This window comes from Klebsiella sp. CSG-1 (assembly GCF_056521145.1).
The window spans coordinates 1-57,671 of record NZ_JBWNLD010000013.1; the positions used below are offsets into that span (position 1 = coordinate 1).

52 protein-coding genes (1 of these 52 running past the window's edge) are annotated in these 57,671 nt (G+C 55.3%); 36 read left to right on the forward strand and 16 right to left on the reverse strand.

Annotated features, from left to right (window positions below):
- Positions 1-271: 271 nt before the first annotated feature.
- Positions 272-1,570, forward strand: a complete 1,299-nt coding sequence (locus tag AC007G_RS23880) for an MFS transporter (protein ID WP_032695568.1) — start codon at positions 272-274, stop codon at positions 1,568-1,570.
- Between the two features lie 2 nt (positions 1,571-1,572).
- Here AC007G_RS23880 and AC007G_RS23885 read toward each other — a convergent pair whose 3' ends face one another.
- The 5 genes from AC007G_RS23885 to trxC form a co-directional block, all read right to left on the reverse strand.
- Positions 1,573-1,896, reverse strand: a complete 324-nt coding sequence (locus tag AC007G_RS23885) for a YfiM family lipoprotein (RefSeq protein ID WP_032686456.1) — start codon at positions 1,894-1,896, stop codon at positions 1,573-1,575.
- 41 nt (positions 1,897-1,937) lie between these two features.
- Complete coding sequence (pssA, locus tag AC007G_RS23890; RefSeq protein ID WP_032686457.1) at positions 1,938-3,293, reverse strand: CDP-diacylglycerol--serine O-phosphatidyltransferase; 1,356 nt, start codon at positions 3,291-3,293, stop codon at positions 1,938-1,940.
- A 114-nt stretch (positions 3,294-3,407) separates the two neighbouring features.
- Positions 3,408-6,065: a bifunctional acetate--CoA ligase family protein/GNAT family N-acetyltransferase gene (locus tag AC007G_RS23895; RefSeq protein WP_142630882.1), complete on the reverse strand. Its 2,658-nt coding sequence runs from the start codon at positions 6,063-6,065 to the stop codon at positions 3,408-3,410.
- A gap of 35 nt (positions 6,066-6,100) precedes the next feature.
- The gene (gene tapT, locus AC007G_RS23900) at positions 6,101-6,799 is read right to left on the reverse strand and encodes a tRNA-uridine aminocarboxypropyltransferase (protein ID WP_142630883.1); all 699 of its coding nucleotides are present in this window, start codon (positions 6,797-6,799) and stop codon (positions 6,101-6,103) included.
- A gap of 70 nt (positions 6,800-6,869) precedes the next feature.
- A complete protein-coding gene (gene trxC, locus AC007G_RS23905) occupies positions 6,870-7,295 on the reverse strand; it encodes a thioredoxin TrxC (protein ID WP_032686460.1) in 426 nt (141 codons plus the stop codon).
- A gap of 203 nt (positions 7,296-7,498) precedes the next feature.
- Between trxC and AC007G_RS23910 the strand changes: the two genes are divergently transcribed.
- Entirely contained in the window at positions 7,499-8,569 is a 1,071-nt protein-coding gene (locus AC007G_RS23910; protein ID WP_032686461.1) for a tRNA/rRNA methyltransferase, read from the forward strand.
- Between the two features lie 66 nt (positions 8,570-8,635).
- On the opposite strand, the gene ung is transcribed toward AC007G_RS23910, so the two are convergent.
- Entirely contained in the window at positions 8,636-9,325 is a 690-nt protein-coding gene (gene ung / locus AC007G_RS23915) for a uracil-DNA glycosylase (RefSeq protein ID WP_032686462.1), read from the reverse strand.
- Between the two features lie 316 nt (positions 9,326-9,641).
- On the opposite strand from ung, the gene grcA reads away from it, so the two are divergent.
- Positions 9,642-10,025 (forward strand): autonomous glycyl radical cofactor GrcA, encoded by a 384-nt coding sequence (gene grcA / locus AC007G_RS23920; RefSeq protein ID WP_004866471.1) that lies wholly within the window; start codon positions 9,642-9,644, stop codon positions 10,023-10,025.
- Positions 10,026-10,073: 48 nt separating this feature from the next.
- On the opposite strand, the gene srmB is transcribed toward grcA, so the two are convergent.
- Positions 10,074-11,399: an ATP-dependent RNA helicase SrmB gene (srmB, locus tag AC007G_RS23925; protein WP_004866469.1), complete on the reverse strand. Its 1,326-nt coding sequence runs from the start codon at positions 11,397-11,399 to the stop codon at positions 10,074-10,076.
- A gap of 131 nt (positions 11,400-11,530) precedes the next feature.
- Here srmB and trmN point away from each other — a divergent pair, with 131 nt between their 5' ends.
- On the forward strand, positions 11,531-12,268 hold the full coding sequence (gene trmN / locus AC007G_RS23930; RefSeq protein ID WP_142630884.1) for a tRNA(1)(Val) (adenine(37)-N(6))-methyltransferase TrmN: 738 nt from the start codon (positions 11,531-11,533) through the stop codon (positions 12,266-12,268).
- On the opposite strand, the gene nadB is transcribed toward trmN, so the two are convergent.
- A complete protein-coding gene (gene nadB, locus AC007G_RS23935) occupies positions 12,253-13,872 on the reverse strand; it encodes an L-aspartate oxidase (protein WP_128319762.1) in 1,620 nt (539 codons plus the stop codon). The two genes, trmN and nadB, sit on opposite strands and share 16 nt — an antisense overlap.
- 421 nt (positions 13,873-14,293) lie before the next feature.
- Between nadB and rpoE the strand changes: the two genes are divergently transcribed.
- The 11 genes from rpoE (at position 14,294) to acpS (ending at position 23,831) form a co-directional block, all read left to right on the forward strand.
- Complete coding sequence (rpoE, locus tag AC007G_RS23940) at positions 14,294-14,869, forward strand: RNA polymerase sigma factor RpoE (protein WP_004866461.1); 576 nt, start codon at positions 14,294-14,296, stop codon at positions 14,867-14,869.
- A gap of 31 nt (positions 14,870-14,900) precedes the next feature.
- A complete protein-coding gene (rseA, locus tag AC007G_RS23945; RefSeq protein ID WP_004866460.1) occupies positions 14,901-15,551 on the forward strand; it encodes an anti-sigma-E factor RseA in 651 nt (216 codons plus the stop codon).
- Complete coding sequence (gene rseB / locus AC007G_RS23950) at positions 15,551-16,507, forward strand: sigma-E factor regulatory protein RseB (RefSeq protein ID WP_032686465.1); 957 nt, start codon at positions 15,551-15,553, stop codon at positions 16,505-16,507. Before rseA ends, rseB begins: the two co-directional genes overlap by 1 nt.
- Entirely contained in the window at positions 16,504-16,983 is a 480-nt protein-coding gene (gene rseC, locus AC007G_RS23955) for a SoxR-reducing system protein RseC (RefSeq protein ID WP_032686466.1), read from the forward strand. Before rseB ends, rseC begins: the two co-directional genes overlap by 4 nt.
- 186 nt (positions 16,984-17,169) lie before the next feature.
- Positions 17,170-18,969 (forward strand): translation elongation factor 4, encoded by a 1,800-nt coding sequence (gene lepA, locus AC007G_RS23960; RefSeq protein WP_004866454.1) that lies wholly within the window; start codon positions 17,170-17,172, stop codon positions 18,967-18,969.
- A gap of 14 nt (positions 18,970-18,983) precedes the next feature.
- Complete coding sequence (gene lepB, locus AC007G_RS23965) at positions 18,984-19,958, forward strand: signal peptidase I (RefSeq protein WP_032686467.1); 975 nt, start codon at positions 18,984-18,986, stop codon at positions 19,956-19,958.
- Between the two features lie 295 nt (positions 19,959-20,253).
- Entirely contained in the window at positions 20,254-20,934 is a 681-nt protein-coding gene (rnc, locus tag AC007G_RS23970; RefSeq protein WP_004866451.1) for a ribonuclease III, read from the forward strand.
- Complete coding sequence (era, locus tag AC007G_RS23975; RefSeq protein WP_004866448.1) at positions 20,931-21,836, forward strand: GTPase Era; 906 nt, start codon at positions 20,931-20,933, stop codon at positions 21,834-21,836. Before rnc ends, era begins: the two co-directional genes overlap by 4 nt.
- Before the next feature lie 131 nt (positions 21,837-21,967).
- Entirely contained in the window at positions 21,968-22,711 is a 744-nt protein-coding gene (recO, locus tag AC007G_RS23980; protein WP_032686559.1) for a DNA repair protein RecO, read from the forward strand.
- Between the two features lie 8 nt (positions 22,712-22,719).
- Positions 22,720-23,451, forward strand: coding sequence for a pyridoxine 5'-phosphate synthase (gene pdxJ, locus AC007G_RS23985; protein ID WP_032686469.1), 732 nt, complete (start codon positions 22,720-22,722; stop codon positions 23,449-23,451).
- On the forward strand, positions 23,451-23,831 hold the full coding sequence (acpS, locus tag AC007G_RS23990) for a holo-ACP synthase (RefSeq protein ID WP_004866442.1): 381 nt from the start codon (positions 23,451-23,453) through the stop codon (positions 23,829-23,831). The genes pdxJ and acpS overlap by 1 nt, the downstream gene beginning before the upstream one ends.
- Before the next feature lie 18 nt (positions 23,832-23,849).
- Here the strand turns inward: acpS and AC007G_RS23995 are convergent, their stop codons facing one another.
- Positions 23,850-24,110, reverse strand: a complete 261-nt coding sequence (locus AC007G_RS23995; RefSeq protein WP_142630885.1) for a YfhL family 4Fe-4S dicluster ferredoxin — start codon at positions 24,108-24,110, stop codon at positions 23,850-23,852.
- Positions 24,111-24,166: 56 nt separating this feature from the next.
- The gene (locus tag AC007G_RS24000) at positions 24,167-25,015 is read right to left on the reverse strand and encodes a MurR/RpiR family transcriptional regulator (protein ID WP_032695564.1); all 849 of its coding nucleotides are present in this window, start codon (positions 25,013-25,015) and stop codon (positions 24,167-24,169) included.
- Positions 25,016-25,233: 218 nt separating this feature from the next.
- On the opposite strand from AC007G_RS24000, the gene yfhb reads away from it, so the two are divergent.
- Together yfhb and tadA are read left to right on the forward strand one after the other, a co-directional pair.
- On the forward strand, positions 25,234-25,869 hold the full coding sequence (gene yfhb / locus AC007G_RS24005; RefSeq protein ID WP_032686471.1) for a phosphatidylglycerophosphatase C: 636 nt from the start codon (positions 25,234-25,236) through the stop codon (positions 25,867-25,869).
- A gap of 59 nt (positions 25,870-25,928) precedes the next feature.
- The gene (gene tadA / locus AC007G_RS24010) at positions 25,929-26,435 is read left to right on the forward strand and encodes a tRNA adenosine(34) deaminase TadA (protein WP_032686472.1); all 507 of its coding nucleotides are present in this window, start codon (positions 25,929-25,931) and stop codon (positions 26,433-26,435) included.
- On the opposite strand, the gene mltF is transcribed toward tadA, so the two are convergent.
- A complete protein-coding gene (mltF, locus tag AC007G_RS24015; RefSeq protein ID WP_046851958.1) occupies positions 26,432-28,045 on the reverse strand; it encodes a membrane-bound lytic murein transglycosylase MltF in 1,614 nt (537 codons plus the stop codon). The two genes, tadA and mltF, sit on opposite strands and share 4 nt — an antisense overlap.
- Positions 28,046-28,219: 174 nt before the next feature.
- Between mltF and purL the strand changes: the two genes are divergently transcribed.
- The 5 genes from purL (at position 28,220) to glnB (ending at position 36,730) form a co-directional block, all read left to right on the forward strand.
- Positions 28,220-32,107 carry a phosphoribosylformylglycinamidine synthase gene (gene purL, locus AC007G_RS24020; RefSeq protein WP_046851994.1) on the forward strand — a complete coding sequence of 1,296 codons (3,888 nt, stop codon included), beginning with the start codon at positions 28,220-28,222 and terminating at the stop codon, positions 32,105-32,107.
- A 736-nt stretch (positions 32,108-32,843) separates the two neighbouring features.
- The gene (locus AC007G_RS24025; RefSeq protein WP_099002035.1) at positions 32,844-34,280 is read left to right on the forward strand and encodes a sensor histidine kinase; all 1,437 of its coding nucleotides are present in this window, start codon (positions 32,844-32,846) and stop codon (positions 34,278-34,280) included.
- 17 nt (positions 34,281-34,297) lie between these two features.
- Complete coding sequence (qseG, locus tag AC007G_RS24030) at positions 34,298-35,002, forward strand: two-component system QseEF-associated lipoprotein QseG (RefSeq protein WP_047665378.1); 705 nt, start codon at positions 34,298-34,300, stop codon at positions 35,000-35,002.
- Positions 34,989-36,326, forward strand: coding sequence for a two-component system response regulator GlrR (glrR, locus tag AC007G_RS24035; protein WP_032686475.1), 1,338 nt, complete (start codon positions 34,989-34,991; stop codon positions 36,324-36,326). The genes qseG and glrR overlap by 14 nt, the downstream gene beginning before the upstream one ends.
- Before the next feature lie 65 nt (positions 36,327-36,391).
- A complete protein-coding gene (gene glnB / locus AC007G_RS24040) occupies positions 36,392-36,730 on the forward strand; it encodes a nitrogen regulatory protein P-II (RefSeq protein WP_002914032.1) in 339 nt (112 codons plus the stop codon).
- 93 nt (positions 36,731-36,823) lie between these two features.
- On the opposite strand, the gene hmpA is transcribed toward glnB, so the two are convergent.
- Positions 36,824-38,014 carry an NO-inducible flavohemoprotein gene (gene hmpA / locus AC007G_RS24045; protein ID WP_032695561.1) on the reverse strand — a complete coding sequence of 397 codons (1,191 nt, stop codon included), beginning with the start codon at positions 38,012-38,014 and terminating at the stop codon, positions 36,824-36,826.
- Between the two features lie 323 nt (positions 38,015-38,337).
- Here hmpA and glyA point away from each other — a divergent pair, with 323 nt between their 5' ends.
- The gene (glyA, locus tag AC007G_RS24050; protein WP_004866418.1) at positions 38,338-39,591 is read left to right on the forward strand and encodes a serine hydroxymethyltransferase; all 1,254 of its coding nucleotides are present in this window, start codon (positions 38,338-38,340) and stop codon (positions 39,589-39,591) included.
- A 68-nt stretch (positions 39,592-39,659) separates the two neighbouring features.
- Here glyA and AC007G_RS24055 read toward each other — a convergent pair whose 3' ends face one another.
- Entirely contained in the window at positions 39,660-40,082 is a 423-nt protein-coding gene (locus tag AC007G_RS24055) for a DoxX family protein (RefSeq protein WP_032686477.1), read from the reverse strand.
- 73 nt (positions 40,083-40,155) lie between these two features.
- Positions 40,156-41,352, reverse strand: coding sequence for an ROK family transcriptional regulator (locus AC007G_RS24060; RefSeq protein ID WP_032699019.1), 1,197 nt, complete (start codon positions 41,350-41,352; stop codon positions 40,156-40,158).
- A gap of 113 nt (positions 41,353-41,465) precedes the next feature.
- Between AC007G_RS24060 and AC007G_RS24065 the strand changes: the two genes are divergently transcribed.
- From AC007G_RS24065 to AC007G_RS24080, 4 genes are all read left to right on the forward strand, one after another.
- On the forward strand, positions 41,466-44,741 hold the full coding sequence (locus AC007G_RS24065; RefSeq protein ID WP_142630886.1) for a DUF5107 domain-containing protein: 3,276 nt from the start codon (positions 41,466-41,468) through the stop codon (positions 44,739-44,741).
- Between the two features lie 68 nt (positions 44,742-44,809).
- A complete protein-coding gene (locus AC007G_RS24070) occupies positions 44,810-46,246 on the forward strand; it encodes a sugar porter family MFS transporter (protein ID WP_032699021.1) in 1,437 nt (478 codons plus the stop codon).
- Positions 46,246-47,094, forward strand: coding sequence for an aldose 1-epimerase (locus AC007G_RS24075; RefSeq protein WP_142630887.1), 849 nt, complete (start codon positions 46,246-46,248; stop codon positions 47,092-47,094). Before AC007G_RS24070 ends, AC007G_RS24075 begins: the two co-directional genes overlap by 1 nt.
- Before the next feature lie 66 nt (positions 47,095-47,160).
- On the forward strand, positions 47,161-48,294 hold the full coding sequence (locus AC007G_RS24080; RefSeq protein ID WP_032699023.1) for a 3-phenylpropionate MFS transporter: 1,134 nt from the start codon (positions 47,161-47,163) through the stop codon (positions 48,292-48,294).
- Here the strand turns inward: AC007G_RS24080 and csiE are convergent.
- A complete protein-coding gene (csiE, locus tag AC007G_RS24085; protein WP_032695557.1) occupies positions 48,291-49,568 on the reverse strand; it encodes a stationary phase inducible protein CsiE in 1,278 nt (425 codons plus the stop codon). The genes AC007G_RS24080 and csiE overlap by 4 nt on opposite strands.
- Positions 49,569-49,692: 124 nt before the next feature.
- On the opposite strand from csiE, the gene AC007G_RS24090 reads away from it, so the two are divergent.
- A complete protein-coding gene (locus AC007G_RS24090) occupies positions 49,693-50,331 on the forward strand; it encodes a DUF1007 family protein (RefSeq protein WP_032686487.1) in 639 nt (212 codons plus the stop codon).
- The gene (locus tag AC007G_RS24095; RefSeq protein ID WP_142630888.1) at positions 50,322-51,302 is read left to right on the forward strand and encodes a nickel/cobalt transporter; all 981 of its coding nucleotides are present in this window, start codon (positions 50,322-50,324) and stop codon (positions 51,300-51,302) included. The genes AC007G_RS24090 and AC007G_RS24095 overlap by 10 nt, the downstream gene beginning before the upstream one ends.
- Positions 51,303-51,341: 39 nt before the next feature.
- On the opposite strand, the gene suhB is transcribed toward AC007G_RS24095, so the two are convergent.
- Positions 51,342-52,145, reverse strand: a complete 804-nt coding sequence (suhB, locus tag AC007G_RS24100) for an inositol-1-monophosphatase (protein ID WP_004866394.1) — start codon at positions 52,143-52,145, stop codon at positions 51,342-51,344.
- 120 nt (positions 52,146-52,265) lie between these two features.
- Here suhB and trmJ point away from each other — a divergent pair, with 120 nt between their 5' ends.
- The 7 genes from trmJ to hscA form a co-directional block, all read left to right on the forward strand.
- A complete protein-coding gene (gene trmJ / locus AC007G_RS24105) occupies positions 52,266-53,000 on the forward strand; it encodes a tRNA (cytosine(32)/uridine(32)-2'-O)-methyltransferase TrmJ (protein WP_032686489.1) in 735 nt (244 codons plus the stop codon).
- A gap of 235 nt (positions 53,001-53,235) precedes the next feature.
- A complete protein-coding gene (iscR, locus tag AC007G_RS24110; protein WP_004866388.1) occupies positions 53,236-53,727 on the forward strand; it encodes a Fe-S cluster assembly transcriptional regulator IscR in 492 nt (163 codons plus the stop codon).
- Positions 53,728-53,904: 177 nt separating this feature from the next.
- On the forward strand, positions 53,905-55,119 hold the full coding sequence (gene iscS, locus AC007G_RS24115) for a cysteine desulfurase (RefSeq protein WP_032686490.1): 1,215 nt from the start codon (positions 53,905-53,907) through the stop codon (positions 55,117-55,119).
- A 26-nt stretch (positions 55,120-55,145) separates the two neighbouring features.
- Positions 55,146-55,532 carry a Fe-S cluster assembly scaffold IscU gene (iscU, locus tag AC007G_RS24120; RefSeq protein WP_004866383.1) on the forward strand — a complete coding sequence of 129 codons (387 nt, stop codon included), beginning with the start codon at positions 55,146-55,148 and terminating at the stop codon, positions 55,530-55,532.
- A gap of 15 nt (positions 55,533-55,547) precedes the next feature.
- A complete protein-coding gene (gene iscA / locus AC007G_RS24125) occupies positions 55,548-55,871 on the forward strand; it encodes an iron-sulfur cluster assembly protein IscA (RefSeq protein ID WP_004866380.1) in 324 nt (107 codons plus the stop codon).
- A gap of 193 nt (positions 55,872-56,064) precedes the next feature.
- On the forward strand, positions 56,065-56,580 hold the full coding sequence (gene hscB / locus AC007G_RS24130) for a co-chaperone HscB (RefSeq protein WP_032686491.1): 516 nt from the start codon (positions 56,065-56,067) through the stop codon (positions 56,578-56,580).
- Positions 56,581-56,595: 15 nt separating this feature from the next.
- Positions 56,596-57,671: the 5' portion of a Fe-S protein assembly chaperone HscA gene (gene hscA, locus AC007G_RS24135; protein WP_142630889.1), read on the forward strand. Its footprint extends 775 nt past the window's final position; the window shows 1,076 of its 1,851 coding nt (coding positions 1-1,076); it begins with the start codon at positions 56,596-56,598; its stop codon lies off the right edge, out of view.

The window sequence follows — 57,671 nt, forward strand, 5'->3', positions numbered from 1 at the left end:
CAGATGCAAAGCGATCAGGCGCTCAGCAGCAATCTATCTGTTTGTTCATACAACATAAAAGCCTGCTGTGGCCACCACCTCACCATATTTCACTTTATCCTCGTTCATGCTTTAGCGTTAATCCCGAAAACCACACGACGAAAAAAAATGTGAGTTTAATCACATATAAATAAATAACAATTATATAACATTTAGTTTACTAATTGATTTGTCTCAGTGACGTGGCACGCCCGACAAGACAGATTGCAGTCTTTGCTGGAGCAGGATGACAATGGCAGAAAGCAGTATGAATGAACGGGGAGCGCTGGAACAAAGCGATACCCGCCGCCGCATATGGGCGATTGTAGGTGCATCTTCGGGGAATCTGGTTGAATGGTTTGATTTTTATGTCTATTCATTCTGCTCTCTCTATTTTGCCCATATCTTTTTTCCTTCCGGAAACACCACCACTCAGCTATTACAAACCGCCGGTGTGTTTGCCGCGGGTTTCCTGATGCGCCCGATTGGCGGATGGTTGTTTGGTCGTATTGCTGACCGCCGCGGACGCAAAGCCTCTATGCTCATTTCCGTATGCATGATGTGCATGGGCTCGCTGGTGATTGCCTGCCTGCCCGGCTATGCGACGATTGGCACATGGGCGCCGGCATTATTACTTCTGGCGCGCCTGTTTCAGGGGATATCCGTCGGGGGAGAGTACGGTACCAGTGCAACCTACATGAGTGAGGTCGCCGTAGAGGGCAAGAAAGGCTTCTATGCCTCATTCCAGTACGTGACCCTCATCGGTGGTCAGCTTCTGGCGGTGCTTGTGGTGGTGGCCCTACAGCAAATTCTAAGCGATGCGCAGCTGCATGCCTGGGGATGGCGGATACCGTTTGCGCTTGGGGCGGTACTTGCTGTTGTGGCCCTGTGGTTACGCCGCCAGCTGGATGAAACATCTAAGCAGGAGACGCGGGCATTAAAAGAGGCTGGCTCCTTCAAAGGATTATGGCGCAATCGTAAAGCATTTCTGATGGTCCTGGGTTTCACCGCCGCCGGGTCGTTAAGCTTTTACACCTTCACGACCTATATGCAGAAATACCTGGTCAATACGGCGGGCATGAGCGCCGGTACAGCCAGTGTGATTATGACTGCGGCACTGTTTGTCTATATGCTGGCCCAACCGTTATTTGGCGCGCTATCAGACAAAATAGGTCGCCGGACATCAATGCTCTGCTTTGGCTCATTAGCGACGCTCTTTACCGTGCCGATCTTGAGTGCGCTGCAGGGCGTAACCTCACCCTATGCCGCATTTGGATTGGTTATCTGTGCGTTGATGATCGTGAGTTTCTATACCTCGATCAGCGGTATTCTGAAGGCGGAGATGTTCCCGGCTCAGGTACGCGCTTTAGGCGTTGGCTTGTCGTATGCCGTGGCAAATGCGCTGTTTGGCGGCTCGGCGGAATACGTCGCGCTGTCGCTAAAATCGGTCGGAGTTGAACATGTCTTTTACTGGTACGTCACCGTGATGAGTGCGATTGCGTTTCTGGTATCTCTGATGCTGCATCGTAAGGGCAAGGGATTACGACTTTAGGTCTACTGGTGCGCCAGCTGCCACACGGCATAACCTGTCGTGGCGCCGGCCACATCCCACGCGAAATCCTTCCAGCTCCAGCCGCTTCCTGCCGGGCGGCTGTCCCAGAGTTCTTTCGAAGCCCCCAGACTGACGGAAAACATCAGGCCAATGGCCGCGCTTCGGTCGCGACTGTAGCCCTGATGCTGGGCGTATTCGTTACCGGCCGCTGAGAGCATCGCCGAGGCCAGAAAATGCTGGGCCTTATCCTGGCCACTCCATGAATCATGCGCCATATGGCTACAGCCGGTGAGCAGCAACGGGGCAATAATGATGAAAGTACGCATACACATTCCAGAAAAAAGCCCCGGCGATGCGGGGCAGATATTCAGAGAATACGGCTGATCAAGCGGTCGATACGGATACGCCTCAGGCGGCGAATCAGTTTGCGTACCTTGACCGGGTAATCCGCAATGCTTTGCAGATCGCGATAGTGTTTAACGACCGTCGTGTGCTGACGAATCAGATGTAGCTCTTTTTCACGCATCGCGCCGAGCTGATGCTGCGGATCGTGAATCAGAATCGCATTTTCCAGGTCCAGGCGCCAGGCGCGCGGATTGAGGTTATTACCGGTGAGCAGCATCCACTCATCATCAACCCACATTCCCTTAAGGTGATAGCTGTTGTCGTCATCTTTCCACAGACGAACGATCAGCTGGTCAGTATTAACATAATACTGCAGTCGGCTGAGGAAGCGGCGGAGGTTGATTTCATACAGATAGGGGAGGGCGCCGATAATCTTAAACGGCTGATCTTCAGGAATATAGAAGTCATTCGCTGTTTTATCGCCAACGATAATCTCTACCTGCTTCCCGCTACGCAGTAGCTGAATAATGTTACGCACCAGAAGAGCCGGAAGGTTGAAATAGGGCGTACAAATCGTCAGCTTACGCTCAGCGCAGGGCATAAGATGGAAGATGGTTTTATTCAGCAGGCTCGATTTGCCCAGACCGACCAGCGGCGTGACCGACAGCCGATCGTCATCCGCATTGCCAGAGAAATGGTAGCCGCTGTCACGCAGTTCCTGGCGATACTGGCGGATATCATTTTTGATTTCCGGGCTTTTCGGGCGAGCGGCGCTGTCGAGACGGTTTACACCGCGGCCTTCAACCAGATTGTGCTCGACCCAATCGAACATCACATCAGCCATTTTGCCATTGCGAATACACTGATAGCGGTCGTAACGATACTTATCATGCTGATGCAGATAGACATCGTTCAGGCTTGCGCCGCTGTACAGAACGCAATCATCGATAATAAAACCTTTGAAGTGCAGCACGCCGAGGGCTTCCCGGGTATTGACCGGCACGCCATAAACCGGGACATCGACGCCGGGGTTTTCCTGCGCCATGCGACAGTACCAGTCGGCATTCGTGTTAGCTGCCGCTGCGCCAATGCGTCCACGCTGGGCGCGATGCCAGTCAACCAGTACGCGAACATCTAGCTCCGGACGCTGACGCTTGGCATCGTAAAGTGCCTGCAGAATTCCTTTGCCGCCATCATCCTGCTCCAGATAGAGCGCAACAATACAAATACGCTGGGTGGCGTGGGCTATCTTTGCCAGTAACGCTTGCCGAAAATCCGCAGGAGCGTAAAAGAACTCGATATCATCAACTGACTGAGAAAGCTTAGGGAGTTGGGCAAGGTGTTGTTGATGTTTATTACGCTTAAATTTTGACAACATCACAGTGCGTTTCTTCTCTGTTTATTGAAGGGTCTTCTGTACCATGCAGACGACGTAAGCGGGCAATAATAACATTACTGTTCGCGAATGTGGTCAACAATTGCGGTCGCCAGTTTATGATTGTTGTGGTACCAGTTGCAGGGACAAACTCACAATCCCGTCCTCCAGCTGAATATCAACCGCGAACCCCAGCTTCCTGGCAAGGCCGATCATGCCTCTGTTATTGGGCATGGTGATGCCATTTAACCGCTGCAGACCGTGGCTTTGGGTGTAGGCAATCAGCTTTTCCAGCAGCCGCCGGCCTAAACCTAACCCTTTCAGATCGGATCGAACCAGTACGGCAAATTCGGCATCAATATTGTCCGGATCGGAGATAGCTCGCGTTACGCCAAGGATCTCATTGCCCTCGGCGCTTGTGCGCACGGCAACAAACGCCATTTCTCGATCGTAGTCGATCTGCGTCATATTGGCTAAGTCATCATGAGTAAATTCATTGATTTCGCTGAAATAACGATAGTACAGATCTTCTTTCGTTACCTGACCGATAAAGGCCTGAAGCAGCGGCTCATCTTCCGGCAGGATCGGGCGGAACAGACAGCGCTCGCCATTTTTCATCACCACCCACTCTTCCTGCTGCTGCGGATAAGGACGTATTGCCAGCCGGCTTTCGCTGTCGCCGCTAAACGGGGCAAGGGCCAGCGTGACGTCAAGCGCGGTGAACTCGTTACCCGAAGCGAGCAGTGGGTGAATATCCAGCCGCTGGATCTCCGGACAATCGACGATGAGATTTGATACCTGGACCAGAAGTTGGCTCAGGCCAGAGACATCCAGCGGGCGCAGCGCGCTGCGGCCACGGATCTTCTTACTTTTGATCGCCTGGATAACCAGGTAACGAGCCAGGTTCATATTTAACGGTGGAAGGGCGACGGCGGCCTGATCTTCCGCGCGCCATTCGACGCCACCTTCACCCAGCATAATCAGCGGACCGAACAGCGGATCGTGCTCAACGACGACCCTCAGCTCCTGCGCGCCGGCGCGGTTGGCCATGCTTTGTACCAGCAGACCGTGAATCCGTGCCCGGGGCCAGGCCATTTTCACGCGGTCGAAAATAGCATCCGCAGCCTGTTGCACTTCGGTGGCGGTACGCAAATAGAGCATCACGCCCTGAACTTCCGATTTGTGCGGAATATCCGGTGAACGCAGTTTCAGAGCCACCGGATAGCCAATTTGTTCGGCGATATGCACCGCTTCGGCGCTGTCGGCGGCAATCCATGTCGGTAAGGTGTGGATCCCGTAAGCGTGCAATACCGGACTTACTTCATGGGTGTCTAACGAACTGGCGCCTTCGCGAATCGCTTGTTGCAACAACATATGGGCTTCTGCGGTATTGGCGGTCACCGTATCCGACAGAACCGGCGTCTCCCGGAGCTGTTTTTGGTTACGTCGGTACTCCACCATGTGCATAAAAGCGGTAATGGTTCCTTCCGGCGTGCGGTAGGTTGGCAAGCCTGCATCGCTGAACAGGCGGCGGGCTTCCTGAGAAGAGTATTCGCCACACCAGTTCGTCAGTACCGTGACATATTTACCGCGCGGATGGTTTTTCAGCGCGTCGATCAGGGCGAGGGCGCTTTCGGTTCCCGGTGCGGCGGCGCTGGGGGAATGAATCACCAGCAGGGCGTCGTAATCCTGGCTATCCAGCAGAACGTTCAGCGCCTTGAGATAGTGTTCGCTGCTGGCATCGTCACGGAGATCCAGCGGGTTAGCGATGCCGATACCGCCCGGCAGCGCCTGGCGTAGTTTTTCACAGGTCTCTTCGCTGAGAGTGGCAAGCTTGCCGTTTCGTAGCCACAGTTCGTCCAGCGCCAGCGCCGCAGGGGCGGCACCGTTGCTGATGATCATCAGTTTCTCACCGCGTAGTGGGCGCATATGGCTGAGGGTTTCAACCGCAGAGAACAGCTCATGAGTATCCTGCACGCGCAGTAAGCCCGCCCGTTGAATCGCGGCGTCCCAGGCCGGATCCATACCCGAATTGACATGGAGCAGCTTTTGCGCGGCGGGACTGCGGCCGCTTTTGATCACCAGGATCGGCTTATTACGCGATGCACTGCGCGCCGCGGACACGAAGCGTCGGGCGTCGCTCAGATGCTCAAGGTAGAGCAGAATGGCGCTGGTTTTACTGTCGCGGGCAAGGAAGTCGAGGAGGTCGTCGACATCAATGTCCAGGCTATCCCCAAGCGCAATAAAGTACGAGAAGCCCATCTCGCGCTGCTGCGCCCAGTCAAGAATGGTATTTGAAACCGCTGCAGACTGGGAGATAAACGCCAGCTTGCCGCGATGAATCGGTACCGGCGAAAAGCTGGCATTCAGTCCCTGCCAGGGGGCAAGCAGGCCCAGACTGTTGGGGCCAAGCAGGCGCATTTGATAGCGTGCGGCGCATTCGAGTAGTACGGGATATTGTTCCGGCGGGGCGGAGAGAATAATGCAGGTCTTGCACCCCTTTTGCCCCAGCGCATCCAGCAGCTCGGGGTTTCGCCGGGCGTTGGTACAGAGCACGGCCAGATCCGGGGTGAATGGCAGGCTATCGATAGTCGGCCAGGCCAGCACGCCCAGAACGGCTTTCCAGGCCGGGGTGACGGGCAGGACCGGGCCGTTGAACCCCCCGGCCAGCAGGTTACGCATCATCAGATAACCGGCGCGCTGTGGTTTCATTGATGCGCCAATAACGGCGATCGACTTCGGCCGCAGCAGTGCTTCCAGGCCTCGTTGGCTCATACCGGTCTCCTTTGATCCCCAGTGACCGAATGATTTTAAACGCTTTCTGCCATTTGTGCTGTGATGCTGCCCTTATGCTGCGTTTTTCCCGCCAGATAGCGGGTGCGGAACAGGCTAAAGTGGTCCCCGAGCGCGCGCGCGGCCATGCGGTCTTCTGCAAGGTCGAGCAGCGCAATGGCGACTTCGGCGGTGCAGTACTGCCCCTGCGCATGGGCTTCTCTCAGGTGATAGGCGGAGATGCGTGACAGATCGACGGAGATAACCGGAAGCGCATCCAGATACGGGCTTTTGCGGAACATTTTGCGCGCTTCCGTCCAGGTTCCATCGAGCATGATAAATAGCGGTGGTTTCCCCGCCGGTGGGATGCTCAGCACCAGGCGTTCCGCACCTGCATACGAGGCCGGGAAGACCACCATGGGCTGGTAATCCGGGTTGGCGACCAGATCGAGTAACGCCTGCGGCGGCTCGGTTCGCGACCATTGAAAGGCTTCGGTGTCCGGTAAGATATCCGCGATTAGCCGACCGGTATTGCTGGGCTTCATCGGCTCGGTATCAAACATCACCAGGCAGAAACGGCTGGTGGCCTGCGCAGGCGTCAGGGTCGCGCACAGGCACTGCTTCAGCGGTAACAGACAGCGTTGGCAGCGATGGACTCGGTTACCACGCGCGAGAAAAGGCCGGGTCGCGCGAGCGAGGCGTTCGGCACGAAGGCGAAGGACGGCGTTATCAATCATAAAGGGTCGCTAAGAAAAAACGCCATTGTCGCAGAGGTGAAAAAGGGGCACAAGCTGTGCCCCGGTAGGTTTACTGCGCGTTGGCCTCATTGAGCCAGCTGTCGAACGGTGCTTTTGGTACCGCGCCGTTAAGCATGTCGATGACTTCGCCTTTTTTAAACATCATAATGGTTGGAATGCTGCGGATGCGGAAACGCGCGCTCAGCTCGCGTTCTGCTTCGGTGTTCACTTTTACGAAGCGCATCTTGCCGCTGCGTTCTTCTGCGACGTCTTCAAAGATCGGCGCAAAATTACGACAAGGACCGCACCATGGCGCCCAGAAATCGACAACAACGGGCAGATCGTCCTTCAGTAGTTTATCCAGCGTTGCCCCGGTCGCGTTGATGACGTCGCCGTCAAAAAGATCGTGGCCGCAGCGTCCGCATTTAGCGCCATCGGCACTACGATCGTCGGGGATGCGGTTCAGAGCCTGACAACTGGCACAAACGGTATTCATAACTAACCTCTGGTTATGGGTTGCAGCGTGGCACGTGGCCGATTTGTTTCTTTAATGTTACATATTATCGATTAGCAGCTATTAAACAACAATGCGTTTTGTTCGATGAATACGATAGACCCTATCTTTTAAACGAAATCATGGCGCAGCGGTGACACATCGGGTAATCTTCGCGCTTCGCGCAGCGCAGGTGGAGAAAATTGATGAGCGACGAACTGAAAAATAAAAGCGGCAAGGTCAAAGTGATGTATGTCCGCAGTGATGATGATTCTGACAGACGCACCCATAACCCGCGTACCGGGAAAGGGGGAGGGCGCCCAGGAAAATCTCGTGTTGACGGCCGTAGCCGCCCTGCCCGCGACGAACGTAACAGCCGCGGTGATGACCGCAAACGTGACGATCGTAAACGCGATGATTTCGATCGTGATAGCTCTTCTCCGTGGCGTACCGTCTCGCGTGCACCAAACGATGATGCGGCGGTGAAGCCGGATCACGGCGGGATCAGCGGTAAAAGCTTTATCGATCCGGAAGTATTACGTCGTCAGCGCGCGGAAGAGACCCGCGTTTACGGTGAGAATGCTTGTCAGGCGCTGTTCCAGAGCCGTCCGGAAGCGATTGTTCGCGCCTGGTTTGTCCAGAGCGTCACCCCACGTTTCAAAGAAGCGCTGCGCTGGATGGCGGCGAACCGCAAAGCCTATCACGTGGTTGATGAAGCTGAGCTGGCAAAAGCCTCCGGCACTGAACACCACGGCGGCGTTTGCTTCCTGATTAAGAAACGTAACGGTACCTCGGTGGCTCAGTGGGTCGCCAAAGCCGATGCCGAAGATTGCGTTCTGGCACTGGAAGATGTCGGTAACCCGCACAACCTCGGCGCGATCATGCGTAGCTGTGCGCATTTTGGTGTGAAGGGTGTAGTGGTGCAGGATGCTGGCATGCTGGAATCTGGCGCGGCAATCCGTACCGCAGAGGGTGGTGCAGAACACGTCGAACCGATCACCGGCGACAGCTTTATCGACACTCTGGAGCAGTTCCGCAAAGCGGGCTACGCCATTGTTTCGACCTCCAGCCACAACGGTACGCCGTTGCATAAGGCTGAGCTGCCGAAGAAAATGGTGTTGGCATTAGGTCAGGAGCGTGATGGCCTGTCTGATGCGGCGATCTCCAGTGCCGATCTTAACGTTGCCATTGAAGGTACCGGCAATGTAGAAAGCCTGAACGTCTCCGTGGCGACCGGCGTATTGCTGGCCGAGTGGTGGCGTCAGAACAAGGCCTGATGGCCGGGTTCAGCTGAAAAAATGCCAGCGCTACGCTGGCATTTTTGTTGCTGCGAAAGGCGAAGGCTAGGCATCCCCGGCCGGTAATACCGGCATCCAGTCAATGGGAGACTCGCCGCGCTCGGCCAGCCACTGATTAGTCTGGACGAAGTGATTACTACCAAAGAAGCCGCGATGGGCAGAAAGCGGCGAAGGATGCGGTGCTTTCAGCACGCAATGACGTTGCCTGTCGATAATCGCCCCTTTTTTCTGGGCATGGGCGCCCCACAGTAAAAACACCACCCCTTCCCGATGTTCGTTGATCAATGAAATGACCTTATCGGTAAAGGTTTCCCAGCCAAGGCTGGCATGCGAATGGGCCTGACCCGCCCGCACCGTCAGGACCGTATTGAGCAGCAGCACCCCCTGTCGCGCCCAGCTCTCCAGGTAACCGTGCGTCGGACGGCTGAATCCCGGGATCGTCCCTTCCAGTTCTTTATACATATTTAACAGCGATGGCGGCGTCTGAACCCCCGGAAGCACGGAGAAGGCCAGGCCGTGGGCCTGTCCGGGGCCGTGATAAGGATCTTGCCCAAGAATAACCACTTTGACATCGCCAAGTTCGGTATAACGAAAGGCATTGAAGACATCTTTTTGCGGCGGATAAATCGTCATGCCCGACTGGCGCTCTTCGGCGACAGTTTTGAGGGTATTCACAAAATAGGGCTGCTGCTTCTCTTCCGCCAGCACGTCGTGCCAGGTCAATGGGGTGGTCATCTTGCTCTCCTGCAAAGTGTCATCGCTATAGCTTAACTGCTTCTTTCTGCATAACAAAATCCACGGTGTCTGACTGACGTTTTGTATGCAAAAAAAATTGAAAATTTACAAAAATATTTTGCATTGGCTCTGGCGTAACTTGATGTAAAACAATAATATCCTCCTATACCCATTTTTATTACGTGGTTTTTATTGATTTAAGTCAATGAATGCCGGTTGTTTGGCTGATATACATACACTCAGACAACAATGGTTTTACCAATTGGCCGGGAACGGGCCAAGAAAACGAATAAATATTGCCTAAGGGAGGCATCAAATGATTACTGGTATCCAAATTACTAAAGCTGCAAACGACGACCTGCTGAACTCTTTCTGGCTGCTGGACAGCGAAAAAGGCGAAGCCCGCTGCCTGTGTGCCAAAGGGGGTTTTGCTGAAGATGACGTGGTTGCGGTCAATAAACTGGGTGAAATCGAATACCGCGAAATTCCGCTCGATGTGAAACCGGAAGTCCGCGTAGAAGGTGGTCAGCACCTGAACGTTAACGTGCTGCGTCGCGAAACGCTGCTGGATGCGGTTGAACATCCGGAAAAATACCCGCAGCTGACTATTCGTGTCTCCGGCTACGCGGTGCGCTTTAACTCCCTGACACCAGAACAGCAGCGCGACGTTATCGCCCGTACCTTTACTGAAAGCCTGTAAGTCGACGCTTAAATATAAAAACGCCGGGATATCCCGGCGTTTTTTTTGTTACTGCTGATTTTCACCCGCGCTACCGCTTGGTTTACGGCGCTTGCCAATATTTTTGGCATCGCGGTGACGTTTCTTCACTCGCGGTTTCTCTTTATCTTTCTCTTTTTTCTGCTCGGCGCGTTTAGCCAGTACCTTTTTGGACGGCTTACCGGTCAGCTTCTCGCTCGGTGCACGGGTTGTCGGGCGCAGTTCATCAATAACGCGCGCTTTGAGCGGCTCGTCGATATAGCGGCCAATTTTACCCAACAGCAGATGGTCATGGGCTTCAACCAGAGAAATGGCAACGCCTTTTTTCCCCGCGCGGCCGGTGCGTCCGATACGATGCAGATAGGTATCAGCCGTGCGCGGCATGTCGAAGTTGAAAACATGGCTAACGTCCGGAATATCTATCCCGCGGGCAGCGACGTCGGTGGCAATCAGCACATTCATACGGCCGTCGGTCATACGTTTGATTGCTTCGTTACGTTTTGCCTGCACCATTTCGCCTTCCAGCCAGCAGGTATTGATTCCCGCTTCGCGCAGCCAGGATGCCAGTTCATGAACGCGCTCGCGCTTACGCACAAAGACGATAGAGCGGGTCGCATCCGGCTGTTTCAGCAGGTTAACCAGTAGCGCGGTTTTATGCTTAATGTCATCGGCGCGATAGTACCACTGGTGAATTTTCTTACGTTCGCGCGTGGAGGGACTGGCGGAAACTTCAACGGGCTCTTCCAGCAGGCGCTCGGCAAAGTCTTTAATCGCATCGCCTTCGAGGGTCGCGGAAAACAGCATGGTCTGCTTACGCCAGCGGGTTTCACCGGCAATGTGCTCGATATCCTGAGCGAAGCCCATGTCCAGCATACGGTCCGCTTCATCGAGGATCAGCGTTTCGACCGCCCGGCAGTCGAAGTTTTCTTCTTTAATATATTGCAGCAGTCGGCCGGTGGTGGCGACCACAATATCCTGGTTCTCGCTGAAGACTTCCGCGTGGTTCATGTATGCGACGCCGCCGGTGATGGTGGCAATGTCCAGATGCGTGTGTGCGGCCAGCTCACGGGCATGGTCGGCAACCTGCATCGCCAGCTCACGGGTCGGCGTCAGGATAAGAATACGCGGCGGCCCCGACTTCTTACGCGGGAAATCAAGCAGGTGCTGCAACGCTGGCAGCAGATACGCCGCTGTTTTACCGGTACCTGTCGGGGCTGAACCGAGAATATCACGGCCATCAAGCGCAGGCGGAATAGCGGCGGCCTGAATGGCTGTCGGGCGTGTGAAACCTTTTTCCTGGAGGGCTTCCAGAAGGTTTTCGTCGAGTTCAAGTTCGGAAAAAGTCGTTACAGTCATGATCTACCTCTGAGTGGACCGACGATTATAGACGTTACGGGCGTAATGTTCATCTGTTTGTAAGGCTATCTGTTCTCCGGTATTGTGCATAGCTTCAGTCTCAGGAGTTTTTGTTCGCAAGGTTATTCAGGATGTCTCAGTCGAAGTTTGCGCTGCCGCGCAATGGTTTTACGTTTAAACAGTTCTTTGTTGCCCACGACCGCTGTGCGATGAAAGTGGGCACCGACGGCATTCTGCTTGGCGCGTGGGCGCCGATTGCGCAAGTAAAACACGTGCTGGATATCGGGAGCGGTAGCGGTTTGCTGGCTTTAATGCTGGCTCAGAGAACCGACGATCGGGTCATGCTGGATGCGGTAGAACTCGATGAAGAGGCCGCGGCGCAGGCGCGCGAAAACGTGGCAACCTCCCCGTGGGGGGCGCGGATCCAGGTGCATCTGGGGGATATTCAACGGTGGCAACCTGCGCAAACCCGACGTTATGAACTGATTGTCAGCAACCCGCCTTTTTTTGCAGAAGGTGTGCCCTGCGCAACATCGCAGCGCGAACAGGCGCGATATACGACGACGCTCGATCACGTCACGCTCTTAACCTGCGCCGCAGAGTTGATTACCGAAGAGGGCTTTTTCTGCGTGGTGTTACCGGTGGATATTGGCAATACGTTTGTTCAACGTGCCCAAACCATGGGCTGGCATCTGCGTTTACGCACCGATGTCGCGGAGACGGAAATGCGCCCGCCGCACCGCGTACTGCTGGCTTTCTCGCCGACCGAGGGGGAGTGTTTCAGCGATCGGCTGATTGTCCGTGGGCCTGAGCAGCAATACTCCGAAGGGTTTACTGCCCTGACCCAGGATTTTTACCTCTTTATGTGAGCCAGAGGTGACAGAATTGACGGGCCGCTATCCGCAAGTTGTTCCGGATAATCCAGGGTATAGTGTAGCCCGCGGCTCTCTTTACGTTGCATGGCGCAGCGCACGATCAGTTCGGCCACCTGTACCAGATTGCGCAACTCCAGCAAATTGTTCGACACGCGGAAGCGGGCGTAATATTCGTCGAGCTCCTGCTGCAACATGGTGATTCGTCGTAGCGCACGCTCCAGCCGACGGGTGGTGCGGACAATCCCCACATAGTCCCACATCAACAGTCTCAACTCGTGCCAGTTATGTTGAATCACCACCAGTTCATCGGGGATCTCAACCTGACTTTCATCCCAGGACGGCAGGCCGTTAACCGGTTGGGCCAGCGGCATGCGCTGGAGAATATCCTCGGCGGCGGACCAGCCGTAGACCAGGCATTCGAGCAGCGAATTTGACGCCATGCGGTTAGCCCCGTGCAGCCCGGTATAGCTCACTTCGCCAATTGCATACAGCCCGTCAACATCGGTACGTCCGTTGTCATCAACCATTACGCCGCCGCAGGTATAGTGGGCGGCGGGGACAATCGGTACAGGCTCTTTTGTCAAATCGATACCCAGGCCGAGCAGTTTTTCGTAGATCATCGGGAAATGCTGACGGATAAAGGCTTCAGGCTTATGGCTGATGTCGAGATACATACAATCGACGCCGAGGCGTTTCATCTCATGGTCAATCGCACGGGCGACGATATCTCGTGGGGCCAGCTCGCCACGTTCGTCAAAATCGGGCATAAACCGGGTACCGTCCGGACGTTTCAGGTATGCGCCTTCGCCGCGTAATGCTTCGGTTAACAGGAAATTGCGCGCCTGTGGATGGTACAAGGCGGTGGGGTGAAACTGGTTGAATTCGAGGTTGGCCACGCGACAGCCGGCGCGCCAGGCCATAGCAATACCATCGCCGGAGGAGACATCCGGATTGGTGGTGTACTGATAGACTTTCGCCGCCCCGCCGGTGGCCAGCACCACGGATTTCGCGCTGCAGGTCTCAACCTTTTCTTTATTCCGGTTCCAGATCCAGGCGCCAACCACACGCCGTGTCCCCGGCAGGCCGATTTTATCGGAAATGATCAAATCGACGGCGTTACTCCGCTCCAGAATACGAATATTCGGGTGCGCAAGCGCCTTGCCAACCAGCGTCGTTTCCACCGCTTTACCGGTGGCATCGGCAGCGTGGAGGATACGGCGATGGCTATGGCCGCCTTCACGGGTCAGGTGGTAGCTCTGTTCGCCGTTGGCCTGGGTCTGAGTATCAAACAGCACACCCTGGTCGATAAGCCATTGCACGCAAGGTCTGGCGTTGCTGGCGACGAAAGAGACAGCATGGCGATCGCACAGGCCGGCCCCGGCGATGAGCGTATCTTCAACGTGAGATTCCACGCTGTCGGTTTCATCAAAAACGGCGGCAATACCGCCCTGCGCGTAGAGCGTTGAACCTTCGCTGACGGGGCCTTTGCTCAGTACGGCGACGGAGCTGTGCTCCGCCAGACGTAGCGCAAGGGATAAACCGGCAGCGCCGCTGCCGATAATCAGCACATCACAGGAGAAGTCAGGAGTCGTATTCATTGTCTTTGTTTAATTTACTAAACACATTTTTGCCACAATAGCACCAGGCCGTGATAAATCGTACATTTTTTTTACTGGTCGTTGTGGAAACTAAACATAAGCGGCTGGGACGGAGCAGGGTAAACGAAAGAAAATATTTGCGAAGCAGATCGTTAGCTTCAGATTTTATAGTGAAATAAAAGCGATGTTACGTTACCCTTCTGGCGGACCTTACGCTTTTTCTTCATCATCTTACCTGGCGTTGAGTTGCGGGACATATAATGAGAGATAACAAATCGTCCGCCGTTGCCAGACAAAAATCAAAGGCGTAACGGAACTTTATTGTTTTCAGACACTCCAATCGTCTGCTTGCTCATATTGCAGTGATTGGGTAGTGCTTTGAAGACGCATGGGAATTGGGTTTGGGGAGACATTACCTCGGATGAGCGAGCAGTTAACGGATCAGGTCCTCGTCGAACGGGTCCAGAAAGGAGATCAGAAAGCGTTTAACTTGCTGGTGGTGCGCTATCAGCATAAGGTCGCGAGCCTGGTCTCCCGCTATGTGCCACCGGGCGATATTCCTGACGTTGTTCAGGAATCGTTCGTAAAAGCATGGCGCGCGCTGGAGTCCTTCCGGGGGGATAGTGCTTTTTATACCTGGTTATATCGCATCGCCGTAAATACGGCGAAGAATTATCTGGTAGCTCAGGGACGCCGCCCACCGTCCAGCGATGTTGACGCCAATGAGGCAGAAAACTTCGAAAGTGGTGGGGCGCTGAAAGAAATTTCGAACCCTGAGAACTTAATGTTGTCAGAAGAACTGAGACAAATAGTTTTTCGTACCATTGAATCACTCCCGGAAGATTTACGCATGGCAATCACGTTGCGGGAGCTGGATGGCCTGAGCTATGAAGAGATAGCCGCTATCATGGATTGCCCGGTAGGAACGGTACGTTCACGCATTTTCCGGGCACGAGAAGCTATTGATAATAAAGTTCAACCGCTTATCAGGCGTTGACGATAGCGGAATACTGAAAAGGGTATCAGGCATGCAGAAAGAAAAACTTTCGGCCTTAATGGATGGTGAAACGCTGGATAACGAGCTGCTCAATGAGCTGAGCCGTTCTTCTGAAATGCAAAAGACCTGGGAGAGCTACCATCTCATCCGTGATTCGCTGCGAGGCGATACCGCTGAGATGCTCCATTTTGATATCTCAGCCCGCGTCATGGCCGCCATTGAGAACGAGCCCGTTCGTCAGGCGGTGCCGCTTATTCCTGAATCTCAGCCAGCACCACATCAGTGGCGTCAGATGCCTTTCTGGCAGAAAGTCCGCCCGTGGGCCAGTTCTCTGACTCAGATGGGGGTTGCGGCGTGCGTTTCGCTTGCGGTTATCGTCGGCGTCCAGCAGTATAATGGGCATAGCGAATCAGCTCAGCAGCCCGAAGCGCCTGTCTTCAACACCATGCCGATGATGGGTAAAGCCAGCCCGGTAAGTCTTGGCGTTCCGGCTGATGCTTCCGCAGGAAGCGGCCAGCAGGCTCAGGTGCAAGAACAGCGCCGCCGTATTAATGCTATGCTGCAGGACTATGAATTGCAGCGTCGCCTGCACGCAGAACAGCTGCAGTTTGGTCAGGCCCAGACTCAGCAAGCCGCTGTTCAGGTGCCAGGCTATCAAACTTTAGGAACGCAATCGCAGTAATGAAGCAACTTTGGTGTGCCATGTCGCTCATGGCAGGCAGCCTGTTCTTCTCTGTCAACGCCTCGGCTGATACATCGTCCGGGGCGTTGTTGCAGCAAATGAACCTGGCCAGCCAGTCCCTCAATTATGAGCTGTCTTTCGTCAGCATCAACAAACAGGGCGTTGAGTCGCTGCGTTATCGTCACGCGCGGCTGAACAATCAACCTCTTGCCCAGCTTTTACAACTCGATGGCCCACGCCGGGAAGTTGTACTGCGCGGTAATGAAATCAGCTATTTTGAACCGGGGCTCGATCCGTTCACGCTGAACGGCGACTATATCGTCGATTCGTTACCCTCGCTGGCCTACACCGATTTTAAGCGACTGGCTGCCTACTACGATTTTATCTCCGTTGGGCGAACCCGTATTGCCGACAGACTTTGCGAAGTGATTCGCGTCGTCGCGCGGGACGGTACGCGCTATAGCTATATCGTCTGGCTGGATGCGGAAACCAAACTGCCCATGCGCGTCGATTTGCTTGACCGCGACGGGGAAACGCTGGAGCAGTTCCGGGTCGTATCCTTTAACGTTGGCGATAAGGTCAGCAGCAGCATGGAGACATTAGCGAAAGCCAGTCTGCCTCCTCAGCTGTCGGTGCCGGAAGGGGGCGATAAAGCCAACTTTAACTGGGCGCCGGCCTGGCTACCGCAGGGCGTTTCCGAAGTCTCCAGCAGTCAGCGCCGTCTGCCGACCTTTGATGGTCCGGTTGAATCCCGCCTGTATTCTGATGGGCTGTTTAGCTTCTCGATTAACGTGAATCGCGCCTCGGCAAACAGCAGCGATCAGCTGTTGCGTACCGGGCGTCGTACCGTGAGCACGACGGTACGGGATAACGCCGAGATAACCGTGGTTGGCGAACTGCCGCCGCAAACGGCTAAACGCATCTCCGACAGCATCAAATTCAGGGCTGTGCAATGATTAAAGAGTGGGCCACGGTCGTCTCCTGGCATAACGGTATGGCGCAAGTGCACTGTGACGTGAAAGCCTCGTGCAGCAGCTGCGCCTCGCGCGCTGGCTGCGGCAGTCGGGTGCTGAACAAGCTGGGGCCGCAAACCAGCCACACGATCAGCGTTCCCAGCGAACAGCCGCTGTCCGCCGGGCAAAAAGTCGAGCTGGGGATTGCTGAAAGCAGCCTGCTGGGCTCGGCGGTTTTAGTTTATATGGCGCCGCTGGTTGGACTGTTTGTTATGGCGTCTGTTTTTCAGGTCTTGTTTGCCAATGATTTCGCTTCGCTGTGCGGTGCGCTACTCGGCGGCGTCGGCGGATTTCTGGTGGCGCGCGGGCTTTCGCCCGGATTAGCCGCTCGCCAGTCGTGGCAGCCCGTTATTATTAGCGTTGGCCTGCCGCCAGATTTGGTGCGTGTAGAGACACCCTCTTCAGAACCAGGCCAGTGATTCCACTGGCCTTTATTTTTGATTTATTACCCCCGCCTGAACACATCATTTGCTACGGTTATGCTGCTGGTAAGAGCATTTCCTGGTTTCGCGGATGTAGTGTAGAATGCGGCGTTTTCGGATTAAAAAACGTCAGGCACAGAACAGCGGCCTCATGATACGCGTAAGGCATAATTAACTCTAAATATGAAGAATATACGTAACTTTTCAATCATCGCTCATATCGACCACGGTAAATCGACGTTGTCTGACCGTATCATCCAGATTTGCGGTGGCCTTTCCGATCGTGAAATGGAAGCCCAGGTACTGGACTCCATGGATCTTGAACGCGAGCGTGGCATCACCATTAAGGCGCAAAGCGTCACCCTGGATTACAAGGCGACCAACGGCGAAACTTACCAGCTGAACTTCATCGATACCCCGGGGCACGTCGACTTCTCGTATGAGGTGTCACGTTCGCTCGCCGCATGTGAAGGTGCGCTGCTGGTGGTCGATGCGGGTCAGGGGGTAGAAGCTCAGACGCTGGCCAACTGCTATACCGCCATGGAAATGGATCTGGAAGTGGTGCCGGTGCTCAACAAAATCGACCTGCCAGCTGCCGATCCGGAGCGCGTAGCCGATGAAATCGAAGACATCGTTGGTATCGATGCGGCCGATGCGGTGCGCTGCTCGGCGAAAACCGGCGTCGGCGTTCCCGATGTTCTGGAACGTCTGGTGCGTGATATCCCGCCGCCGGAAGGTGATGCGGATGCCCCGCTGCAGGCGCTGATCATCGACTCCTGGTTCGATAACTATCTTGGCGTGGTTTCGCTGGTGCGTATCAAAAACGGCACGATGCGCAAAGGCGACAAAATTAAAGTGATGAGCACCGGTCAGGTCTATAACGCCGATCGACTGGGGATCTTTACGCCAAAACAGGTTGACCGTACTGAGCTGAAATGCGGCGAGGTAGGCTGGCTGGTGTGCGCCATTAAAGATATCCTCGGCGCGCCGGTTGGGGATACCCTGACGACATCACGTAACCCGGCGGACAAGGCCCTGCCAGGCTTTAAGAAAGTGAAACCGCAGGTGTATGCCGGTCTGTTCCCGGTGAGCTCCGATGATTATGAAGCCTTCCGTGATGCGCTCGGTAAACTGAGTCTGAACGATGCGTCTCTGTTCTATGAGCCGGAAAGTTCCACGGCGCTGGGCTTCGGCTTCCGCTGTGGCTTCCTCGGCCTGCTGCACATGGAAATCATCCAGGAGCGTCTGGAACGCGAATACGACCTGGATCTGATTACCACCGCGCCGACGGTTGTCTACGAAGTGGAAACTACGTCGAAAGAAGTCATCTATGTCGATAGCCCGTCCAAGCTGCCGCCGCTGAATAACATTCAGGAGCTGCGTGAGCCGATCGCGGAATGCCACATGCTGCTGCCGCAGGAGTTCCTGGGCAACGTCATCACGCTGTGTATTGAGAAGCGTGGCGTGCAGACCAACATGGTTTATCACGGTAAACAAGTTGCGCTGACCTATGAAATTCCGATGGCGGAAGTGGTGCTCGATTTCTTTGACCGCCTGAAGTCCACCTCCCGTGGCTACGCGTCGCTGGATTACAACTTCAAACGCTTCCAGGCATCCAACATGGTGCGCGTGGACGTGCTGATCAACGGCGAGCGTGTAGATGCGCTGGCGCTGATCACCCACAACGATAATGCGCCGTACCGCGGTCGTGAGCTGGTGGAGAAGATGAAAGAGCTGATCCCACGCCAGCAGTTCGATATCGCGATTCAGGCGGCTATCGGCAACCACATTATTGCCCGTTCCACCGTCAAACAGCTGCGTAAAAACGTCCTGGCGAAATGCTACGGCGGTGACGTCAGCCGTAAGAAAAAGCTGCTGCAGAAGCAGAAAGACGGTAAGAAACGTATGAAGCAAGTGGGTAACGTTGAGCTGCCGCAGGAAGCGTTCCTCGCCATTCTGCACGTCGGTAAAGACGGAAAATAATTTAAGGAGTTGGCATGGCGAACATGTTTGCCCTGATCCTGGTGATTGCAACCCTGGTGACGGGGCTTTTGTGGTGCCTGGATAAATTCATCTTTGCACCAAAACGTCGTGAACGTCAGGCCGCTGCTCAGGCAGCGACCGGTGATAGCCTCGACAAGCAAACGTTGAAGAAAGTCGGTCCGAAACCGGGCTGGCTGGAAACGGGAGCCTCGGTATTTCCGGTGCTGGCGATCGTCCTGGTGGTACGCTCATTTATTTATGAGCCGTTTCAAATCCCGTCAGGTTCGATGATGCCAACCCTGCTGATTGGCGATTTTATTCTGGTTGAGAAGTTTGCCTACGGCATCAAAGATCCGATCTACCAGAAAACGCTGATCGAAACCGGCCATCCGAAACGCGGCGATATCGTGGTGTTTAAATACCCGGAAGATCCGCGTCTGGATTACATTAAGCGGGCTGTTGGCTTACCGGGCGATAAGATCACCTACGATCCGGTAGCAAAACAGGTCACTATCCAGCCGGGCTGCAGTTCCGGTCAGGCATGCGGCAACGCACTGCCGGTAACTTACTCCAACGTTGAGCCCAGCGATTTCGTCCAGACCTTCTCTCGTCAGAACGGCGGGGAAGCGACCAGCGGCTTCTGGCAGTTGCCGAAAGGCGAAAGCAAGGCTGACGGTATTCGTCTGACCGAGCGCAAAGAGACGCTGGGTGAGGTGACTCACCGCATTCTGACCGTGCCGATTGCTCAGGATCAGGTTGGCATGTATTACCGCCAGTCCGGCCTGCCGCTGGCCACCTGGATCGTGCCGCCGGGTCATTACTTCATGATGGGCGACAACCGCGATAACAGCGCCGACAGCCGTTACTGGGGCTTTGTGCCAGAGGCCAACCTGGTGGGTAAAGCCACGGCCATCTGGATGAGCTTCGAAAAACAAGAAGGTGAATGGCCGACCGGCGTGCGTTTATCGCGTATTGGTAGCATTCAGTAATTTCCCTGCCTAATTCACGCTGCCGCTGCAATATTGGCAGCGTGAATTATTTAATATTTAAATCCATTCAAACTAACGACATCTATTGTCGTTGCGTATAGAATATCCCCCCGAAGTTTTGGTTGTCTCTCGTAAGAGTGACACTGCACACGAAACCGCGTTGGTTGATTTTACTCTGAATAATTTGGGTTGCAGAAAGGCGGCAGGCAAGCGCACAGGCAATCTAAATGGGGACAGGGCTGCCCAGGTCGGTTTCGTGTGCTGCATTTTTGACGCATTCATTTATTGGTAAAGCATGAACCCCATCGTAATTAATCGGCTTCAACGGAAGCTGGGCTACACTTTTCATCATCAGGAGCTGTTGCAACAGGCATTAACTCACCGCAGTGCCAGCAGCAAACACAATGAGCGCCTGGAATTTTTAGGTGACTCAATTTTGAGTTTTGTGATCGCGAATGCGCTCTATCATCGTTTCCCTCGGGTGGACGAAGGCGATATGAGCCGCATGCGCGCAACGCTGGTACGAGGCAACACGCTGGCGGAGATCGCCCGCGAGTTTGAACTGGGTGAGTGTTTGCGCCTTGGCCCGGGTGAGTTGAAAAGCGGCGGCTTCCGTCGCGAGTCTATTCTGGCAGATACCGTTGAAGCGTTGATTGGCGGGGTATTCCTCGACAGCGATATCCAGAACGTTGAGCGCCTGATTCTCACCTGGTACCAAACTCGTCTGGACGAAATCAGCCCAGGCGATAAGCAAAAAGATCCAAAGACTCGTTTGCAGGAGTACCTGCAAGGTCGCCACCTGCCGCTGCCTTCCTATCTGGTAGTGCAGGTGCGCGGTGAAGCACACGATCAGGAATTTACTATCCACTGCCAGGTCAGTGGCCTGAGTGAACCGGTGGTAGGCACAGGTTCCAGCCGTCGCAAGGCGGAGCAGGCTGCCGCCGAACAGGCGCTGAAAAAGCTGGAGCTGGAATGAGCATCGATAAAAGTTATTGTGGGTTTGTCGCCATTGTTGGCCGCCCGAACGTGGGTAAATCCACGCTGTTGAACAAACTGCTTGGGCAGAAGATTTCGATCACTTCCCGTAAAGCGCAGACCACACGTCACCGCATTGTCGGTATCCATACCGAAGGGCCGTATCAGGCAATTTATGTTGATACCCCGGGCCTGCATATGGAAGAGAAACGTGCGATCAACCGCCTGATGAACAAAGCGGCGAGCAGCTCGATTGGCGACGTTGAGCTGGTGATTTTCGTTGTCGAAGGCACGCGCTGGACGGCCGATGACGAAATGGTGCTGGGCAAATTACGTGATGCCAGAGCGCCGGTGATCCTGGCGGTCAATAAAGTGGATAACGTGCAGGAGAAGGCTGATTTGCTGCCGCACCTGCAGTTCCTGGCAAGCCAGATGAACTTCCTCGATATCGTGCCGATTTCTGCGGAAACAGGCATGAACGTCGATACCATCGCCGGGATCGTACGCAAACATCTGCCGGAAGCTATTCATCACTTCCCGGAAGATTATATTACCGACCGCTCACAGCGCTTTATGGCCTCTGAAATCATCCGTGAAAAGCTGATGCGTTTCCTTGGCGCCGAGCTGCCGTATTCGGTGACGGTTGAGATCGAGCGTTTCCAGACCAACGAACGCGGCGGTTATGATATTAACGGTCTGATTCTGGTTGAACGTGAAGGTCAGAAGAAGATGGTGATTGGCAACAAAGGCGCCAAAATCAAAACTATCGGGATTGAAGCGCGTAAAGACATGCAGGATATGTTTGAAGCGCCGGTACACCTTGAACTGTGGGTGAAGGTCAAATCCGGCTGGGCCGACGACGAGCGCGCGTTGCGCAGCCTCGGTTACGTTGACGATCTCTGAGTTTGACACACCATGGCTTTCGTGGTGCAGGCCGGCGGCAACACCGTGAGTCCCCGGGAGCTGACTTTAGTCAGTGATTCGGCTGAAAAGGTGCGGCCAACGCACCTGCAACCTGAAAGACGACGCGTATGATGGAAGGCTGGCAGCGCGCTTTCGTTCTGCATAGTCGTCCCTGGAGCGAAACCAGCCTGATGCTGGATGTCTTCACGGAAGAGTCGGGTCGCGTGCGCCTGGTAGCAAAAGGCGCACGTTCCAGACGCTCCAACCTCAAAGGCGCCCTCCAGCCTTTTACCCCCTTACTCCTGCGCTTTGGCGGTCGTGGCGAAGTGAAAACGCTACGCAGCGCCGAAGCCGTTTCATTGGCTCTTCCTCTTAGCGGCATCACGCTTTACAGCGGGCTGTATGTCAATGAACTGCTGTCCCGCGTGCTCGAACATGAAACGCGCTTCTCCGAACTCTTTTTCGATTACCTGCATTGCCTGCAGGCGTTGGCTGGCGCAAGCGGTACGCCAGAGCCGGCGTTGCGCCGTTTTGAACTGGCGCTGCTGGGACACCTGGGCTATGGCGTTGATTTCCTCCACTGCGCCGGCAGCGGCGAAGCCGTGGATGACACCATGACCTATCGCTACCGTGAAGAAAAAGGGTTTATTGCCAGCGTGGTTATTGATAACAACACCTTTACCGGGCACCATTTGAAGGCGCTGGCTAACCGTGAGTTCCCGGATAGCGATGCGCTACGTGCCGCAAAGCGCTTTACCCGTATCGCCCTGAAACCGTATCTTGGCGGTAAACCGCTAAAGAGCCGGGAGCTGTTTCGCCAGTTTATGCCCGCCCGCGCGGCGCGGGCAGCAGATAAAACGAATAACGATCAATGAGGATTGTCATGGCTGAATTACTGTTAGGGGTCAATATTGACCATATTGCGACATTGCGTAACGCGCGCGGTACTGCCTATCCGGATCCGGTGCAGGCGGCCTTTATCGCCGAGCAGGCTGGCGCCGACGGAATTACCGTGCACCTGCGCGAAGACCGCCGTCATATTACCGACCGCGATGTTCGTATCCTGCGCCAGACGCTGGATACCCGCATGAACCTGGAGATGGCGGTCACCGAAGAGATGCTGACCATCGCCTGTGAGACCAAACCGCACTTCTGCTGTCTGGTGCCGGAAAAACGTCAGGAGGTGACGACGGAAGGCGGTCTGGATGTCGCGGGTCAGCGCGACAAAATGCGCGATGCCTGCACCCGTCTTGCCGATGCCGGTATTCTGGTCTCGCTGTTCATCGATGCCGATGAGGAGCAAATTAAGGCTGCGGCGGACGTCGGCGCGCCGTATATCGAAATCCATACCGGTTGCTATGCGGATGCCGAAACCGACGCCCGGCAGGCAACAGAGCTTGAGCGGATCGCGAAGGCGGCCACTTATGCCGCGAGTCTTGGCCTCAAGGTCAATGCCGGTCACGGCCTGACCTACCATAACGTGCAGGCGATCGCCCGCATTCCGGAGATGCATGAGCTGAACATTGGCCACGCGATCATCGGTCGTGCGGTGATGAGCGGCCTGAAAGAGGCGGTTGCCGAGATGAAACGCCTGATGCAGGAAGCGCGCGCGTAATGGCTATTCTGGGGCTGGGCACCGATATTGTTGAAATTGCCCGTATTGAAGCGGTGATTGCCCGCAGCGGCGATCGTCTCGCCCGGCGGGTTCTCAGCGACAACGAGTGGGCGATATGGGCACAGCACCAGCAGCCGGTTCGTTTTCTGGCGAAGCGTTTTGCGGTGAAAGAGGCGGCGGCGAAAGCCCTGGGGACCGGTATCCGTAACGGTCTGGCTTTTAATCAGTTTGAAGTTTACAACGACGAACTGGGCAAGCCTAAGCTACGGCTGTGGGGCGAGGCGAAGAATCTGGCGGAGCGTCTGGGAGTCAGAAGCATTCACGTGACGCTGGCCGATGAGCGTCATTACGCTTGTGCGACGGTTATCGTGGAGAGTTAGCGCCCGCTGCTCGCGGCATCAGATTTTGTCCGCGTGATACATTAGCACGAATTTGTCCCACAGCTGTTCTTCATTTTCGACGTGTGCCGGGTCTTTCAGAATCGTATTCGGGATCGGGCACACTTTCTGGCAGGTGGGCGTTTCATAGTGGCCCACGCATTCCGTGCAGCGGTCGCTGTTAATTTCATAAATGCTGTCACCCATCGAAATGGCCTCGTTAGGGCATTCCGGTTCGCACATATCGCAGTTGATGCATTTTTTGGTGATTAACAGCGCCATCAGGAAATTCTCAGAAACAACACAAACAGGGCGGGCATTATACGCCCATTTTCTGCTCACACCAGTTTTTTCACCAGCGCTTCGCTGTGGCGGATTCGCTCCGGCGCATGTTCCAGATCCTGTTGAACCAGCGCCATAAACAGCAGATCGGTGAGCATCATCTGCGCGCTGGTGGAGGAGATCGCCGCGCTGCGGGTCGCCTGTTCTTCGGCGATAGTATACAGGCACTGCGTGGCCTGCTGTTGCAGGGCGTTGGGGGTGAAGCCAGTGATCGCCAGGATCCGACAGCCCACGCGCAGCGCTTCTCCGGCGGCCATATTGATTTCACGACGTTCGCCAGAGTAGGAGATGGCTAACAGCAGATCGTCTGACGACATGGCCTGTACGGTGGCGAGCAGGGCATGCATATCCTGTTCGGCAACCGCGTTAATGCCGATCTTCATCAGCTTCCAGCTGAAATTACGCGCCACCAGGCCGGATGCGCCAATACCGGTAATAATCACCCGGCGCGCATTACGCAGCAGCGCCACGGCTTCCAGCAGCTTCTCCTCGCTGTTCACATCCAGCGAGGCGTGCATGGCGGCCACGTTATCCTTAATCAGTTTCTCGCCGACCAGGCGCAGCGGATCGTCGCCGCGGATCTGGTTATGCACCGGCACCGACTGAGGATCGGGCGCGCTGGCCAGCGCTTCACTTAATGCCAGCTTCAGCGCCGGGAAACCCTTAAACCCCATCTTCTGCGCGAATTTCACAACGCTGGACTGGCTGACGCCTGCCTCGCCTGCCAGCTGTTGCGAACTGAGGTGGCGGGTCTGGTCCGGCTGAGCCAGAATAAAGTCTGCCAGCTTCTTATCGCTTGCTGCCAGCGACGGGTAGCGCTGGCGGATGCGGATTAAACAGTTCATCGGTTTTCCTCAGGACAACCTTCGCCCTCTGCTGAAAGAATTTTGTATTCGATTATAAGAGGATTGCGGCGAATTAAAAATTCTACCGCTGAGATTTATTCACGGCAGAGGAACTGCCTCAACCCAGGCTTAACGTCGGCGGATGTTTTCTCTGTTCATGGCACAAGACTGTTAAGCTAGCGGTATCAGAGACAAAATTCGATAAAAAGAGGTCCGGTTTGAAGAGCAGCACGCAGCGAGTGGTTTTTTTTGATCTCGATGGAACCTTGCATCAACAGGATATGTTCGGCAGCTTCTTACGCTACGTCTTGCGTCACCAGCCCCTGAATCTGCTGCTGGTTGTACCGCTGTTGCCGGTTATCCTGGCAGGACTGGCGGTAAACGGCCGGGCGGCGCGCTGGCCAATGAGCCTGCTGCTGTGGGCATCGACCTTCGGGCGCAGTGAGCGCCGGTTAAAACGCCTTGAGGCCGATTTTGTCCGCTGGTTTCGCCAGCGCGTGACGGCCTTTCCGGTGGTGCAGGCCCGGTTGTCGGACTACCTTACCCGGCGCGATGCTGAGGTCTGGCTGATTACCGGATCGCCGCAATCGCTGGTGGAACAGGTCTACGGGGATACCGCCTGGTTGCCCAGGGTGAACATCATCGCCAGTCGGATGGAACGTCGCTGCGGAGGCTGGGGGCTGTCGCTACGCTGTCTGGGTCATGAAAAGGTGGTGCAACTGGAGCAGAAGATCGGTGCGCCGCTGCAGCTGTACAGCGGCTATAGCGATAGCGAGCAGGATAATCCGCTGCTTCATTTTTGCCAGCACCGCTGGCGGGTCACCCCGCAGGGCGATCTCCACCAGTTAGAATAGTGTGCAATGTCTGTCGGCCATGTATAATGCGGCCCGCTTTTTCCGCAGGAGTGCCCGTTTTGTCTGACCATGAACTGAACGATGAATACTGGATGCGTCACGCCCTGACGCTGGCTAAACGCGCCTGGGAAGAGGGCGAAGTGCCGGTTGGCGCCGTGCTGGTGCACAACAATCAGGTTATCGGCGAGGGGTGGAACCGACCTATCGGGCGTCACGATCCTACGGCGCATGCCGAAATTATGGCCCTGCGTCAGGGGGGACTGGTACTGCAAAACTATCGCCTGATTGACGCGACGCTGTATGTCACGCTCGAACCCTGTGTGATGTGCGCGGGGGCAATGGTGCATAGCCGGATTTCGCGGCTGGTATTTGGTGCCCGGGATGCAAAAACCGGCGCGGCCGGCTCGCTAATGGATGTCCTGCACCATCCGGGGATGAATCATCGGGTGGAGATCAGTGAGGGGATTCTGGCGGAGTCGTGCTCAGGCATGCTCAGCGAATTTTTCCGCTGGCGGCGGGAAGAGAAAAAAGCCTTAAAAAAGGCGCGTCGGGTCGAAGGCGCTTAGTGCCCCAATCCGGGAATCTTCAGTCTGGTGTTGTCGACTAACGATTCCGCGCGAAACTGGAAAAAGGGGAGCGCCCGCTGTTCTTTATCCAGTTCATCCGGCATCACCGCCGGATAGTCCCCGGCAAGCGCCAGCCGCTGTTCATCCTTCCTCTCTTTCTCCGACAGGTAGCCCACCAGGCTGATGTGGTATTTGCGGATGTTCTCGACGTAGGCGTATGCCTCATGACCGCGGGCGTAGCCATATTTCAGCCGGCTGTAATACGGTTTCTGACTGAGCAGCGGCAGGCGCTGCTTCACGTCCGCCCAGCTGTCGGGATTGCCCTTCTGTTTTTTGGTCAGCGAGATGGCGTCCAGAATATGGGCGTACCCCATATTGTAAGCCGCCAGCGCAAACCAGATGCGTTCATCTTTGGGGACCGAGTCCGGGATTTTATTCATCATATCCTGCAAGTAGCGCATACCGCCGCTAAGGCTCTGCTCCGCATCGGTACGATCGGTTAATCCCAGGCTCTGCGCGGTATTGCGGGTCAGCATCATCATGCCGCGTACCCCGGTGGGCGAAGTGGCCTGCGGATCCCAGTGTGACTCCTGCCAGGAAATGGCCGCCAGCAGGCGCCAGTCGATCTGGCGCGCATATTTTTCAAACATCGGCTGGAGGTCCGGCAGAATATTATCGACGGCGCGCAGGAACGTCCGGGTGTCGACATAATCGAAATCGTTGCCGTGTCCGAGGTATTTTTCTTCCAGTCGCGCCAGGGTGCCGTCTTCATTCATGTTGTTGAAGAAATCCAGCATCGCCGCGGAGAGCGAGTTGTCCTCGCTCCTGGCGCTAAACCAGGTCACCGGCTGTTCATCGCTGATATCCAGAGCAACCGCCAGTTCCGGATGCACGCGCTGGAACAGGCTAATCGCCACCGAATCTGCGATGGTGTAATCCACTTCGCCATCGATAACCGCCTGCATCAGCGCTGTCGTCCCGCGTTTTTCATCCACGCGCCAGCCGAGATCCGGGTATTTATTTCCTTTCAGCGTCTGCAGGTCGTTAATGGCGACATGGCCCGGGGCAATCACCAGCTGTTCTGCCGTGAGGTTAGCGAGGCTGCGTGGGCGCGTGTTGCCCACCCGGTAGACCAGCTGCTGCGACACCGAATAGTAGCCCGGTCCGGCCTGATAGTTTTTGACCCGTTCTGAGTTGTAGACCAGCCCGGCCGCTAACATATCGGCATGACCGTTATCCAGGTCATCAAACAGCTGACTGATATTCTGGCGGACGGTCACCTTCAGCCTGACGCCGAGGTAATCGGCAAACTGTTCCGCCAGCTCGTAATCCAGCCCGTAGGTCTTGTTATTGATGGTCGCGAAGGTGAGCGGCGAATTGATGGTGCTAACGCGCAGCTCACCGCGCGCCATAATTGCGGCGACACGGTTCTCCGGCTTTCCTGACCATGGGATCGACGGCCACAGGGCGGCCGCCAGCAATAAGGTCACAATGCCGATGAGCAGATAATTAATCTTTAATTTTTTCAGAGAGTTAATCTTCTGCAGCTCTGTGTTCCTCAGCAGGCTATTAGCGGAAAAGTTAAAAGAGAGTCCTCGAATGAGCGGCATTTTGCTTAAGAATGCGTCAGTTGGCAACTTATTCGCGAGGAAGGTCACATTAATTGATAAACCAGGGGAATGATTTTATTTCCACGCAAACGGTTTCGTCGAGGCTCAGGATTCACTATAATGGCGCCCGTTTCCCCCCTGGCTCATATTGAAAGCTGCGAAGACGAGAGACTTATGATGGAAATTTTGCGTGGTTCACCTGCACTGTCGGCATTTCGTGTTAATAAACTGCTGGCACGTTTCCAGGCGGCCAACCTGCCGGTTAGCACAATATATGCAGAGTATGTTCATTTTGCCGAACTGAACGCGCCGTTAAGCGGTGATGAACGTGAGAGGCTGGTACGACTGCTCAAGTATGGCCCAAACTTAAACAGCCATACCCCAACCGGTAAATTACTGCTCGTCACCCCCCGCCCTGGCACCATCTCCCCCTGGTCTTCTAAAGCTACCGATATTGCCCATAACTGCGGCCTGTCGCAGGTAGTGCGTCTTGAACGCGGCGTGGCGTACTATGTGGAAGCCAGTACGCTGAGCGAAGAACAATGGGCGGCTGTCGCGAGTGAACTCCATGACCGGATGATGGAAAGCGTCTTTGACGCGCTGGAAGAGGGCGAAAAGCTGTTTGCTCAGCATCAACCGACGCCGGTGACCAGCGTCGATCTGTTGGGGCAGGGACGTCAGGCGCTGATTGACGCCAACCTCCGTCTGGGGCTGGCGCTGGCGGAAGACGAAATCGACTATCTGCAGGATGCGTTTAACAAGCTTGGTCGTAACCCGAACGACATCGAACTGTATATGTTCGCCCAGGCGAACTCCGAGCACTGCCGCCACAAGATTTTTAACGCCGACTGGGTCATCGATGGCGAACAGCAGCCGAAGTCGCTGTTTAAGATGATCAAAAACACCTTTGAGAAGACCCCGGACTACGTCCTGTCCGCCTATAAAGACAACGCCGCGGTCATGGAAGGTTCTCAGGTAGGGCGCTTCTTCGCCGATCGCGAAAAAGGCCGCTATGACTACCATCAGGAAGACGCCCATATCCTGATGAAAGTGGAAACGCACAACCACCCGACGGCCATCTCTCCCTGGCCGGGTGCGGCGACCGGCTCCGGCGGTGAAATCCGCGATGAAGGGGCAACCGGTCGCGGCGCGAAACCGAAAGCCGGTCTGGTCGGTTTCTCGGTCTCTAACCTGCGGATTCCCGGCTTTGAACAGCCGTGGGAAGAAGATTTCGGTAAGCCGGAGCGCATTGTGACCGCGCTGGATATCATGACCGACGGCCCGCTGGGCGGCGCCGCGTTTAACAACGAATTCGGTCGTCCGGCGCTGAATGGCTATTTCCGTACCTATGAAGAAAAAGTGACCAGCCACAATGGCGAAGAGCTGCGCGGGTACCACAAGCCGATCATGCTGGCGGGCGGTATTGGTAACATCCGCGGCGAGCACGTGCAGAAAGGCGAAATTACCGTTGGGGCGAAACTGATTGTCCTCGGCGGCCCGGCGATGAATATCGGCCTGGGCGGCGGGGCAGCCTCTTCGATGGCATCCGGCCAGTCCGACGCGGATCTCGATTTTGCCTCTGTACAGCGCGATAACCCGGAAATGGAACGCCGCTGCCAGGAAGTGATCGACCGCTGCTGGCAGCTGGGCGAGGCGAACCCGATTTTGTTTATCCACGACGTCGGCGCCGGCGGCCTGTCTAATGCCATGCCGGAACTGGTCAGCGACGGCGGTCGCGGCGGTAAATTCCAGCTGCGCGATATTCTGAGCGATGAGCCGGGAATGAGCCCGCTGGAAATCTGGTGTAACGAATCCCAGGAACGCTATGTGCTGGCGGTCGCGCCGGAACAGCTGCCGCTGTTTGACGAGCTGTGCCGCCGCGAGCGCGCACCGTACGCGGTGATCGGCGAAGCCACCGAAGAACTGCATCTGAACATGAGCGATGCTCACTTCAACGACCAGCCGATCGACCTGCCGCTGGATGTACTGCTGGGTAAAACGCCGAAAATGACCCGCGATGTGCAGACCCTGAAAGTGAAAGGTGATGCGCTGGATCGCCAGGATATCACTCTCGCCGACGCGGTGAATCGCGTGCTGCATTTGCCGGCGGTTGCGGAGAAAACCTTCCTCGTCACCATCGGCGACCGTACCGTGACCGGGATGGTAGCGCGCGATCAGATGGTCGGCCCCTGGCAGATCCCGGTAGCGAACTGCGCGGTAACCACCGCCAGCCTCGATAGCTACTACGGCGAAGCGATGGCTATTGGCGAACGTGCGCCGGTTGCGCTGCTGGACTTTGCCGCCTCCGCTCGCCTGGCCGTCGGTGAAGCGCTGACCAACGTCGCGGCAACGCAAATTGGCGCGTTGAATCGCGTGAAACTTTCCGCAAACTGGATGGCCGCGGCCGGTCACCCGGGTGAAGATGCCGGTCTGTATGAAGCGGTAAAAGCGGTTGGCGAAGAGCTGTGTCCGGCTCTGGGACTGACCATTCCGGTGGGTAAAGACTCGATGTCGATGAAAACCCGCTGGCAGGAAGGCAGCGAGCAGCGCGAGATGACTTCGCCGCTGTCGCTGGTGATTTCCGCCTTTGCTCGCGTGGAAGATGTGCGCCATACCGTGACGCCACAGCTCTCCACGGAAGATAACGCCCTGCTGCTGATTGATTTAGGTAAAGGCCGTAACGCGCTCGGTGCCACCGCGCTGGCGCAGGTTTACCGTCAACTGGGCGATGTTCCGGCCGACGTGCGCGATGTCGCACAGCTGAAAGGCTTCTGGGATGCGATGCAGGCGCTGGTGGCCGATCGTAAGCTGCTGGCTTACCACGATCGCTCTGACGGCGGCCTGCTGGTCACCCTGGCTGAGATGGCCTTTACCGGCCACTGCGGCCTGACGGCAGATATCGCCGCGTTGGGCGACGATCGTCTGGCGGCGCTGTTTAACGAAGAGCTGGGGGCGGTTATCCAGGTGCGTGCCGCGGATCGCGAAGCGGTTGAAGCGCTGCTGGCTTCTCACGGCCTGGCGGACTGTGTCCACTATCTGGGCCAGGCGACGGAAGGTGACCGCTTTGTCATCACCGCCGAAGGGCATCCGGTGTTCAGCGAAAGCCGCACCACGCTGCGTATCTGGTGGGCAGAAACCACCTGGCAGATGCAGCGCCTGCGCGACAATCCGGAGTGCGCCGATAGCGAGCACGAAGCGAAACGTCGTGAGGACGATCCGGGCCTTAACGTGAAGCTCTCCTTCGATATCAACGAAGACATTGCCGCACCGTACATCGCCACCGGCGCGCGTCCGAAGGTGGCGGTACTGCGTGAGCAAGGCGTTAACTCCCACGTTGAGATGGCGGCAGCGTTCCACCGCGCGGGCTTTGATGCGATTGACGTGCATATGAGCGACCTGCTGGCGGGACGTACCGGGCTGGCTGATTTCCAGGCGCTGGTTGCCTGCGGCGGCTTCTCCTATGGCGACGTGTTAGGCGCCGGCGAAGGCTGGGCGAAATCCATTCTGTTCAACGAGCGGGTGCGCGATGAGTTTGCCACCTTCTTCCACCGTCCGCAGACGCTGGCGCTGGGCGTGTGTAATGGTTGTCAGATGATGTCCAACCTGCGTGAGCTGATCCCGGGAAGCGACCTGTGGCCGCGCTTTGTGCGTAACTATTCCGACCGTTTTGAAGCGCGCTTCAGCCTGGTTGAAGTCACGCAAAGCCCGTCTCTGCTGCTGCAGGGCATGGCCGGTTCGATGATGCCGATTGCCGTTTCTCACGGTGAAGGGCAGGTGGAAGTGCGTGACAGCGCGCATCTGGCCCAGCTGGAGAGCAAAGGTCTGGTGGCGCTGCGCTTTGTCGATAACTTCGGTAAGGTGACGGAGAGCTATCCGGCTAACCCGAACGGTTCACCGAACGGGATCACCGCCGTGACCAGCGAAAGCGGTCGTGCGACGATCATGATGCCGCATCCTGAACGCGTATTCCGCACGGTGGCTAACTCCTGGCACCCGGAAAACTGGGGCGAGGATAGCCCGTGGATGCGTATCTTCCGCAACGCACGTAAACAGCTGGGTTAATATCCGGCGAGTTGTGCAGGATCCGCCGCGTTCGCAAAGCCTTCCCGGCTGAAGCGTAATGTATCAGGCCCCCGCCTTTGAGCGGGGGCTTTTCGTTTGTGACGGCGGTCGCCTGAAGGTGTCGGGAATTGCCGACAAACGCCGGTGAGGGGTGTCGCTAATTGGAGACATTTAACTTATTGATTTCTAATGAGGTGGGAAAACAGGTCACTATGTGTTGCTAAATAGCGACACTCTGGTTAAAAAAGCATCGCGACCATGGTGCGGGTAAAATGCTATAAATTCATTATATTTCATTGTGTTAATAATTTGTTTTGCTATGTGGCATAGTTAATGCATAATAATACGCAGTGGCTCATTCACCTTCTTATGTCAGCCCCTTCGGGACGCGCTACATAAACTTCGAATGACGCACAACAAGGTGCCTGCCGTCCAACTTCTGATAACAGCTTTGCTTTATCAACCATCGGGCGAAACGTCGAGTTAGGCACCGCCTTATTCCATAACAAAGCCAGGCCTGTGCCTGGCTTTGTTATATCCGCAGGACGACAATTTAGCGAACGCTACTGGCGGTTTGCTATGCCAGTCCGTTTGCCGTTATCGACGCGTCGCGGATTCTCTTATCAGCCGCGTCGGGCTATTTTTCGACTCTCCACGACAGAAAGGTCGATTGCACCTGTTACTCTGCGGCGTCCTCAGTTAGCATCGTGATGAGCTAATGATTGAGACCCTATCCTTGAAGCGAATCTCTCTTTTCCCCCGTTCGTTGCGTCAGCTGGTCACGCTCTCGTTTGTGTTGATTCTGCTGCCGCTGCTGGTTCTGGCCTGGCAGGCGTGGCAGAGCCTGAATGCGCTTAGCGCGCAGGCCGCGCATATTAACCGCACCACGCTTGTCGATGCCCGGCGCAGTGAGGCGATGATGAACGCGTCGCTGGAAATGGAACGCAGCTACCGGCAGTACTGCGTACTCGACGATCCGACGCTGGCGAAGGTCTATCAAAATCAGCGTAAACGCTATAGCGAGATGCTCGACGCTCATGCCGGGGTGCTCCCGGACGAAAAAATCTGGCAGGCGCTGAGCCAGCAGCTGAACGACCTTGCACAGCTCAGGTGTAAAAACAGCAGCCCGGATGCGCAATCGGGAGCCAGCCTTGAAGCCTTTGCCGCCGCCAACAGCGAAATGGTTCAGGCCACCCGAACGGTGGTTTACTCGCGTGGACAACAGCTCCAGCAGGAGATTGCCGAACGTGGACAGTTTTTTGGCTGGCAGGCGCTGGTTCTTTTTCTGCTGAGCCTGGCGCTGGTGCTGCTGTTTACCCGGATGATTATCGGCCCGGTTAAAGGGATCGAGAAAATGATTAACCGCCTGGGGGAGGGGAAGTCGCTGGATAATGCGGCGCTGTTTACCGGCCCGCGCGAACTGCGTTCCGTCGGCGAGCGTATCATCTGGCTGAGCGAACGTCTGGCCTGGCTGGAGTCGCAGCGCCATCAGTTTTTACGCCACCTTTCACACGAACTGAAAACGCCCCTCGCCAGCATGCGGGAAGGCACGGAACTGCTGGCCGACCGCGTGGCCGGGCCGTTGACCGCGGAACAGCAGGAGATCGTCGAAATTCTCGATAACAGCAGCCGCAATCTGCAAAAACTGATTGAGCAACTGCTGGACTACAATCGTAAACAGGCCGATGGCCCGGTCCCGCGTGAAATCGTTGATCTTGCTGAGCTGGTTGATAATGTCGTGGCGGCTCACAGTTTGCCCGCGCGCGCAAAAATGATGCATACCGCGATTCAACTGGCGGAGCGTACCTGCCTGGCAGAACCGGCATTATTGATCAGCGTGATGGATAATCTCTATTCCAATGCGGTGCACTATGGGGCTGAATCCGGTAACATTCGTATTCATAGCTACCGGCATGGCGAGCAGGTTCGCATAGACGTGATAAACAGCGGCGAACCGATCCCGCAGGCGGAAAAAAATATGATTTTCGAGCCTTTTTATCAGGGAAGCCATCAGCGTAAAGGGGCGGTAAAAGGCAGCGGTCTGGGCCTGAGTATTGCCCGCGACTGCGTCCGACAAATGCAGGGTGAGCTAAGCCTGGAAGAGAGTGAGTCCGGGCTTATCTGTTTTCGCATAACGCTGCCCGCCGCTGAGCCGGAAAAAACCAACACATGAATCAACAATGGGTGAATATGTCCCACTTTTTCGTAGTGGTTCGTGCTTTCAAAGGATGGCTGTTGCCGGGCATTTCTTGCCTGGCGCTGGCGGGGTGTTCCGCCGCTTTTTCGCCGCACACGGCAAATGACAAAGCACAACCCGAGCTGCCGCAGCACCAGGTTGCGGATTTTCTTTCAGTCGACTGTGCCGATATCTGGTCGTTGAAGAGCGAAGCCAGCGATAAAAACCCGCTGTACTGGCTGCGCGGGATAGATTGTGCCGATCGCCTGGCACCGGTTCAGGCGCGGGCGGAAGCCAAACGGCATGATGATGACAGTTGGCAGGACGCCTTTAAGCGCGGCATTTTACTGGCGGATGCGAAGATTACGCCGGATGAACGCCGCGAACTGGTATCCCGCCTGAATACCTTCAGTCCGCAAATCGCCGTGCAGGTGCGTCCGCTGTATCAGCTCTGGCGTGATGGTCAGAACAGGCAGCTGCAGCTGGTGGATGAGCGCGCCCGTTACGCGAAGCTGCAGCAGTCCAGCGATAGCGAGCTGGAGGCGCTGCGCCTGCAGGAACAGCAGCTGCGCGGCCAGCTGGAGCTAACGACCCGCAAGCTGGAAAACCTCACCGATATTGAACGCCAGCTTTCCAGCCGCAAACCCGGAGGCAATTTTAATGCCGACGGCAGCCACAGCAGCGATAAAGTTCCGGAGGTCATACATGACGATCCGTAAACCTGCGCATCTGCTGCTGGTGGATGACGATCCGGGCCTGTTAAAACTGCTGGGAATGCGTTTGACCAGCGAGGGCTACAGCGTCGTGACCGCCGAAAGCGGCGCGGAGGCGCTGCGCATTCTGGCACGAGACAAAGTCGAACTGGTGGTCAGCGATTTACGCATGGATGAGATGGACGGCCTGCAGTTGTTCAGCGAAATCCAGAAAGTTCATCCGGGGATGCCGGTGATTATTCTTACCGCTCACGGCTCGATTCCCGATGCGGTGGCGGCCACCCAGCAAGGGGTGTTTGGTTTCCTGACCAAACCGGTGGACAAAGACGCGCTGTATAAAGCCATCGACGATGCGCTGGAACACAGTGCGCCAGCGACGGATGAGCGCTGGCGTCAGGCAATCGTAACCCGCAGTCCGCTGATGCTGCGTCTGCTGGAGCAGGCCGGGATGGTGGCGCAGTCGGATGTTAGCGTGCTGATTAACGGCCAGAGCGGGACCGGGAAAGAGATTGTCGCGCAGGCGATTCATAATGCCAGCCCGCGCCATGACAAGCCTTTTGTCGCCATTAACTGCGGTGCGCTGCCGGAACAACTGCTGGAATCCGAGCTGTTTGGCCATGCGCGCGGCGCGTTTACCGGCGCGGTGAGCAACCGGGAAGGGCTGTTCCAGGCCGCGGAGGGCGGGACGCTGTTTCTCGATGAGATCGGCGATATGCCGGTGGCGCTGCAGGTGAAGCTGCTGCGGGTACTGCAGGAGCGCAAAGTGCGCCCGCTGGGTAGCAACCGCGATATCGATATCGATGTGCGTATCATCTCAGCCACTCACCGCGATCTGCCGAAAGCGATGGCGCGCGGCGAGTTTCGTGAAGATCTGTTTTATCGCCTGAACGTGGTGAACCTGAAGATCCCGCCGCTGGCCGAGCGCGCGGAAGATATCCCGCTGCTGGCAAACCATCTGCTGCGTCAGTCTGCCGATCGGCATAAGCCGTTTGTTCGGGCGTTTTCAACCGATGCGATGAAACGGCTGATGGCTGCCAAATGGCCCGGCAATGTTCGCCAGCTGGTGAACGTGATTGAGCAGTGCGTAGCATTGACCACCTCGCCGGTGATCGGCGATGCGCTGGTGGAACAGGCGCTGGAAGGGGAAAATACCGCGCTGCCGACCTTCGTCGAAGCGCGCAATCAGTTTGAGCTCAACTATCTGCGCAAGCTGCTGCAAATTACCAAAGGTAACGTCACCCACGCGGCAAGAATGGCGGGGCGCAACCGTACTGAATTCTACAAGCTGCTGTCGCGCCACGAGCTCGACGCCAACGACTTTAAAGAGTAGCTCCGCAGCATGACGCAAGTTATGATACGGTAAGCAACCGGTTACGCGACAAAGACAGGAACACCATGAAAAAGATTGATGCGATTATTAAACCTTTCAAACTGGATGACGTGCGCGAAGCGCTGGCCGAAGTCGGCATCACCGGGATGACGGTTACGGAAGTGAAGGGCTTTGGCCGTCAGAAAGGCCACACCGAGCTGTACCGCGGTGCGGAGTACATGGTGGATTTTCTGCCGAAAGTGAAAATCGAAATTGTAGTCACTGACGATATCGTTGATACCTGCGTGGATACCATTATCCGCACGGCGCAGACCGGTAAAATCGGTGACGGTAAGATCTTCGTCTTTGACGTCGCCCGCGTGATTCGTATTCGTACCGGGGAAGAGGACGACGCGGCAATTTAAGCCGGGCCGTATTCTTATGCATCCCCCGGTCAGCTTTGCCCGACCGGGGATATCCCCGAATGGCGGCATCTCTGCCTCTTCCGGGTTATTTCATTACAGCACCTTATGCGGGCCAAAACATTCGTAGTGAATGTTGTCGCTATTGACGCCCAGCGCCACCAGCTGTTTCGCTGCATGTTGCATAAAGGCTACCGGGCCGCACAAATAGTACTGCATTTGTGGGTCACGCAGCGTGTCAGCCAGATCCGATAACATCATCAGACCTTCGCTGTTAAAGCGTGCCGCCTGGCGGTCGGCTTCTGTCGGCGTGCGATACCAGATATGGGAAGTGAATTTCGCCAGGCTGGCGCCGAGCGTTGCCACCTCGTCGGCAAACGCATGGACATCGCCATTTTCCGCCGCGTGGAACCAGTTCACCTGGGCCGCATGCTGCGTTTTTGCCAGCGTGTCGAGCATGGCCAGCATCGGTGTCTGTCCGACGCCGCCGGAAATCAGCGTAACCGGCGTTTTCGGCTCAACGGCGAGGAAGAAGTCTCCTGCCGGCGCAGCCAGATGCACAATATCCCCTTCCTGCGATGCGTTGTGCAGCCAGTTTGATACCTGGCCGCCGTTTTCGCGTTTAACCGCAATTCGGTAGCCTTTGCCATCTGGTTTGCGGGTCAGCGAATACTGACGAATTTCCTGATATTCAAACTCCTGCGGCTTCAGCCAAATCGCCAGATACTGGCCCGGCTGATAATCCGCCACCGGCTGACCGTCTACCGGCGCCAGATCGAAGCTGGTAATCAGGGCGCTACGCGGGGTTTTCTTCACGATACGAAACGCGCGCGTGCCTTCCCAACCACCGTTTTTGCTGGCGTTACCCTGGTAGATTTCAGATTCGCGTTGAATAAAGACATTGGCCAACACGCCGTAGGCTTTACCCCATGCCTCAAGCACTTCCTCGCCCGGGCTGAACATTTCGTCGAGCGTCGCCAGCAGATGGCCGCCGACAATATTGTACTGTTCTGGTTTGATCTGGAAGCTGGTGTGTTTCTGCGCGATTTTCTCAACGGCAGGCAGCAGGGCTGGCAGGTTGTCGATATTGCTGGCGTAAGCGGCAATGGCATTAAACAACGCTTCACGCTGGTCGCCGTTACGCTGGTTGCTCATGTTGAAGATCTCTTTGAGCTCCGGGTTATGGGCAAACATGCGATCGTAAAAATGGGCGGTCAGCTTAGGACCTGTTTCGACGAGCAGGGGAATAGTGGCTTTAACCGTTGCGATGGTTTGGGCGTCGAGCATAGCAGCTTCCTTCGGTGTTATTTAAATGATGTATTTTATATGCATCTTATAAAAATAACCCTGCACTGTAAATGGTTCCTTAACACTTTTCCCCGTAGTGGTAACAACATGAAGAATTCGCATCACAAACCTGAAAAGAAATCCGTTGATAATCGTTGAGTCGTTATTGCTCAAAGCCTTGTGTAATGGGGAGCCAATCGTTTGCGTAAAATCCTTTGTCAAGACCTGTTATCACAGAACGATTCGGTTATACTGTGGGCCGTCGCCCAAAAAGGCCCCCCTTTTAGAGCTGTAATCTATTGTTAGCTGAGCAGGAGATGCGGATGTTAAAGCGTGAAATGAACATTGCCGATTATGATGCCGAACTGTGGCAGGCTATGGAGCAGGAAAAAGTACGTCAGGAAGAGCACATCGAACTGATCGCCTCCGAGAACTACACCAGTCCGCGTGTTATGCAGGCACAGGGTTCTCAGCTGACCAATAAATATGCCGAAGGTTATCCGGGCAAGCGCTACTACGGCGGTTGCGAATATGTAGATATCGTTGAACAACTGGCGATTGACCGTGCAAAAGAGCTGTTCGGCGCTGACTACGCTAACGTACAGCCGCACTCCGGCTCCCAGGCTAACTTCGCGGTCTATACTGCTCTTCTGCAACCGGGCGATACCGTTCTGGGTATGAACCTGGCGCAGGGCGGTCACCTGACTCACGGCTCCCCGGTTAACTTCTCAGGCAAACTGTACAACATCATTCCTTACGGCATCGATGAGTCCGGCAAAATCGACTATGCAGACATGGCGAAGCAGGCTCAGGAACATAAGCCGAAAATGATCATCGGTGGTTTCTCTGCTTACTCCGGTATCGTTGACTGGGCAAAAATGCGTGAAATCGCTGACAGCATCGGTGCATACCTGTTCGTCGATATGGCCCACGTTGCTGGCCTGATTGCGGCGGGCGTTTACCCGAACCCGGTGCCACATGCTCACGTTGTGACGACCACTACCCACAAAACCCTGGCGGGTCCGCGCGGCGGCCTGATCCTGGCGAAAGGCGGTAGCGAAGAGCTGTACAAAAAACTGAATTCTGCCGTATTCCCTAGCGCTCAGGGCGGCCCTCTGATGCACGTTATCGCGGGTAAAGCGGTTGCGCTGAAAGAAGCGATGGAGCCAGAGTTCAAAGTCTACCAGCAGCAGGTGGCGAAAAACGCTAAAGCGATGGTTGAAGTGTTCCTGAATCGCGGCTACAAAGTGGTTTCTGGCGGTACTGAAAACCACCTGTTCCTGCTGGATCTGGTCGATAAAAACCTGACTGGTAAAGAAGCTGACGCTGCGCTGGGCCGTGCTAACATCACCGTCAATAAAAACAGCGTACCAAACGATCCGAAGAGCCCGTTTGTGACCTCCGGTATCCGTATCGGTTCTCCGGCGGTAACCCGTCGCGGCTTTAAAGAAGCGGAAGTGAAAGAGCTGGCCGGCTGGATGTGCGATGTGCTGGACAACATCAATGACGAAGCGGTCATTGAGCGCGTGAAGGGTAAAGTGCTGGATATCTGTGCACGCTTCCCGGTTTATGCGTAACGTTTAACGACGCAAGCGTAAAGAAAAAGGCCGCCAGTGCGGCCTTTTTTACGTCCGGCGTTCAGCGATTAACGACGGTCGAGGGAGATTGCGCCTGGGCCAGTGATGGCCAGAAGCAGGAAGGCTCCAGCTATACTGATATTTTTGTAGAAGTTAATCATATTGGGGAGTACTGCATCGCCGGTCATATCCCAGTAATGATGGCCAATGACGGCGGTACCGAGCGTATAAAAAATAAAGATCACCGCCAGCGGACGGGTGAAGAAACCGAGGACAATCAGGATCGCCGCCGGAACCTCCATCACAATCGCGATAATAGCCGCTAGCGTCGGAAGCGGCGCGCCGGAGGAGGCCATATATTGTACCGTACCGCTAAAACCCATCAGTTTGGGATAGCCAAATATAATAAACAGCAGTACGACGGCAATACGGGCGATCAGCAGCAGAACGGAACGGGAAGAGCCAAAGTCGAAATAGCGTAGTGTGTTCATAATCAATCCGTTGTGAAGGTGCGTGATTTAAACGTAATACACAATTTTGTGATCTGCCACATACCTTGTGCGATCAACGTAGTGTCTGCAGTTGCTCTTCTACGTACAGATAGCCAATGCCGAGTAGCTGTTCAGAACGCGTCAGCCTGCCAAACTCAATCTGTGTCGCGTGTGCCCGAGGGGAATCACCGTGATCGAAGGGATTAAAACCGGTTTGCTTTACAATAGTGGCCAACCAGTTTTCGCCGAATGCACAGCTCCGACCATAGATCCAGATTTGATTAATATTTAGAATGTTCAGGAAGTTATATAAACTCAATCCGATGGCATTGGCGGCTCTCTCTGCCCAGGCACGGATGTGTACATCACCATCTTTCCACGCATTAATCAGTGACTCTGTGGTTATTTTCTCTGGCGAAAGACCTGCATCAGGCTGCGTTTTTAACCACATCCGGGCTTGTTTTTTTAGTGCGGTAAGGGAGGCTACTGTTTCCAGGCAACCATAGCGCCCGCAGTCGCAGGCAATACCATCGGGATTAATAATGGTGTGCCCTATTTGTCCACTGCCATAAAGACTGCCGCGCCAGATCTGGTCGTTGATGACAAATGACGAGCCAATGCCGTAATCGACGTTAATGATGCAAAAATCCACTTGTGTACTGTGGTTTTGCCACTTTTCCGCCAGCGCCAGCATGGCACAGTCATTATCAACTCTTACCTGAACGCCGAGCTCTTCTTCAAGCAAGTATTTTAGTTCAATTGGACTCTTCCAGCGCGCCTGAGGCATGGTTTGAGATACGCCAGTCACTGGATCTACCTGACCATGAACACCCAGCGCGAGATTGATTGTGCGTTCCGGATATTGACGATGAATGCGCCGCCAGCATTCGATAATTACGGTAAGCAGAGCCTGTGGGGTGGGGGCATCAATCTGTATATGCTGGAGGCTGTCTACGGCCAGCAAGCGCGCATCAGCAAGTTGGTACTCAATGCTGGTTGGTGTGATGCTCATGCAAAGCGTCCACGCCCGTTGCTGTGGAATCTGAAAGCTTCCACTATTTACACCTCTGCGACTCATTTTTTCGGTGGAATGGCTAATCAAGCCTTCACCGAGGAGCTCTTCGAGAATATTACTCACGGCCGGAATGGATAACCCGCTGAGTTGCGAGAGTTGCGATTTGCTAAGCTGTTTTTCCCGCCACAGATGGGCAAGAAAGATAGATTTATTGACTTGCCTGACCTGAACATTATTGAAACCGGTTCGCTGCATACACTTAACTCCCTTAACTATATTGCGTGAGCATTGTGCATTTTAACAGCTGAACAGGGATATAAACTCGATGCATTGAATATTTTACTTCTTTTCATTTAGTGGAGAACGCTATGTACGGTTCGGTTAAAGTCTGGCAGGAAACGATTACATTACCGACGTGGACAACGGGCGCGGAAGACCCTAACCCAATGTTCCTTGAGAAACGGGTCTATCAAGGTTCTTCGGGGAGTGTGTACCCATATGGCGTGATTGATACGTTAACGGGTGAGCGTGAGTTGCGTGAGTATCATGCGGTATGGATGGAGAATGATTTCATTCGTATCATGCTACTTCCTGAGCTCGGCGGGCGTATCCATCGTGCCTACGACAAGGTTAAACAACGTGATTTCGTCTACTACAACGAGGTTGTGAAGCCCGCACTGGTTGGGTTACTTGGGCCATGGATTTCTGGTGGTATTGAGTTTAACTGGCCCCAGCACCACCGACCGACAACGTTTATGCCCGTTGATTTTACGATCCTGCAGGGTCAAGACGGTACGCAAACCGTATGGATGGGGGAGGCGGAACCAATGCGTGGTTTGCAGGTTATGACTGGATTTACCCTTTATCCCGACCGTGCACTGATAGAAATTACAGGTAAGGTTTTTAACGGCAATGCCACACCACGGCATTTCTTGTGGTGGGCCAATCCGGCAGTCAAAGGTGGCGATGCGCATCAGAGCGTCTTCCCTCCTGATGTGACTGCCGTCTTCGACCATGGCAAGCGCGATGTCTCTGCATTTCCTGTCGCCACGGGTACTTACTATAAGGTTGATTACTCGGCTGGGGTGGATATTTCCCGCTATAAGAATGTCCCCGTACCGACTTCCTATATGGCGGAAAAATCGGATTACGACTTTGTCGGTGCCTATCATCATGATGAACGCGGCGGGCTCTTGCATGTCGCCGACCACCATGTCTCACCAGGTAAAAAACAGTGGAGCTGGGGCCATGGTGATTTCGGTCAGGCGTGGGATCGGAATCTGACTGACAACAATGGCCCCTATATTGAACTGATGACCGGCGTATTTACCGATAATCAACCGGATTTCACCTGGCTTGATCCATATGAGGAGAAAATTTTTGTTCAAAATTTCCTTCCTTACAGTGAGCTGGGAAATGTGCAAAATGCGAATACGCGGCTTGCTCTCAAACTGGTTCGTGAAGCTGAACAGCTGCAATTAGGGATTTATGCGATTGCTCCGCTGGAAAATATTGTTCTGGAGCTGAGTGCGGATGAGCTGCCTCTTTATGAAACTCAGCTAACGTTAAAGCCCGGCGAAAGCTGGTTGCAAACACTGCAGGAGAAGGACGCCGCGCGCTTAACTCTGCAGGTAAAAAGCAGGGAAGGCGAACTACTACTGAAGTATCAGGAGCATCAGGCACAGCAAACGCCATTACCTGACCCTGCAACGGCACCAGCTATGCCTGAAGAGATCGATAACGAGGATGAGCTTTATTTTATTGGTCAACACCTGGAACAGTACAACCACGCCAGCCGCTATGCCGCAGATTACTATCGCCGGGCGCTAGCACTTGACCCACAGGATTACCGCAATAATGTTGCCCTAGGCACGCTGGCACTTAACGCTGCTGATTGGTCGTTGGCGGAACAATGTGCTCGGGCCGCGCTGCTGCGCGCCCATCGTCTGAATAAAAACCCTCGGGATGGTGAAGCCAGCATGTTGCTCGCTAGTGCTCTGGAAAGACAGGGCGATGAAACCAATGCATGGGATCACTATTACAAGGCTTCGTGGAGCGGAAATTGTCGTGATGCGGCCTACTGGTCTCTTGCGCGGCTGGCAATGAAGCGTGGCGACATCGCGGATGCGTTAGAAAAAGTAGACATTAGCCTCCGGTTTAACGGCAGTAATCATATGGCAATGGCGCTTAAAGCGCTGGCGTTGGCGGAATTACAGCGCGGCAGCGAGGCTCTGAAGTACATATCGGTATGTCTTGAACAATATCCACTAAGCTACCCGCTGCATTGTGTTAGCTGGATGATCAATCAGGACGATGAGACGCGCGATAGCCTGCTACGCGTGACTGGCTGTCGAGGTATTAATGCTAGTCTGCTTGCCGGATGGTTGCTTTCTATCGGGCAGAAAGAGACCGCAAAAACGATGTTAGCCATGCTCGATTGCCAGGAGGCCATTCCAATGCTGTGGCGCGCGGCATTAAGCGACGTAGCCAGCGAGCGCCAGCACTTTATCTCATTGGCCCAGCACTGCCACACGTTACGGGTACGCTTTCCTAATACACTCGATGAAGTCCAGATGCTGCAGAAATTGGATGACAGTGCTTTTGCCTGTTATCTGCTGGGTTGCTTCTGGTACAGCAAAAGACGCTATGACGAGGCGGTTGCTTGCTGGCATGAGACGCTGGAGGAAGCACCGGATTATGCGCCAGCACATCGTTTACTTGGCGTGTACGCCTGGAACAAACAACATGATTCGGTGCGGGCAATGGCTCGACTCCAGCAAGCAGTCGCGCTAGAACCTGAAAATGCTCGTTTTCGTTTCGAACTGGATTATCTCAGTAAGCTGACGGGCACCTCCGTTAGCGAGCGATTACGTCATCTGGAGGAGAACCTCGCGGTTGCACTGAAGCGCGACGATCTGACTGCTGAGTTACTCAGTTTGTGGAACAGTTGTGGGCGTTATGCCGATGCCGCACATATTTTGCGTACCCGAGAGTTTCATCCCTGGGAAGGCGGGGAGGGTAAAGTGACCGACCAGTATTTACTTAATCAGCTGCACAGTGCCTTACAAGCGATTGAGCGCCGGACGTTCCCGCAGGCTATTCAGTATCTGGAGGAGGCGTTGTGCTATCCGTATAACCTTGGTGAGGGGAGACTACCGGGGCAGACAGACAACGACATCTGGTATTTGCTCGGTCATTGCGCGACGCAAAGCGGGGAAACTGAGCAGGCGACGGCATACTACCGCCGCGCACTCCAGGGTGGTACTACGCTGAATGCCGGACGCTACTATAACGATCAACCCGCTGATTATCTCTTCTGGCAGGGAATGGCAATGCGCCAGTGCGGCAATGAAGCGCAGGCAGTGCAGCATTTCCAGAACTTTATCGCCTGGGCTCAATGTCACAAGGACAATGTCCCACAAGCCGACTTTTTCGCCGTCTCGCTACCTGACCTGGTGGTCCTGGATGTGCCGGCGGCGCAGCAACATCAACAGCATTGTCTTTTCATTGAAGCGTTGGGGCATCTGGGGTTGGGGAATATAACCGACTATCAGCGCGCACTACAGCAGTTATTGGCGATCAACCCCGCTCATGATAAGGCGCATTTGATTAGCCATGCCTTGCAAAGCGGCATCTTTTCCTGAACCTCAAACTGGCGGGGGCATCCCGCCAACCCTACTGTTCCCTGCGTTTCCCTTAAAGAGGAATCTATATGAATAACGCGCAGACACATCTTAAAATGGGCTACGTCTGGACTATCTGTCTGGTTGCCGCCTGCGGTGGTTTACTGTTTGGCTATGACTGGGTGGTCATTGGCGGAGCGAAACCATTTTATGAAGCTTATTTCTCTATTACCGACCCGGCACAGTCCGGTTGGGCAATGAGTTCAGCGCTAGTGGGTTGTGTATTCGGTGCGCTGGCCTCCGGATGGTGTGCGGATAAATTTGGCCGCAAACAGCCTCTGATTATGGCCGCAACATTGTTTACGCTGTCGGCCTGGGGAACGGCGCTTGCCCACAGCTTTGATATGTTTGTCGTCTGGCGTATTGTCGGCGGCCTTGGCATCGGTCTGGCGTCTGCGCTAAGCCCGATGTATATCGCTGAGATAAGCCCGGCGGCACAGCGTGGACGTTTTGTGGCGGTCAACCAATTGACGATTGTTATTGGCGTGCTGGCGGCTCAGTTGGTTAACCTGATGATTGCTAAGCCGGTAGCGAGCAGTGCCACGCTTGCAGAAATTAGTGCCAGCTGGAACGGGCAGGTGGGCTGGCGATGGATGTTTGGCTCTGGCATCGTTCCTGCGGTGGTATTTCTGGTACTGATGTTTTTTGTTCCTGAATCTCCGCGCTGGCTGGTACGTGCAGGAAAAAGCCAACGTGCCCATCAAATGCTGATGCGTATCGGCAATCAGCGCTACGCCGATGAAACCATCCGTGATATTGAACATACCCTCAGTAAAGATTCGCAAAAGGTCTCCTGGTCTGCCCTGCTGGAGCCGAAGGTACGCCCTGTCATCATGATTGGCATTGTCCTGGCCATGTTTCAGCAGTGGTGCGGGATTAACGTCATTTTCAACTACGCGCAGGAGATTTTTGCCTCTGCCGGGTTTGATATTAACAGTACGTTGAAATCAATTGTTGCTACCGGACTTATCAACCTGGTATTTACCATCGCGGCCTTACCGCTGGTCGATAAAATTGGCCGGCGCAAACTGATGCTGCTGGGTGCGGCTGGGCTGACTATTATTTATGCATTAATCGGTGCAGCCTACGGTCTGGGAATTTTGGGATTACCTGTACTTATTCTGGTGCTGGCGGCGATTGCTATATATGCATTAACGCTCGCCCCGGTCACCTGGGTGCTGCTGTCGGAAATTTTCCCTAATCGCGTACGTGGCCTGGCCATGTCACTCGGGACGCTGGCACTATGGATTGCTTGCTTCCTGCTAACCTATACCTTCCCGCTACTCAATGCCGGGCTGGGAGCATCGGGTAGCTTCATTCTGTATGGTGTGATTTGTGCAGCAGGTTATCTCTACATTTTGCGCAATGTTCCGGAAACCAAAGGTGTGACTCTGGAAGCGCTTGAAGAGCAACTGGCGCAGCGCCATACCGGTAGGCAGACGATGAAACAGGATCGGATACGCTAATGGTGGATAGCTTTATTCTGGAAAACGCGCATCTTCAGATGCGCGTCAACTCACTGGGCGGCAAGGTACAAAGCTTGTTTTCCCGTCAATGCCAGATTCCGGTTTTATATGATAATCCTGCTGGCGACATGTTCCCGATGATACCGATGGCGAACCGCGTATCAGATAATCGTTTTCTTTTTCGTGGACGAGAAGTCAGGTTGCCCAGCCATCATGCGGATGCACGTTTCTTCTTGCATGGCGATGGCTGGTTACAACCGTGGGAAGTCAAAGCGCAATCTTCCTGTCATTGTGTACTGCAATTGCGTCAGAAACATTCCTGCGGATTCGATTATCTGGCGCTAATACGTTACGAACTGCAGCAAGAGACTCTTGTCGCCACTATGACGCTCGTTCACTGTGGGGATGCGCCGATGCTGTACGGTGGCGGTTTTCACCCATTCTTCGCCTTCGACAGGCACAGCCAGGTACAGTTTCAGGCGAGCGGACACTGGCCGGAAGGTGATTTGCATTTACCGCTAAGCTGGCGTGGAGACCTGCCAGCAGGAGGTGATTTCTCACAGGCGACTTACGGTGAAGATAGCTGGTTAAACGTTTGTTATTCCGGCTGGGGCGGCGTCGCAAGCATTCAACGAGATGTGATGTCTGTCACGATTTCGTCGCAAACTCCTTGGTTGATGCTTTTCCGGATGCCGGGTAAACCTTTTATTTGCCTGGAGCCGCAGAGCCATCCGGTTGACGCACATAACATGGAAGGGCAGCCCGGTCTGGTGGTCTTAGGGCCGGGAGATACCGTTTCATGGTCGCTGAAAATAGCGGTAAATCAGGTACTCATTGCTGGGAGATAGATAAATCCCCGTCTTGCGCCCGTGGCGCTTTATCGCCAGACTATCGACTCCATTCGGGAGGGAATCATGGTCTTGCACTCCACGCGCTGGTTGGCGCTTAGTTACTTCACCTATTTTTTCAGCTACGGTATTTTCTTGCCTTTCTGGAGCGTCTGGCTGGCGGGAACAGGCTTAACGCCGGAAACCATCGGCATGCTGTTGGGCGCCGGGCTGGTGGCCCGTTTCCTGGGAAGCCTGCTTATCGCGCCGCGGGTCAGCGATCCCTCCCGGCTGATTTCGGCCCTGCGGATCCTCGCGTTACTGGTGCTCTTGTTTGCCCTGGCCTTTTGGGCCGGGAACCACGTAGCCTGGCTGGCGGTGGTGATCGTGGGGTTCAACCTCTTTTTCTCTCCGCTGGTGCCGTTGACCGATGCGTTGGCCAACACCTGGCAAAAACAGATAACCATGGACTACGGGCGCGTGCGTCTGTGGGGGTCGGTGGCGTTTGTTATCGGCTCGGCGCTTACCGGTAAGCTGGTCAGCCTGTTTGACTATCGGGCGATTCTGCTGCTGCTCAGCCTCGGCGTTGCTTCTATGCTGCTGGGGATGCTGCTTAAACCCTCGGTGATGCCGCAAGGGGAGTCTCGTCATCAGGAAGCGGCGGGGGTGGCGGCCTGGCTGTCGCTGATACGGCAAAGCTGGCGTTTTCTCGCCTGCGTCTGTCTGCTTCAGGGGGCGCATGCCGCCTACTACGGCTTCAGCGCGATTTACTGGCAGGAAGCCGGTTACTCTGCCTCTGCCGTGGGCTATTTATGGTCATTGGGCGTGGTGGCGGAAGTGGTTATCTTTGCACTGAGTAAAAAAGTATTCAGTCGCTTCAGTGCCCGGGAGCTGCTGCTGCTTTCGGCAGTGTGCGGTCTGATTCGCTGGACGCTGATGGGCGCGACCACGGCTCTTCCGTGGCTTATCGTCACGCAGATTTTGCACTGCGGCACCTTTACGGTCTGCCACCTGGCGGCGATGCGCTATATCTCCGCGCGCCAGGGCAGCGAAGTGATACGCCTGCAGGCGGTCTATTCTGCCGTGGCGATGGGCGGCAGCATTGCGGTCATGACGGTTTTCGCTGGCTTCCTCTATCAGCACCTGCACCAGGGGGTCTTCTGGGTGATGGCGCTGGTGGCCCTCCCGGCGCTGGTGCTACGGCCAAAAGCGGTTGCCTAATCCTCGAGCATTTTGCAAATATGCTGCCGCTGGTGATCGCTGAACATCTCTTCAGTGTGAAACAGCGGCGGTGAAAACAGCGGTAACGCGGTGGCGTAAGGGGTGACGACCAGCGCCACGCCTTTGGGCGCGCCTTCCTTCTCAAAAGCCTGCACGCTTTGATATTTGATATTCAGCGGCAGCAGCGTCAGTTCGCGCAGCTGGAGTTCAAGCGCCTGTTCAAGAACGGGATTATCATGGGTGAGCAGCACGACCTGCTTTTCATGCAGATCGCTTTTCTGCATCAGCCATGCGCCAAAAATCACCGCGATCAGTCCCACCTCTTCCTGATTAAACGTAATCTCGTACGTCGCTTCAAACTCGCTGAGCGCGGCCTGGGTCGTGCGCATCAGCCGCGGGTAGAGACGGCTAATCTCTTCCGGCAGCGCGTTATCAATACCGATAGCGAAAACGCTGCGGTTGAGCGCCTGCGACAAATGAATATAAAGCTGATCGCTAAGTCCCTGGTCATCACTGAACGGCCGGCCTGCCAGATCCTGGAAACGATGAATCAAGCGGTCGATTGCCAGGTGTAGCCGCCGATCCTGGTGATGGCCGTCGCGGATGGGATCGGGCGTTTTCAACAACATAAAGAGCAGCGTCAGGAACAGCTGTTCGCCCGCGTGCGGCGTGCTGGCGACCCGGCGTTGCCAGTGGCGAACGATCTCCTGGGCGAGAGTGAACTCCACCGCTTGTTGCGTCCAGCGCTGCTGCTCATAGGTAAAATCCGGGGTGAGTCCAAGATGATGCTGCAGCAGGCAATATTGCAGATACAGACGCAGGAAATGAACATCGCGACAGTCAAACTGCCGGTTGAGCATCCGCGAGCAGCGGTTGACCAGCGCCTGCAGGTTGGTGTCGTCATACAGCGTCCGCGCAATGCCCTGTAGTTTAAGCTGCGTTTTTAATGCCGGCGTAAAATGGTGGGCGATAAAATGCGGGCATAGACGTAATGCCCGCCGCAGACCGTGCAGCAGACACAGACGTTGATCGATGACAGCACCTTCAATCCGGTAGCTGCCGTCCACCTGTGACGAAAGGGTCAGTCGGTGGTAACGCTGAATTTCGCGTGCGGTCTCTGCGATATCCTGCCGGGCCGTTGACTCATCAACCTGGTTGATGTGGCTAAGCCGTTCTGGCGTCACCGGTTGCCCGGGCAGATAAAACATCAGCAGTACCTGGCTACGGCGCTGTGGACTGGAAAGCGCAGATGGTGGTTCAATGACGGTCATCATCTGGTGAGTTCCAGTTAGGGTTTTTGCTAAGAATAGCTAATGGATGAATGGAGATCAGGGCAGTTCGGCGCCTTTACGTCAGGATTGCTGGCTAAGTTCACAGAATTTTTCACGTGAGGATCGGATGAAGAGAGTGAAACAATGCACCAGTGCGGCATTTTTCATGGTTTTATCATTTAGTGTGCTAGCGCACCCGCATAGCTTCATTAGCCTGAAAACGGAAGTCGTGGCGGACAACGGGCTGCTCACCGGTTTTAAAATGCGCTGGACGATGGATGAAATCACTTCGGCAGACTTGCTCTACGATGCGGGGAAAGCAAAGCCAGGGGATGAGGTGTGGAAAAAACTGGCGGCGGAAGTGATGGCCAATGTGCTCGGCCAGCATTATTTCAGCGAGCTATGGCATAACGGCCAGCGGGTGAAGTTTGATAATCGACCTGATGGCTATGGTCTCGAACGCGAGGGGCACCAGGCGGTGCTGACGTTTACCCTGCCGCTGGCAAAGCCTCAGCCGCTGGCCGGACAAACGCTGACGTTATCGACATTTGACCCGACCTATTATGTCGATATGCACTATGACAACGCGAGCGATGTCACGTTGCCCGCCGCCTTGAGTACGACGTGCAAGGTTAAGGTGGTCACGCCGGAACCGAATGAAAAAATGGCGGCTTTTGCCCAGTCTCTCGATAAAGCCGACGCGCCGCCGGAAGATATGGCGCTGGGAACCTACTTTGCGCAGAAGGTGACGCTGACATGTCCGTAATTTTCTCTCACACCGCACGCACTTCGCGTCTGCGCCAGATGTGGCCGCTGGCGCTTTTTTTGCTGCTGGCAACCGCGGCGGGGATCTGGCTGTGGCAGGCCTGGCCGCAGGTTTTACTGCAAAGCGCCGTCTGGCAGCGGGCGTTGAATCTTGAGCTCAGCCGTCTGCTGAAAGCGGTTGCGGACAACCCCTCAGCGGCGGGATTATCGCTGCTGGCGTTCAGTTTTATCTACGGTGTGCTGCACGCCCTGGGGCCTGGGCATGGCAAGATCGTGATTACCACCTGGCTGGCAACACATCCGGCAAAACTTAAATCCAGTATCATGCTGACCCTGGCGGCCTCGCTCCTGCAGGGCGTAGTGGCGATTGCGCTGGTCGTGGTGGTGTTAACCCTCCTGCAGCTACCGGCCAGACAGCTGCACCTCAGCAGCTTCTGGCTGGAGAAAGGCAGCTATCTGCTGGTGGGGGCGCTGGGCCTGCTGTTGTGCTGGCGGGCGGTAAAAAAGCTACGCTCGGTACTGCGACGACCGACGTTTATCGCATTTACGCCGCACCACATTCATCATGCGCAGTGCGGATGCGGACATCAGCATATGCCCGCACCGGAACAGCTACAGGGCGGCGATGACTGGCGCGCGCGGCTGGTCATTATCCTCTCGGTGGGGATGCGACCCTGTTCCGGGGCGATTATGGTCCTGCTGTTTAGTAAAGTGATTGGCGTATTTAACTGGGGAATGGCGGCGGCGCTGGCGATGGCGGCAGGCACGTCGTTGACCATTAGCGCGCTGGCGCTGCTGGTTCATGGTTTCCGGCAGCTGGCCGTTAAGCTCAGCGGCAATAAGACGCCACCGCTGTGGCAACACGTTGGTTGGGCGACGCTGGCATTGGCGGGCGGTGTGATTTTATTGGTTGCGGCGCTGGTGATGTGGAGCAGTGCGGCGCCTGTTGGTGGGGGCTTACGACCATTTTGAAGAATCCCCTCCCCCGTGAACCGGGGGAGGGGAGAATGATTAACGCTTCAGCGCTTCACTCAGTTCGTCACGCATATTCGCCAGCATAGCTTTAACGACACGCGGATTACCGGCAACGATGTTGCCGGTATGCATGTAGTTGTGGCCGCCGGTGAAATCGCAGACCAGTGCGCCTGCTTCACGAGCAATCAGCTCGCCTGCCGCAAAATCCCATGGTTTCAGCGCGATTTCAAAATAACCGTCAACGCGGCCTGCGGCCACGTAAGCCAGATCCAGAGCAGCAGAACCGGTGCGGCGGAAATCAGCACACTCGGTAAACAGCTTACCGAGAATATTCATGTACGCCGTCGCGTGCTGTTTTGCTTTGAACGGGAAGCCGGTCGCCAGAATCGTGCCATCCAGGTCGCGAGCGTTGCTACCGCGCAGACGGTAACCGTTCAGCTGTGCGCCCTGACCACGGGTAGCCGTGAACAGTTCGTTACGCATTGGATCGTAAACCACCGCGACTTCAGTACGGCCTTTGATGCGTACGGCGATGGAAACAGAGAAGTGCGGCAGACGTTTGACGAAGTTGGTGGTGCCATCCAGTGGATCGATAACCCATTGAACATCCTGATCTTCACCTGCGTGTTCACCGCTTTCTTCGGTGATAATGGTGTGCTGCGGGTAAGATTTGCGAATGGTTTCAATAATCAGCGCTTCAGCTGCTTTATCGACGTTGGTCACAAAATCATTGCTGCCTTTCTGGCTCGTTTCTACGGAGTCTGGGGTTTCGTAGTGCTTGGCAATTAAATTACCCGCCTTGCGCGCTGCGCGCACGGCGATGTTCAGCATCGGATGCATCGGTCTCTCTCACTGGATGTTAAAGAACGGGAAAAAACGGCGCACATAGTAACAGTGAAATCTGCCTATGTCTCCGTTTTATGATAGCATGCGTGAATAATCTTTAGCCGAAGAACCATAATGCTACAAAATATTCGAATTGTACTGGTAGAAACATCACATACCGGAAACATGGGCTCCGTCGCCCGGGCAATGAAAACCATGGGATTAACCAACCTGTGGCTGGTTAACCCGCTGGTTAAACCTGACTCTCAGGCTATCGCGCTGGCCGCTGGCGCCAGTGATGTGATTGGTAACGCGCAGATCGTTGATACCCTGGATGAAGCCCTGGCCGGCTGCAGCCTGGTGGTGGGGACCAGTGCCCGTTCACGTACTCTGCCGTGGCCGATGCTTGACCCGCGCGAGTGCGGTCTGAAGAGCGTGGCGGAAGGGCAGCATGCGCCGGTCGCACTGGTCTTTGGCCGCGAACGCGTTGGGCTGACCAACGATGAACTGCAGAAATGTCACTATCACGTGGCTATTGCCGCAAACCCGGAATACAGCTCGCTGAACCTGGCAATGGCGGTGCAGGTTATCGCCTACGAAGTACGTATGGCGTGGCTGGCCACCCAGGAACAGGACGAACCGGCAGCAGAGCACGAAGAGACGCCGTATCCGCTGGTTGATGATTTAGAACGTTTCTATGGCCACCTCGAGCAAACCCTGCTTGCCACCGGTTTTATTCGCGCCAGCCACCCGGGACAGGTGATGAACAAACTGCGCCGTCTGTTTACCCGCGCGCGTCCGGAAAGCCAGGAGCTGAATATCCTGCGTGGTATGCTGGCGTCTATCGATCAGTTAAAGAAAGAGAAGTAAGCGCCTGCATCCCTTGACGGGGGCGGCTCTGGCTTACCTGGCCTGCATTGCCACAGGCCCGCGCAAGCGTAGCGCCGCCGGGCAAATACAGACCGCACGGATGGTTAAATACCTGACTAAAACAGTCAAGTAAATAGTTGACCAAATTACTCGGGAATGTCAGACTTGGCCCTGCTATGCAATACCCATATTAATAAAAAGCCCGGGCAGGGGCGAGTTTGAGGTTAAGTAAGACATGAGACTGACATCTAAAGGGCGTTATGCTGTGACCGCGATGCTGGACGTTGCGCTCAACTCTGAATCGGGCCCGGTTCCGTTGGCTGATATTTCTGAACGTCAGGGAATCTCGCTGTCCTATCTGGAACAGCTGTTTTCCCGCCTGCGTAAAAATGGTCTGGTATCCAGCGTTCGTGGCCCAGGCGGCGGTTATTTGTTAGGTAAAGAAGCTGGCAGCATCGCCGTAGGCGAAGTGATCAGCGCAGTAGACGAATCGGTTGACGCGACCCGCTGTCAGGGTAAAGGCGGCTGCCAGGGCGGCGATAAATGCCTGACCCACGCGCTGTGGCGCGACCTGAGCGAACGTCTGACCGGCTTCCTGAACAATATCACCCTGGGTGAACTGGTGAATAACCAGGAAATCCTCGATGTTTCAGGTCGTCAGCATAGCCATGAATCCCAGCGCAATACCCGCACTCAGGACGCAATTGACGTCAAGCTGCGTGCATAATACTCGTCTTGTTTCAGCTTGCGGCTCCGCTGCGGCAGGCTGAAATAGTCAGAGTAAAAACGATAAAAAAGAGATTTCAGAATCAGGCCGGGATGTTGCGACATCCCGTGTCCCCGGTCGTACATCAAGCCGGTTGCCTGGTTCCTTGCATTGAGTGATGTACGGAGTTAAAGAGCAATGAAATTACCGATTTACCTCGATTACTCCGCAACAACGCCGGTGGACCCGCGTGTTGCCGAGAAAATGATGCAGTTCCTGACCCTGGACGGGACCTTTGGTAACCCGGCCTCTCGTTCACACCGTTTCGGTTGGCAGGCTGAAGAGGCGGTAGATATCGCCCGTAATCAGATTGCTGAACTGGTCGGTGCCGATCCGCGTGAAATCGTCTTTACCTCCGGTGCAACGGAATCCGACAACCTGGCGATTAAAGGTGCTGCCAACTTTTATCAGAAAAAAGGCAAGCACATTATCACCAGCAAAACCGAGCATAAAGCGGTTCTGGATACCTGTCGCCAGCTGGAGCGTGAAGGTTTCGAAGTCACCTACCTGGCGCCGCAGCGCAACGGGATTATCGATCTGAAAGAACTGGAAGCCGCGATGCGTGACGACACCATCCTGGTCTCCATCATGCACGTGAACAACGAAATCGGCGTTGTGCAGGATATCGCCACCATCGGCGAACTGTGCCGCGCGCGTGGCATCATCTACCACGTTGACGCCACCCAGAGCGTGGGCAAACTGCCTATCGATCTGAGCCAGCTGAAAGTTGACCTGATGTCCTTCTCGGGTCACAAAATTTATGGTCCTAAAGGTATTGGCGCACTGTACGTTCGTCGCAAACCGCGTATCCGCATTGAAGCGCAGATGCACGGCGGCGGTCACGAGCGCGGCATGCGTTCCGGTACTCTGCCAGTCCACCAGATCGTCGGTATGGGTGAAGCTTACCGTATCGCGAAAGAAGAGATGGAAACCGAGATGGCGCGTCTGCGCGGTCTGCGTAACCGTCTGTGGGACGGCGTAAAAGATATGGAAGAGGTTTACCTCAACGGTGACCTCGAGCAGGGCGCACCGAACATTCTCAACGTCAGCTTCAACTATGTTGAAGGCGAGTCGCTGATTATGGCGCTGAAAGACCTGGCCGTTTCCTCCGGTTCTGCTTGCACCTCCGCAAGCCTTGAGCCGTCCTATGTGCTTCGCGCACTGGGCATGACTGACGAACTGGCACACAGTTCTATCCGTTTCTCTTTAGGTCGCTTCACTACCGAAGAAGAGATTGACTACACCATTGATCTGGTTCGTAAATCCATCGGCCGTCTGCGCGACCTTTCTCCGCTGTGGGATATGTTCAAACAGGGCGTAGATCTGAACAGCATCGAATGGTCACATCATTAATCGGTAGGGTATAAGGAGAATTCATCATGGCATACAGCGAAAAAGTTATCGATCATTACGAGAATCCGCGCAACGTCGGCTCTTTTGACAACAGCGACGACAGCGTCGGCAGCGGCATGGTTGGCGCACCGGCGTGCGGCGACGTGATGAAGTTGCAGATTAAAGTCAACAATGAAGGTATCATTGAAGACGCGCGCTTCAAGACCTATGGTTGCGGTTCTGCTATCGCCTCCAGCTCCCTGGTTACCGAATGGGTGAAAGGGAAATCTCTGGACGAAGCTCAGGCTATCAAGAACACCGATATCGCCGATGAGCTGGAACTGCCGCCGGTGAAAATTCACTGCTCCATCCTGGCGGAAGACGCGATTAAAGCCGCGATTGCGGATTATAAAAGCAAACGTGAAGCGAAATAATTAAGAGGTTATTGTATGTCGATTACTCTTAGCGACAGCGCAGCGTCGCGAGTTAATTCCTTCCTGGCCAACCGTGGCAAAGGCTTCGGTCTGCGCTTAGGTGTCCGCACTTCCGGCTGCTCAGGTATGGCCTACGTGCTGGAATTTGTTGACGAGCCGGCGGCAGAAGACACCGTGTTTGAAGATAAAGGCGTCAAGGTAGTGATCGACGGCAAAAGCCTGCAGTTCCTCGACGGCACTCAGCTGGACTTCGTCAAAGAAGGCCTGAACGAAGGGTTTAAATTCACCAACCCGAATGTGAAAGATGAGTGCGGTTGCGGCGAAAGCTTTAACGTATAATCCCGACACTATCCGACGTATTTCCGGCCGCATCAGGGCGGTAAACGCGTGAATCCCGGAGGCTGACAGCAGTCGGCCCAGCGGGTAAGCGACGACAGCCCACGCAGAGGCGGCCCGATGTACACGGGTAGAGGACCCCACCGCGGTGAATCGTGAGTGGGGTTTGCTTTATCTCGTTAACCCTGAGGTTACTATGGACTATTTCACCCTCTTCGGGTTACCGGTCAGTTATACCCTTTCGCAAGAACAGCTGGCTGTCCGGTACCAGGATTTGCAGCGCCAGTATCATCCCGACAAGTTCGCCAGCGCGAGCGCGGCCGAACAGCTCGCCTCCGTGCAGCAATCCGCAACGATCAATCAGGCGTGGCAAACGCTCCGTCATCCGCTGACCCGCGCCGAATATCTCCTTTCGCTCCATGGCTATGACTTAGCCAGCGAACAGCACACCGTGCGCGATACCGCCTTTCTGATGGAACAGCTGGAGCTGCGTGAAGAGCTGGATGAGATTGAAAAATCGCAGGATGAAGAACGTCTGGCGGCATTTATCAAACGCGTGAAGGGGATGTACGACGTTCGTCATCAGCAGGTTGTCGAACAATTAAATAGCGAGACGTGGGACGCGGCGGCGGATACCGTGCGTAAACTGCGTTTTCTCGATAAACTTCAGAGCGTTGCAGAACAACTCGAAGAAAAGCTGCTCGATTTTTAATTTTCGGAAGCAATTATGGCCTTATTACAAATTAGTGAGCCTGGTCTGAGTGCCGCGCCGCACCAGCGTCGTCTGGCGGCGGGTATTGACCTGGGCACCACCAATTCTCTGGTCGCTACCGTGCGTAGCGGTCAGGCCGAAACTCTGCCCGACCATCAGGGGCGCTACCTGCTGCCTTCCGTGGTGAACTACCATGAATCTGGCCTGAGCGTCGGTTACGATGCCCGACACAATGCAGCCCTCGACCCGGTTAATACCATCAGTTCCGTGAAACGGATGATGGGGCGCTCGCTGGCCGATATCCAGACTCGTTATCCCCATCTGCCTTACCAACTGCAGGCCAGCGAAAATGGTCTGCCGATGATTCAGACCGCCGGCGGTCTGCTCAACCCGGTTCGCGTCTCCGCCGACATCCTGAAAGCGCTGGCCGCCCGGGCAACGGAAGCGCTGTCCGGCGAACTCGACGGCGTAGTGATTACCGTCCCGGCCTATTTTGACGATGCTCAGCGCCAGGGCACCAAAGACGCCGCGCGTCTGGCCGGTCTGCACGTATTGCGCCTGTTGAACGAACCGACCGCTGCGGCCATTGCCTACGGCCTGGACTCCGGTCAGGAAGGGGTGATCGCGGTTTACGATCTCGGCGGCGGCACCTTTGATATTTCGGTGCTGCGCTTAAGCCGCGGCGTATTTGAAGTGCTGGCCACCGGCGGGGATTCCGCGCTGGGCGGCGATGACTTTGACCATCTGCTGGCGGATTATCTCCGTGAACTGGCCGGGCTGAGCGATCGTAGCGACAACCGCCTGCAGCGTGAACTCCTGGATGCGGCCATCGCGGCGAAAATTGCCCTCAGCGATGCCGATTCCGTCAGCGTTAACGTCGGCGGCTGGCAAGGCGATATTACCCGTGACCAGTTTAACGAGCTGATTGCGCCGCTGGTGAAACGCACGCTGTTAGCCTGCCGTCGCGCGCTGAAAGATGCGGGCGTGGCGGCGGAAGAGGTACTGGAAGTGGTCATGGTCGGCGGTTCAACCCGCGTGCCGCTGGTTCGTGAGCGCGTCGGTGAGTTCTTTGGCCGCACGCCGCTGACCAC

What these genes read in the sequence shown, in the direction of transcription:
- rnc (WP_004866451.1), top strand. Translation starts at nt 20,254, where the DNA reads ATGAACCCCATCGTAATTAATCGGCTTCAACGGAAGCTGGGCTACACT.
- iscR (WP_004866388.1), top strand. Translation starts at nt 53,236, where the DNA reads ATGAGACTGACATCTAAAGGGCGTTATGCTGTGACCGCGATGCTGGAC.
- acpS (WP_004866442.1), top strand. Translation starts at nt 23,451, where the DNA reads ATGGCTATTCTGGGGCTGGGCACCGATATTGTTGAAATTGCCCGTATT.
- grcA (WP_004866471.1), top strand. Translation starts at nt 9,642, where the DNA reads ATGATTACTGGTATCCAAATTACTAAAGCTGCAAACGACGACCTGCTG.
- iscS (WP_032686490.1), top strand. Translation starts at nt 53,905, where the DNA reads ATGAAATTACCGATTTACCTCGATTACTCCGCAACAACGCCGGTGGAC.
- trxC (WP_032686460.1), bottom strand. Translation starts at nt 7,295, where the DNA reads ATGAATACCGTTTGTGCCAGTTGTCAGGCTCTGAACCGCATCCCCGAC.
- iscA (WP_004866380.1), top strand. Translation starts at nt 55,548, where the DNA reads ATGTCGATTACTCTTAGCGACAGCGCAGCGTCGCGAGTTAATTCCTTC.
- AC007G_RS24090 (WP_032686487.1), top strand. Translation starts at nt 49,693, where the DNA reads ATGAAGAGAGTGAAACAATGCACCAGTGCGGCATTTTTCATGGTTTTA.
- AC007G_RS24075 (WP_142630887.1), top strand. Translation starts at nt 46,246, where the DNA reads ATGGTGGATAGCTTTATTCTGGAAAACGCGCATCTTCAGATGCGCGTC.
- trmN (WP_142630884.1), top strand. Translation starts at nt 11,531, where the DNA reads ATGTCTCAGTCGAAGTTTGCGCTGCCGCGCAATGGTTTTACGTTTAAA.
- purL (WP_046851994.1), top strand. Translation starts at nt 28,220, where the DNA reads ATGATGGAAATTTTGCGTGGTTCACCTGCACTGTCGGCATTTCGTGTT.
- AC007G_RS23885 (WP_032686456.1), bottom strand. Translation starts at nt 1,896, where the DNA reads ATGCGTACTTTCATCATTATTGCCCCGTTGCTGCTCACCGGCTGTAGC.
- AC007G_RS24080 (WP_032699023.1), top strand. Translation starts at nt 47,161, where the DNA reads ATGGTCTTGCACTCCACGCGCTGGTTGGCGCTTAGTTACTTCACCTAT.
- ung (WP_032686462.1), bottom strand. Translation starts at nt 9,325, where the DNA reads ATGACCACCCCATTGACCTGGCACGACGTGCTGGCGGAAGAGAAGCAG.
- AC007G_RS23880 (WP_032695568.1), top strand. Translation starts at nt 272, where the DNA reads ATGGCAGAAAGCAGTATGAATGAACGGGGAGCGCTGGAACAAAGCGAT.
- hscB (WP_032686491.1), top strand. Translation starts at nt 56,065, where the DNA reads ATGGACTATTTCACCCTCTTCGGGTTACCGGTCAGTTATACCCTTTCG.
- iscU (WP_004866383.1), top strand. Translation starts at nt 55,146, where the DNA reads ATGGCATACAGCGAAAAAGTTATCGATCATTACGAGAATCCGCGCAAC.
- rseB (WP_032686465.1), top strand. Translation starts at nt 15,551, where the DNA reads ATGAAGCAACTTTGGTGTGCCATGTCGCTCATGGCAGGCAGCCTGTTC.
- nadB (WP_128319762.1), bottom strand. Translation starts at nt 13,872, where the DNA reads ATGAATACGACTCCTGACTTCTCCTGTGATGTGCTGATTATCGGCAGC.
- trmJ (WP_032686489.1), top strand. Translation starts at nt 52,266, where the DNA reads ATGCTACAAAATATTCGAATTGTACTGGTAGAAACATCACATACCGGA.
- glyA (WP_004866418.1), top strand. Translation starts at nt 38,338, where the DNA reads ATGTTAAAGCGTGAAATGAACATTGCCGATTATGATGCCGAACTGTGG.
- lepB (WP_032686467.1), top strand. Translation starts at nt 18,984, where the DNA reads ATGGCGAACATGTTTGCCCTGATCCTGGTGATTGCAACCCTGGTGACG.
- pdxJ (WP_032686469.1), top strand. Translation starts at nt 22,720, where the DNA reads ATGGCTGAATTACTGTTAGGGGTCAATATTGACCATATTGCGACATTG.
- glnB (WP_002914032.1), top strand. Translation starts at nt 36,392, where the DNA reads ATGAAAAAGATTGATGCGATTATTAAACCTTTCAAACTGGATGACGTG.
- mltF (WP_046851958.1), bottom strand. Translation starts at nt 28,045, where the DNA reads ATGCCGCTCATTCGAGGACTCTCTTTTAACTTTTCCGCTAATAGCCTG.
- recO (WP_032686559.1), top strand. Translation starts at nt 21,968, where the DNA reads ATGGAAGGCTGGCAGCGCGCTTTCGTTCTGCATAGTCGTCCCTGGAGC.
- AC007G_RS24070 (WP_032699021.1), top strand. Translation starts at nt 44,810, where the DNA reads ATGAATAACGCGCAGACACATCTTAAAATGGGCTACGTCTGGACTATC.
- AC007G_RS23910 (WP_032686461.1), top strand. Translation starts at nt 7,499, where the DNA reads ATGAGCGACGAACTGAAAAATAAAAGCGGCAAGGTCAAAGTGATGTAT.
- glrR (WP_032686475.1), top strand. Translation starts at nt 34,989, where the DNA reads ATGACGATCCGTAAACCTGCGCATCTGCTGCTGGTGGATGACGATCCG.
- AC007G_RS24095 (WP_142630888.1), top strand. Translation starts at nt 50,322, where the DNA reads ATGTCCGTAATTTTCTCTCACACCGCACGCACTTCGCGTCTGCGCCAG.
- AC007G_RS24060 (WP_032699019.1), bottom strand. Translation starts at nt 41,352, where the DNA reads ATGCAGCGAACCGGTTTCAATAATGTTCAGGTCAGGCAAGTCAATAAA.
- rseC (WP_032686466.1), top strand. Translation starts at nt 16,504, where the DNA reads ATGATTAAAGAGTGGGCCACGGTCGTCTCCTGGCATAACGGTATGGCG.
- hmpA (WP_032695561.1), bottom strand. Translation starts at nt 38,014, where the DNA reads ATGCTCGACGCCCAAACCATCGCAACGGTTAAAGCCACTATTCCCCTG.
- era (WP_004866448.1), top strand. Translation starts at nt 20,931, where the DNA reads ATGAGCATCGATAAAAGTTATTGTGGGTTTGTCGCCATTGTTGGCCGC.
- AC007G_RS24065 (WP_142630886.1), top strand. Translation starts at nt 41,466, where the DNA reads ATGTACGGTTCGGTTAAAGTCTGGCAGGAAACGATTACATTACCGACG.
- AC007G_RS24055 (WP_032686477.1), bottom strand. Translation starts at nt 40,082, where the DNA reads ATGAACACACTACGCTATTTCGACTTTGGCTCTTCCCGTTCCGTTCTG.
- srmB (WP_004866469.1), bottom strand. Translation starts at nt 11,399, where the DNA reads ATGACTGTAACGACTTTTTCCGAACTTGAACTCGACGAAAACCTTCTG.
- lepA (WP_004866454.1), top strand. Translation starts at nt 17,170, where the DNA reads ATGAAGAATATACGTAACTTTTCAATCATCGCTCATATCGACCACGGT.
- rpoE (WP_004866461.1), top strand. Translation starts at nt 14,294, where the DNA reads ATGAGCGAGCAGTTAACGGATCAGGTCCTCGTCGAACGGGTCCAGAAA.
- csiE (WP_032695557.1), bottom strand. Translation starts at nt 49,568, where the DNA reads ATGATGACCGTCATTGAACCACCATCTGCGCTTTCCAGTCCACAGCGC.
- rseA (WP_004866460.1), top strand. Translation starts at nt 14,901, where the DNA reads ATGCAGAAAGAAAAACTTTCGGCCTTAATGGATGGTGAAACGCTGGAT.
- suhB (WP_004866394.1), bottom strand. Translation starts at nt 52,145, where the DNA reads ATGCATCCGATGCTGAACATCGCCGTGCGCGCAGCGCGCAAGGCGGGT.
- pssA (WP_032686457.1), bottom strand. Translation starts at nt 3,293, where the DNA reads ATGTTGTCAAAATTTAAGCGTAATAAACATCAACAACACCTTGCCCAA.
- AC007G_RS23895 (WP_142630882.1), bottom strand. Translation starts at nt 6,065, where the DNA reads ATGAGCCAACGAGGCCTGGAAGCACTGCTGCGGCCGAAGTCGATCGCC.
- AC007G_RS24000 (WP_032695564.1), bottom strand. Translation starts at nt 25,015, where the DNA reads ATGAACTGTTTAATCCGCATCCGCCAGCGCTACCCGTCGCTGGCAGCA.
- tapT (WP_142630883.1), bottom strand. Translation starts at nt 6,799, where the DNA reads ATGATTGATAACGCCGTCCTTCGCCTTCGTGCCGAACGCCTCGCTCGC.
- qseG (WP_047665378.1), top strand. Translation starts at nt 34,298, where the DNA reads ATGTCCCACTTTTTCGTAGTGGTTCGTGCTTTCAAAGGATGGCTGTTG.
- AC007G_RS23995 (WP_142630885.1), bottom strand. Translation starts at nt 24,110, where the DNA reads ATGGCGCTGTTAATCACCAAAAAATGCATCAACTGCGATATGTGCGAA.